Consider the following 56,591-nt stretch of genomic DNA (forward strand, 5'->3'; position numbering starts at 1 on the left):
CGGTACCCCCTAGAAAGGAGCCCTACGGCCGAGGTTTTTGGCATTTGACATTGTGCACGCTGTTGAGTTCTCAAGGATCGGACGCACTCGACTTCAAGCCCACCAAGGGCTGTCGCTTCGAGGCAACTTGTATAACTTAGCTGCCCGGCCACACCCTGTCAAATCACGGAAAGCAGCCGATTCCGAGTGCGCCAAAGCGACTCGAACAACCACCCACCAGACCAAACACGCAGCCGGAAAGAGTTACCATCTTAGGCCTCCCCCACACTCACCTGAAACAGGAACAAGCATGAGACGAAGCGAAAAACTGTGGTTCCACATGAGGCCGGGAAGCTCTGCGGCTTTCCGCACCTGTGGGGTACGTTTGAATACATTACGGCCGACACACCGGACCGTCAAAACCAGCAACCGCCCGGGCGTGTCACGCCCCAACGGGGCGGAANCGGGGCGGAACGACCAGGCGACATCCGTCTCTGAATCAGACGACGAAAACGCCGGCCAAGGTCTTCTTCCCACGGCGGAGCACGGCCACTCCCCCGGGAAGCACGGCACCCTCGATGGTCTGGTCATCGCTCAGCACCTTCACGTTGTTGAGATAGACCCCACCCTGGCTGATGGCACGGCGGGCTTCGCTCAGACTCATGCTGAGTCCGGTGTCGACCAGCAGCTGCACCACGGGGGCGTGCGGGGCGGTCGTCGTGTTCGGGAGTTCTCGCAGAGCGGCTTCGAGGGTGGCCTCGTCGAGATCGGACAGCTCACCCTGGCCGAAGAGGGCATGCGCGGCCTGGATGGCGGCATCCGTCGCGGCACGGCCGTGAACAAGGCTTGTCACGGACACGGCGAGCGTGCGCTGGGCGAGGCGTTTGAACGGTTCCGCCGCCACGGCACCCGCGAGCTCCTCGATGTCGGACCGGGTGAGGAAGGTGAACACCTTCAGCCGGTTGAGGACATCGGCATCGTCGGTGTTGAGCCAGAACTGGTAGAACGCGTACGGGCTGGTGAGGGTGGGGTCGAGCCAGACCGCGTTGCCCTCACTCTTGCCGAACTTGGTGCCGTCGCTGTTCGTGATCAGCGGGGTGCCGATGGCGTGGGCGCTCTCCCCCTCCGCCTTGCGGATGAGGTCGATACCGCTGGTGAGGTTGCCCCACTGGTCGCTGCCTCCGGTCTGCAGCACGCAGCCGTACGTGCGGAAGAGCTCGAGGAAGTCCATCCCCTGCAGAACCTGGTAACTGAACTCGGTGTAGCTGATGCCGGCGTCGGAATTCAGCCGGGCGCTCACGGCATCCTTCTTGAGCATGCTGCCGACCCGGAAGTACTTGCCGATGTCGCGCAGGAAGTCGATGGCACTGAGCGGGGCGGTCCAGTCCAGGTTGTTCACCAGGGTGACGGCGTTGTCGCCCTCCGAGCTCAGAAAGCGCGAGACCTGGGCCTGGAGGTAGCCCACCCACTCGCCGACGACATCCCGAGAGTTCAGGGTGCGCTCGGCCGTGGGGCGCGGGTCACCGATCAGTCCGGTGGACCCGCCGACCAGGCCGAGGGGCTTATGTCCGGCCAGCTGCAGCCGGCGCATGAGCAGCAGCTGCACGAGGTTGCCGAGGTGCAGGCTCGGGGCGGTCGGGTCGAAGCCGCAGTAGAACGTGACCGGCGGGCCGGCGAGCAGCTCACGCAGTTCGGTGGTGTCGGTGGACACCTGTACCAGGCCTCGCCAGGAGATCTCCCCCCAGACGTCGTCGAAGGTCGGGTCGTTGGCTTGCAGGGCGAGGATGGCTGGATCTGACACGAGCCAAGGATATCAGCGCCCGACTCGCTGCCCGGGAATTCAGGACCACACCTTGATCGGCAAATATTAAGCCTATAGGCTGAATTAGTGTAGATTGATCGTGGAAGCTTCATATCAGCCCGCCAACTTCGTCGGAGGTCCCGCCCATGTTCGTCATCACGGCCGACCAGGTCGACAGCCGCAACGATCGCGATCGGGCCGGCGAGATGATCGCCGAGCTCGTGGCCGCGTACGGCCCGGCGTTCACGCTGCCGCCCGACCAGACGTCCGGCGATGAGATCCAGCTACTGCTGCCCGACGCCGGCACGGCCCTTGCCGCCGTTCTCGCGCTGCATCGCGCGGGCCATTGGAGCATCGGGCTCGGCATCGGCGAGGTGCGCACCCCTCTTCCAGAAACAACCCGGCAGGCCTCCGGCGGTGCGTTCGTCGCGGCGCGCGCGGCCGTGACGCGGGCAAAGAAGGCCGAGGCCCGGTTCAGTCTCGAGGTTGATCCGGCCGCTGGCCGTACTGCTGGCCGTACTGCTGGCCGCTCTGCTCCGCTGCTCGACGCCGACGGGGTGGAAGCACTCATCACCAATCTGCTGCTCCTTCGCCAGCGTCGCTCGCAGGAGGGCTGGGCGGCCATCGACCTGCTGGCGAGCGGGATGTCCCAGGTGGAGATCGCCGCCGAGCTCGGCATTTCCCCCGCCGCCGTCAGCCAGCGCATCCGAATCGCCCTCTGGAGGGTCGACCAGTCCGCCCAGCCCGCACTCGTTAGGCTGCTGGAGAACCTCGAGCACGCCACGACCGAAACGGACCCTGCCGCATGATCTCCTCGTCCTTCCCGATCGTTGCCTACCTCTACTGGATGTCCCTCCTGGTCGTCACCACCGGCTCGCTGGTCTTCGCCATCCTCGCGTTCCGGCGCCAGAAGCCGCAGTTCGCCGCGGTCTCCGGCGGCGCCCTCGCCGCGGCCCTGATGATCGCCGCCCTCCCCTCGCCCGGAGGCGCGACCGTGTCGGGCGTGCTCCTCGGCATGGTGGCCCTCGGTCTCGCCGTGGTCGGCGGCGGCCCGGCGGCGCTGCTTGCGCTGAGGCTGGCCACGAACAACTCCGTGCCCCAAGGCCAGCACGGCGGGATCCTGGTCGACAACGGCGGCGCTCCCGTGACACCGGAGCCGGGCCGCGCGTCCGGGGTTGATGCCGGCGCACCGGATGCACCGGATGCACCGGATGCCACCGGTGTACCCGATGGTGAGGGGACGGTCGGAACGCACGGCACTTTCGTGCACGAGGTGCTGCGCGGTGGATTGATGATCGGAATCCTGGAGCGCCTCGCCGTGGCCGGCGCGATCCTGGCGGGCTTCCCGGAGGCCATCGCGGTCGTCGTGGCGATCAAGGGCGTCGGCCGCTTCACCGAGCTGGCCACGGCCGAGGCCCGGGAGCGGTTCATCATCGGCACGCTGGCGAGCCTGATCTGGGCGTGCGCGTGCGCCGCCCTGGTGCAGATCGCCCTGACGTAGGCGCCGGTCGGCGGTCGAGCTTGCCGGGATCCGGTGACCCGAACCTGCCGCGCGACCCGGGACATCCGTGCCGATCGCGCTGACGTAACCTCGGAGATTTTCGCGACACGCCGGTCGGCCCCCGAACCGGCGTTTCCCGAAAATCTCCGCTTTTATATGACGCCGGATGCCCCAGCGCGGGTCCCGGTGATGGCGCGAGCCCGGCGACTGCCCGAGCCTGTCGACGGTGCTCGCCTGTCGACGACGCGCGCCTAGCGAGAGTCGGGCTCAGCGCCCAGCTTCGGATGTCGCCGGTACGGCGACACCGACGCGTCGCCCGGGATCCAGAATCGCCACGGATACTCCGCTCCCCCGCCGACGCCGCCGACTCCGGTGCGGGGTCCGCTGCGGAAAGCGACCGGTTCGGGAGGCAGGGTCAGCGTGAACGGCGCCTCACCGAGGTCCGCACCGTCGTCTCCCAGCCCGATGCCGAGCGCCAGCGTGAGCCGGGCCGGGCCGCGCGCCAGGTCGCGGTCGCTGCGTGAGGTGGGGCGGCGCATCCGTGCCTCGGCGACACCGTCGACGATCTCGCCGGCGCGCAGCAGCACGGCGGACGCTTCGCCGCCCGGCGAGCAGACGATGTTCGCACAGACGTGCATGCCGTAGCTGAAGTACGCGTAGAGGTGGCCGCTCGGGCCGAACATCGACGCGTTCCGCCGGGTCTGGCCACGGAAGGCGTGCGAGCCGGGGTCGAGCCCTTGCCCGAGGTAGGCCTCCACCTCGGTGATGCGCAGCCGCACCCCGGCGCGGTCGAGCAGCGCGCCCAACAACTGTGGCGCGACCTCAACGGCCGGTCGCGCCAGAATGCCGTCGGCGAGTGTCACATGCCGAGCGCAGCCGCCAGCGCGCGCACCCGGGTGACGAGCGCCGCGCGCTGCTCCGCCACGCGCACCGGGGCGGTCCCGCCCTGGCCGTCGCGGCGGGACACCGAACCGGTGATGGTGAGTACCTCGCGCACGTCCGGCGTGAGGTGCGGCGACAGCGCGAGCAGCGCGACGTCGTCCACCTCGTGCAGGTCGAGCCCGTTCCGCTCCGCGAACTTCACCAGCGAACCGGTGATTTCGTGCGCGTCCCGGAACGTGACCTGCTGCTTGACGAGCCACTCGGCGACGTCGGTGGCCAGGGAGAATCCCTGGGGGGCGAGCTCGGCCATCCGTTCAGTGTGGAAGGTCAGGGTCGCGATCATTCCGCTGAAGGCCGGCAGGAGCACCTCGAGCGTCTCGATCGAGTCGAAGACTGGCTCCTTGTCTTCCTGCAGGTCGCGGTTGTAGGCGAGCGGCAACCCCTTGAGAGTGGTCAGCAGACCGGTCAGGTTGCCGATCAGGCGCCCCGCCTTGCCGCGGGCCAGCTCGGCGATGTCCGGGTTCTTCTTCTGCGGCATGATCGACGACCCGGTGGAGTAGGAGTCGTCGAGGGTGACGAAACCGAACTCGCGGGTGTTCCAGAGGATGATCTCCTCGGCCAGACGGGACAGGTCGATACCGATCTGGGCGGTGATGTACGCGAACTCGGCGACCAGGTCGCGGCTCGCGGTGCCGTCGATCGAGTTCTCGACCACAGCGCTGAAGCCGAGGTCGGCCGCCACCAGGTTGGCGTCGAGGCCGAGCGTGTTGCCGGCCAGGGCACCAGACCCATAGGGCGAGTAGTCGGCGCGCGTGTTCCAGTCGGTGAACCGCTCGAGGTCGCGCACTAGCGGCCAGCAGTGCGCGAACAGGTGGTGGGCGAGCAGCACTGGCTGGGCGTGCTGCAGATGCGTGCGGCCCGGCATGATGGCCTCGTCGTTCGCTTCGGCCTGCGACGCCAGGGCGTCGATCAGGTCGATGACGTGGGCGGAGATGCCCTTCGCCTTGTCGCGCAGCAGCATCCGCACCAGGGTGGCGACCTGGTCGTTGCGGCTGCGGCCGGCGCGCAGCTTGCCGCCCAGTTCGACGCCGACGATGTCGATCAGGCCGCGTTCCAAGGCCGAATGCACATCCTCGTCGGATTCTGCGGGAAGGAAGCTCTCGTCGACCACGGCCTGCATCAGGGTGTCGAGGCCGGCGATCATGGCGACGAGTTCCGGGGCGGTCAGGTAACCGGCCGCGGCCAGGGCCCGCGCGTGGGCCTGGGAACCACGGATGTCGTAGGGAGCCAGCGGCCAGTCGAACTGGGTCGATTTGCTCAGCTTCGCCAGTTCCGGCGACGGTCCCCCGGCGAAGCGGCCACCCCAGAGGGCGCCCGCCTTGCCCGCGCGGTTCTCGTGTGTGTCCGTGTCGCCAGCCACGTCAGCCCTACTTGCCGGCGAGGTCGCGGCGGGCCGAGATCTTGCTCGGCAGCGACCACAGCTCGATGAAACCCTTGGCCATGGACTGGTCGAAAGTGTCCCCGGTGTCGTAGGTGGCGAGGTTGAAGTCGTAGAGGCTCTGCGTGGACTTGCGGCCGGTGACGACGGCGGTGCCGGCGTGCATCTTCAGACGGATGTCACCGGTCACGTGCTTCTGCGTCTCGTCGATGAACACGTCGAGTGCGCGCTTCAGGCCGGAGAACCAGAGGCCGTCGTAGACGAGTTCGGCCCACTTGGACTCGACCGTGCGCTTGTAGCGGGCCAGGTCACGTTCCACGGTCATGTTCTCGAGCTCTTCGTGCGCGGCGATCAGGGCGATGCCGGCGGGGGCCTCGTAGACCTCGCGGCTCTTGATGCCGACGAGGCGGTCCTCGACGATGTCGATCCGTCCGACGCCCTGGTTGCCGGCGAGCAGGTTCATCATTTCGATGGCCTGCAGCGGGGTGACGGCGACGCCGTCAATCGCGACGGGAACACCCTGGTCGAAGCTGATGACGACCTCGGTGGGCTCGCGAGTCACGGCCGGGTCCTGCGTGTACGTGTAGAGGTCTTCGATCGGGGCATTCCACGGGTCTTCGAGGAAGCCGGTTTCGACCGCACGGCCGTAGACGTTCTGGTCGATCGAGTAGGGGCTCTTCTTCGACTGTGCGATGGGCAGGTCGTGCAGCGCCGCGTATTCGATGGCTTTGTCCCGGGTGAGGGCGAAATCGCGCACCGGGGCGAGCGAGGTGAGCTCGGGCGCGAGGGCGGCGACGGCGGCCTCGAAGCGCACCTGGTCGTTGCCCTTGCCGGTGCAGCCGTGCGCGACGCTGTTCGCTCCGAGCTCCTTGGCCGTGGAGGCGAGGTACTTGGCGATCAGCGGGCGGCTGAGCGCGGAGACGAGCGGGTAACGCTTCTGGTAGAGCGCGTTGGCCTTGAGGGCCGGCACGACGTAGTCGCTGGCGAACTCGTCCTTCGCGTCGACGACGATGGACTCGACGGCGCCGCAGTCCAGGGCGCGCTGGCGGATGACGTCCATATCCTCGCCGCTCTGTCCCACGTCGATGGCGAGGGCCACGACCTCTTTGCCGGTTGCATCCTTCAGCCAGCCGATGCCAACCGAGGTATCGAGTCCGCCCGAATATGCCAGCACAACGCGTTCAGCCATGGTTCTCCCTAAAAATTCGATCTGATCAAGTTTACGGTCATGCTGTGACGCCCGCCGGGGCGTTAGGCGCTGTTCTGGGTGAGCAGCCAGACGAGCAGCGCCTTCTGGGCGTGCAGGCGGTTTTCGGCCTCGTCCCAGATGATGCTCTGCGCGCCGTCGATGACGTCGGCGGTCACCTCGTAACCGCGGTCAGCCGGCAGACAGTGCAGGAAGTGCGCGTCGGGCTTCGCGAGCGCCATCAGGGCGGCGTCCACACGGTAGCGACCGAGGTCACCCAGGCGGGTGGCCTTCTCCTCTTCCTTGCCCATCGACACCCAGGTGTCGGTGACGACCACGTCGACGCCGGTGACGGCCGCGACCGGGTCGGTGAAGAGCTCCACGGAGCCGCCGGTGCGCAGGGCGATCGCCGCGGCATCCGCGACAACCTCGTCGGTGGGCGTGTACCCGACCGGGGAGGCGATGCGCACGTGCATGCCCGCGGTCGCGCCGGCAAGCAGGTAGGACTGGCCCATGTTGCAGGCTCCGTCGCCGAGGAACGCGAGGATCTGACCGGCCAGGTCGCCGCGGTGCTCACGGATGGTGAGCAGGTCGGCGAGCAACTGGCAGGGGTGGAAGTCGTCGGACAGCGCATTGACGACGGGCACCGTGGTGCCGAGGGCCATCTCCTCGAGTCCGGCCTGGCCGTAGGTGCGCCAGACGATCGCCGCCACCTGGCGTTCGAGCACGCGGGCCGTGTCGGAGGCGGTTTCCTTGCCACCGAGCTGGCTGTTCGCGGTGCTGATGATCAGCGGGCTGCCGCCGAGGTCGGCGATCCCCACGGCGAAGGAGACCCGGGTGCGGGTCGATGACTTGTCGAAGATGACAGCCACGGTCTGCGGGCCGGCCAGAGGTTTGACCGCGAATCGGTCACGCTTGAGGTCCAGGGCAAGGTCGAGGATCTCGGCCTGTTCGGCCGGTGAGATGTCGTCGTCGCGCAGGAAATGGCGGGTCACGGTGTCACTTTCGCTTCTGGGGAATAGATCGTTCAACTCTAGAGGCTGGCCAGAGCGAGCCCGAATCGGCACTCGAAATCGGCCAGTTCGTCGTCGCCGACGATGAGAGGCGGGGCCAGACGGATGGTGGACTCGTTTGCGGCGTTCACGATCAAGCCGTTGCTCTGGGCCGCGGCCGCCAGGCGGGTGGCGACCGGTTCGGTCAGCCCGACACCGAGCAGGAGCCCGCGGCCGCGCACCTCGCCGATGAGGGGGGAACCGAACCCGGCGAGGATCCCCCGCATCTGCTCGCCGCGCCGCGCGGCGTTGGCGACCAGGCCGTCGGCCTCGATGGCGCCGAGCACGGCGTTGGCGGCGGCCGTGACGAGCGGGTTGCCGGCATAGGTTGAGCCGTGCTGGCCGCGCTGGAACAGCTCCGACGCCGCCCCGAAGGTGACGAGGGCGCCGATGGGCAGGCCGCCGCCGATCCCCTTCGCCAGCGTGAGCGCATCCGGCTGGATACCGTCGTGCTGGTAGGCGAACCACTCGCCGGTGCGGCCGGCGCCGGTCTGCACCTCGTCGAGGATGAGCATCACGCCGTTTCGGGTGCACAGCTCGCGGGCGTGGCGCAGGAACCCTGCGGGCAGGTCGACCACCCCGGCCTCGCCCTGCACGGGCTCGAGGAAGAGGGCGGCGACGGTCTCGTCGATCGCGGCGTCCAGCCCCTCGAGCGTGGCGTGGATGTGCTCGACCCCCTCGGGGACCGGCAGGAACGGCTCGCGCATGGCCGGCTTGCCGGAGAGGGCGAGCGCCCCCATCGTGCGGCCGTGGAACGAGTCGTGCAGGGAGAGGATGCGGGTTCGGCTGCCACCGTCGGTGTTCAGTCGGGCCAGCTTGAATGCGGCCTCGTTGGCCTCGGCGCCGGAATTGCAGAAGTAGACCCGGCCGGCCTGTCCCGCACCGGTGAGGTGCTTGAGCCGTTCGGCCAGTTCCAGCTGCGGTGGCGACGCGAAGTAGTTCGAGACGTGGGCAAGCCGGCCGACCTGGTCGGTGACCGCGGCGACGAGAGCCGGATGCGCGTGGCCGAGCGAGTTCACGGCGATTCCGGCGAGGAAGTCGAGATATTTCGTGCCCTCGTCGTCCCAGACGTAGCACCCCTTCCCGCGCACGAGCATCGCCAGCGGCGGTGCGATCGTGTGCATCATGGCGGCGCTGAAACGCTCGCGCCAGTCGGGGGTGCCGGAATCGGCCATCTGTGCGGTGCTCGATTCTGGGTGCGTATTGCTCATGCCGGGACCACTTCGGTTCCGATCCCGCTGCCGGTGAAGACCTCGAGCAGGATCGAGTGTGGTACCCGGCCGTCGATGATGGCCGCCTTCGCGACGCCACCCTCGACCGCGTCGAGGCAGGCCGTCATCTTGGGGATCATTCCCGACTCGAGGCCCGGCAGCAGGGAGCGAAGCGAGTCCACGTCGATGACCGACACCAGCGAGTCGTGGTTGGGCCAGTCGCTGTACAGCCCCGCGACATCGGTCAGGATGACCAGTTTGGCGGCGCCGAGCGCGACCGCGAGGGCCGCGGCGGCGGCGTCGGCGTTGATGTTCAGGGACTGGCCCGGGACATCCGTGTCGGGTGCGATCGAGGAGACGACCGGTATGCGGCCGGCGGCGAGCTGGGCGAGCACGGCCTCGGGGTCGACGCCGATCACGTCGCCGACGAGGCCGAGGTCGACCTCGCCGCCGTCGATGACGGTGCCGCGGCGACGGCCCTGGAACAGCCCGGCGTCCTCGCCGGAGAGCCCGGCCGACAGCGGACCGTGCTGGTTGATGCGGCTGACCAGCTCGCGGTTGATCTGGCCGGTGAGCACCATCCGCACGACGTCCATCGCCTCAGGCGTGGTCACCCGGTAGCCACCGCGGAACTCGCTCGCGATGCCGAGGCGGTCGAGCATCGCGGAGATCTGCGGGCCGCCGCCGTGCACGACGACGGGGCGGATGCCGGCATAACGCAGGTACACCATGTCTTCGGCGAACGCTCGCTGCAGTTCCTCGCTGACCATGGCGTTGCCGCCGAACTTGACCACGATGATCTGGTCGTGGAACCGCTTGAGCCAGGGCAGCGACTCAATCAGCGTGGCGGCCTTGACGGCTGCCTCCGCCCGGCTGTTCGTCTCGTCGCCTGGGGTCGTCTCGTCGCCGGGGGTTTCGTGGACCGGGTTCAACTCGAGTACGCGCTGTTCTCTTCGACGTAGGCGTGGGTGAGGTCGTTGGTCCAGATGGTGGCCGTCTCGTCGCCCTCGTGCAGGTCGATCAGCACGGAGACCGAGCGGGGGGTCAGGTCGACGAGCTCACGCGGCTGGTCGGGTTCCCCCGCGGTGCAGACCTGCACGCCATTGATGGCGACGTCGATGCCGTAGGGGTCGAAGGCGGCATCCGTCGTACCGACCGCCGCGAGCACGCGGCCCCAATTCGGGTCGTTGCCGAAGATCGCGGTCTTGAACAGGTTGCTGCGGGAGACCGCGCGGGCGACCGTGACGGCGTCGGCCTCGGTGCCGGCGTGCCGCACCGTAATGGCGACGTCGTGGGCGGACCCCTCGGCGTCGGCCTGCAGCTGCAGGGTGAGGTCCTGGCAGATGGCGATCAGGGCATCCGTGAATTCGGCCAGGTCGGCGGTGACCCCGCTCGCCCCGGAGCCGAGGAGGGTGACAGTGTCGTTGGTGGACATGCAGCCGTCGGAGTCGAGGCGGTCGAACGTGACCCGGGTGGCCTGGCGGAGGGCCACGTCCAGCTGCTCGGAGTCGAGCACGGCGTCGGTGGTCAGCACCACGAGCATGGTGGCCAGGCCAGGCGCGAGCATGCCGGCGCCCTTGGCCATGCCGCCGATGGTCCAGCCGGTGTCGGAAACGAGCATGGTCTGCTTGGGTGTGGTGTCGGTGGTCATGATCGCCTGCGCCGCGGCCAGGCCGGCGGCGTCGGAGGTGGCCTTCTCACCCTGCAGCGCGAGGGTCGCGTCCCACACGCCGGCGGTGATCTTGCCGAGGTCGAGCTGTTCGCCGATCAGGCCGGTGGAACAGACCAGCACCTCGCCGGCGGAGATCTCCAAGCGGTCGGCGATGGCCTCGGCGGTGGCGTGCGTGGTCTGGAAGCCGATGCTGCCGGTGTAGCAGTTCGCGCCGCCCGAGTTGAGCACGATGGCCTTGACTCGGCCGCCCTTCATGACCTGCTCGCTCCAAAGCACCGGGTTCGCCTTGCACCGGTTACTGGTGAAAACGCTGGCCGCGCTGGTGAGCGGGCCGAGGTTCTGCACGACGGCGAGGTCGAGCCCGCCGGACTGTTTCAGGCCGGCGGTAACTCCGGCGGCGGCGAACCCGGCGGGGGCGGTGACACTCATGGGGCAACTCCATTCGTGCTCAGGCCCGTGGTCTCGGGCAGTCCCAACGCCAGGTTGGCGGACTGGATGGCGGCACCGGCGGTGCCCTTGGTGAGATTGTCGACGGCGGTGATCGTCACGACGCGGCCCACGGCCTCGTCGACGGCGAGGCCGATCAGCGCGGTGTTGGCGCCGAGCACATCGCCCGTGCGCGGGAATCGGCCCTCCGGCAGCACATGCACGAACGGTTCGTCGGCGTAGGTCGCCTCCCAGGCGGCGCGCACCGCGGCGCCGGATGTGCCGGGCACGAGACGGGCCGTCGCGGTGCAGAGGATTCCCCGCGACATCGGCACGATCACCGGGGTGAATGAGATGGTCGGGTTCGAGGCCCCTGCCCAGCGCAGGCTCTGCTGGATTTCGGGGATGTGGCGGTGCACGCCGCCGACCGCGTAGGGGTTCGCGGAGCCGAGGATCTCGCTTGCGAGGTTCGGCAGCGTCAGACTCTTGCCGGCGCCGGAGGGTCCGACCGCGAGCACCGCGGCCAAGTCTTCGGGCTCGATCACCCCGGCACGGATGCCCGGCGCCAGCGCCAACGCCACCGTGCTCGCGTTGCAGCCGGGGGCGGCGACGCGGCGGGAGCCGGCCAACCGGGAGCGCTGCGTGCCGCCGACCACCGGGAGCTCGGGCACGCCGTAGGTCCAGGCGCCGAAGTAGTCGCCCCCGTAGAACGCCGCCCAGTCGCTCTCACTTTCGAGCCGATGGTCGGCACCGCAGTCCACGACGAGCGTGTCGGCGGAAAGGTGCGCGGTGAGGGCACCGGATGCTCCGTGGGGCAGGGCGAGGAACACCACATCGTGCCCGGCGAGGGTTTCGGGCGTCGTGTCGACCAGGGTGAGGTGCGCGAGCGAGCGCAGGTGCGGCTGCGCGTCGATCAGACGCTGCCCGGCAGTGCTGTGCGCCGTGACCGTGCGCACCTCGAAGTCGGGGTGCCCGGCCAACAGACGCAACAATTCACCGCCCGCGTAGCCACTCGCACCTGCCACCGCCACCGAAAAAGACATGTTCCCAACCTAGCGCGCCGCCCCGCGCGCCGAGAATCGCCGTTCGCGCCGATAATCGCCGCCCGGGCGGTGACTCTCGGCGCGCGGAGCGGGCGCCAGCCCGCGCCACTCGCGCTACTCGCGCTACTCGCGGAGAGTGGCCCCGAAGCGGGCGGCGGCCACCGCGACGCCGGCGAGTTTGGCGTCGCTGGCCTCCTTGGCAGTTAGGGTGCGCTCCGGCGCCCGGAACCGCAGCGCGAACGTCAGTGACTTGCGTCCGGACGGCACGCCCGTGCCGCGGTAATCGTCGACGAGTTCGGCGTGGTCGAGCAGCGGCCCGCAGCCCTCGAGCAGCGTGCGGAGCACGTCGCCGGCCGGCACGCCGGCGTCGACCACGAGGGACAGGTCCTGTGTGGCGGCCGGCATCGTGGCGATCGGTGTGGCGCGCAGCTCGGCGCCGGCCTCCGCGAACACGGCGGTCAGGTCGATCTCGGCAACCGCGACGACCGCGGGCAGGTCCGCGTCGCGGGCGATGCTGGGCAGCAGTTCGCCGGCGTAGCCGACCGAGGTCGTGCCGGCATCCGTCGTCACGAACAGCTCGGCGGTGCGGCCGGGATGCAGGGCCTGGTGCGAACCCTGGCGAACCGTGATCGGAACGCCGGCGGCCAGCGCGACCTGCTGCACCGCGGCGAGGGCGTGCTGCCAGCTTGCGGCCACGGCGGGCTGCCCCGGCTGGTGCCGCACGACGGAGCCGGTCAGCACGACCGCCACCGACAGAGGCTGCGGCGGGATTCCCGCGTTGAGCTCGGCCTCCAGCTGCGCGCTCGGGCGCACCGCGCCGGGCGGCACGACGGAGCCGCCGTAACGGATGCCCGCCACCGGCCGGAACACCAAGCCCAGTTCGAAGACGGCCAGGTCGGTGAGGCCGCGCGAGCGGTTGCGGTGTGCGATCTGCAGCAGCCCGGGCAGGATCGACGTGCGCAGGAACGGCGCCTCTCCGTCGAGCGGGTTGGCAACCCGGATCTGCGGAACAGCAGGGCCGATGGGCAGCCCGAACAGGTTGTTCGACTTCTCCGCCACGAACGGGTACGCGAGCACCTCGGTGTGGCCGGTGGCCGCCAGGGTCTGCGCCACCTGGCGGCGCAGGGTCTGCGCGTGGGTGAGGCTGCGCCCGGGCGGGGCGACGGGCAGCACCGAGGGGATGCGGTTGTAACCGACGATGCGGGCGACTTCCTCGGCCAGGGTCCACTTGTCCGTCAGGTCGGGGCGCCAGCTCGGGGCGGTGACGTTCAGCCCGATCTCGGTCTCCTCGATCGAGGCGCCGATCTCGGCCAGCGAGGTGCGCACCTCCTCGCGGGTGTAGTCGAGTCCGATCAGGCCGGAGATGAAGCCGGTCGGCAGGAAGATCGGCTCGGCGTCGGGCGTGGCGTCGTGCAGGGAGCCGAGGCCGTCGGCTTCTCCCCCGGAGAGCTCGACCAGCACCTGAACGACGCGGGCGGCGGCGACCGCGGCCACGGCCGGGTCCACCCCGCGCTCGAACCTGCGGGATGCCTCGCTGGGAAGCTTGTGCCGACGGGCCGTGCGCGCGATCGATACCGGGTCGAAGTTCGCGGCCTCGATCAGCACATTCGTGGTCGCGGAACCGATCTCGGTGCTCTGACCGCCCATTACGCCGGCCAGACCGATCGGTCCGGACTCGTCGGTGATCAGCAAGTCTTCGGCGTTGAGAATGCGGGTGACGTCGTCGAGGGTGACGAGCTTCTCGCCCGGTTCTGCGCGACGCACGGTGATACCGCCGGCCAGCTTGTCAAGGTCGTAGCCGTGGATCGGCTGGCCGAGCTCGATCATCACGTAGTTGGTGACGTCGACGATCAGCGAGATCGAACGGATGCCGGCCAGCTTCAGGCGGGCGATCAACCAGGCCGGAGACGGCCGGGTGGGGTCCACGCCGCGCACCGCGCGGGTGACGAACACGCTCGCGCCGACGCGACCGCGGATAGGGGCCTGATCGGCGATGGTCACCGGGAAGGCGACCGTGGACGCGTCCGCGGTGACGGAGAGCGCCGGGTCGCGGAAGGCAGCCCCGGTGGCGTGCGCGTACTCGCGAGCGACGCCACGGATCGAGAAGGCGTAGCCCCGGTCGGGCGTGACGTTGATCTCGACGGCGGTGTCGTCCAGGCCCAGCAGGCTGATCGCATCCGTGCCGATCTCGGGGTCGAGGCCGAGGCTGCCGAGCACCAGGATGCCGTCGTGCTCGTCGCCGAGGCCGAGTTCGCGGGCCGAGGCGATCATGCCGTCGGACACGTGGCCATAGGTCTTGCGGGGCGCGATCGGGAACGGACCGGGCAGCACGGCGCCGGGCAGGGTCACGACGACCTTGTCGCCGACGACGAAGTTGTGGGCGCCGCAGACAATGCCGTGCACGGCCGGGCCGCCTTCGGCCGCGAGCTCGCCGTCAGCGGCGACGCGCACCTGGCACCAGTTGATGGTCTTACCGTTGGTCTGCTCCTCGCCGACGAACTCGAGCACCTGGCCGACCACGATCGGCCCGGTCAGCTCGAAGCGGTGGATCTCCTCCTCTTCAAGGCCCACGCTCACCAGGGCGGCGTGCACGTCCTCGGGCGTGATGCCCGGGGCCAGGTCGACGAACTCAGCCAGCCAGCTCAGTGGTACGCGCATCAGACGGTCATCCCATACTGCTGGCTGAACCGGACGTCGCCTTCGACCATGTCGTGCATATCCTTCACATCATTTCGGAACATCAATGCCCGTTCGACGCCGACGCCGAACGCGAATCCGGAGTAGACCTCCGGGTCGATCCCGGCGGAACGCAACACATTGGCGTTGACCATGCCGCAGCCGCCCCACTCGATCCAGCGGGCGCCGTCCTTGAAGGTCGGGTGCCACAGGTCGAGTTCGGCGCTCGGCTCGGTGAACGGGAAGTAGTTGGGGCGCAGGCGCACCTTCGCCTCGGGGCCGAACATGGCCTGCACGAAATGGTCGAGAGTGCCGCGCAGGTGCGCCATGGTCAGGCCCTTGTCGACGGCGATGCCCTCGATCTGGTGGAACACGGGCGTGTGCGTGGCGTCAAGTTCGTCGGTGCGGAACACCCGGCCGGGCGCGACGACGTAAACGGGAAGTTCGCGCGACAACAGGGCACGCAGCTGTACCGGCGAGGTGTGGGTGCGCAGTACCAGGTGTGCCTCGGGTGGGTCGATGAAGAACGTATCCTGCATGGCACGGGCCGGGTGGTCCTCGTCGAAATTGAGGGCGTCGAAGTTGAACCACTCGCTCTCGAGCTCGGGGCCCTCGGCGACCTCCCAGCCCATGCCGACGAAGACATCCGCGACGCGCTCCTGCAACAGGGTGAGCGGATGCCGCGCGCCGGGCTTCCAGGTGGAGGCCGCCGCCGTCACGTCGACCGTTTCGGCCGCGAGCTGAGCGGTTGCCTCAGCCTCGGTGATCGCGGCCTCGCGGGCGGCGAACGCCTGGGCGACGGCACCTCGGGCCTGGCCGAGGAGCTTGCCGGCGGCGGCCTTCTGGTTGCCCGGCACGCTGCGCATCAGCGCGTTGAGTCGGGCCAGCGGGGAGGCCTCGCCTGTGTGCTCGGTGCGCACGGTTTTCAGGGCCGCGGAGTCGTTCGCGGCGTCAATGGCGGCGAGTGCGGCGTCGACGGCCGCGCTCACGACTGGTTCAGAGATCTCAGTGGGGTCAGACACAAGGCACAAGTTTAGTGCCGCTAAAGCCCCCGGGCGCCCATCTGGTTGCCGAGCGCAGCGGGGTAGACCACCTCGGGATCGAGGGGCTTCTCAGGCGGCGCCTTCGTGTCCGTGGTGACGCCGCCGGACTTGGAACCGGTGCGGCGGGCGATGACGCGGGCCAGCCAGGAGAGCAGTAGGTTCATCGTCAGGTAGATCGCGAGCACGACGAGGAAGAAGGAGAAGGAGTACCGGCTGCCGAAAAAGTTCGTCAGGTTGTACAGCCCGCTGCGGAGGAGCTCCTCGTAGCCGACCACGAACGCCAGGGACGTGTCCTTGAGGAGCACGACGAGCTGCGCGATGATGATCGGCAGCATCTGCCGGAACGCCTGCGGGAACTCGATCCGGAACCGGGTTGCCACGGGCGTGAGCCCGATGGCCAGCCCAGCCTCGCGCTGGCCGCGAGGCAGGCTTTTGATGCCGGCCCTCAGCGCCTCGCCGATGATCGCGCCGTTATAGACGGAGAGGGCGGCGACACCGGCCCAGAAGGAGCCGGTGGAGAAGACGAGGAGGATGAAAAGCATCATCAGCAGTACGGGCATGCCGCGCACGAATTCGAGCACGACCGTGGTCGGGATCCGAATCCATTTAGTATCGGAGACGCGCCCGAAGGAGAACAGCACACCGAGCACCAGGGCGAACGCGGCGGCGACGCCGGCCATTCGGAGGGTGTTCAGTGCTCCGCGGCCGAGCGTGCGCCAGACCTCGCGGTCGGCGAAGACGTCCCACCGGGAGACGTCCCAGAGGCCCGGCTGAACGGCGCCGTTGGCGCTGGTCTTGGGCGCACCCAGCGCCAGGATCAGCCAGACCAGGCCGGCGGCGATGACGAGGCCGGCCACCACGGAGAACAGCCGGGAACGGAAGATGGCCTTGGGGCCCGGAGCATCGTAAAGCACGGAAGTCATCGGAGAACCGCCACCTTCTTCTCGACCCGACCGGCGATCAGGCCGAGCGAGATGGTGACCAGGAGGTAGAAGACTGCCACGGCGAGCAAGATCGCGAGCACCTCATCGCCGCGATCGTTGGTGATCTTGCGGGCGGCGCCGAAGAGTTCGAAGACGAAGAAGGCGCCGGCGACCGAGGTGTTCTTCGTCAGGGCGATGAACACATTGATGAGCGGCGGGATGACCATGCGCACCGCCTGGGGCATGACGACGAACGAGAGGGTCTGCGTGAAGGTCAGACCCACGCTGCGGGCGGCCTCGGCCTGACCCACGTGCACACCGTTGACGCCCGAGCGCAGGGCTTCGGCGACGAACGGCGAGGTGTAGACGGTGAGTCCGATCGTGGCGAGCACGAAGTAGCCTGGGCTGAACTGGAGGTAGGGCAGGATGTAGGCGCAGAAGAACAGCACCAGCGTGAGCGGGGTGTTGCGCACGATCTCGGTGTAGACGGTGGCGAATCCGCGCAGGGATGCGACGGGCGAGATGCGCATGGCAGCGATGATGATGCCGAACACGAGCGCTCCCGTGCCGGCCAGAAGCAGAAGGCCCAATGTATTTCTGAAGCCCTCCAGAAACAGGGGCAGGTTTTCGATGACTGCGTCCACAACTCACCTCCTCTTCTGTAGTGACTATCTGGATGTCGTGCGGGTGGGTCGTGCGGGTTCCAGGAAAAAGGTGCTGGTCGAGGCGGCCGCCTGTGCGGCGCGGCCGCCCCGATCAGCAGGTGCTGCTTTCGGCGACTAGTACCGGTCGACTGCCGGCGGGGTCGGGGTCTCGAGCACGGTACCGGCGGTCGCTTCCCAGGCTTCGGCCCACGTGCCATCCTCGTACGCCTCATCGAGCACATCGTTGATGAAGGTGCGGAACTCGGTGTCGTCCTTCTTCAGGCCGATGCCGTAGGGCTCCTTGGTGAAGGGGTTGTCGACAACCTCGAACTCACCGGCGTTCTGGTCGGCGAGGCCGGCCAGGATAACGTTGTCCGTGGTCACGGCGACAACCTCGCCGCTGCGGAGCGGGCCCAAGCAGTTGGAGTAGGTGTCGGTCGCGATCACGTTGTCGGAGTACGCGGCGATGTTCTTCTCCGACGTCGAGCCGCTCACGGTGCAGACGGGCTTGCCGGCGAGGTCCTCCGGGCCGGTGATCTTGTCGGGGTTGCCGGCGAGCACAAGCAGGTCCTGGCCGGCCTGGTAGTACGGTCCGGCGAAGTCGACGACCTCCTTGCGGGTGTCGTTGATCGTGTAGGTCGCGACGACAAGGTCAACCTGGCCGTTCTGGAGGAAGGGCTCGCGGTTGGCCGAGACGGTCTCGGTCCACTTGATCTTGTCGGCGGAGATGCCGAGTTTCGCGGCGATGAGCTTGCCGATCTCGACGTCGAAGCCGACCGGGTTGTTGTCCGGGCCCTTGAGGCCGAACAGCGGCTGGTCGAACTTGGTGCCGATGGTGATCGCCCCGGCCTCGTTCAACGCGGCCATGGAGGTGCCGGCTTCGAACTCAACCGTTTCCTCGACCGGTGCAGCCTCGGGCGTCTGGGCGGAATCGGTACATCCGCTCAACGTGAGAACGCTCGCGAGGGCAATGGCCGAAATCATTAGACCTTTAGTGAGTCTCATGGGTATCTCCTGATTGCTGTGTCGTCCTGCACACCGGTTAGTGGGCAAGTATTTTGGAGAGGAAGTCCTTCGCTCTCGAGCTCTGGGGGTTGGTGAAGAACTGCTCGGGCGTGGTCTCCTCGACGATCTCGCCCTCGGCCATGAAGATGACCCGGTCGGCGGCGCGGCGGGCGAAGCCCATCTCATGCGTGACGACGATCATGGTCATGCCGTCGTTAGCCAGGTTGATCATGACCTCGAGCACCTCGTTGATCATCTCGGGGTCGAGCGCACTGGTCGGCTCGTCGAGCAGGATGACCTTCGGGTCCATGGCGAGAGCCCGTGCGATCGCGACCCGCTGCTGCTGTCCACCGGAGAGCTGGGCGGGCATCTTCTTGGCCTGGTTGGCCACGCCGACACGCTCGAGGAGGACCATGGCCTTTTTCTCGGCCTCGGCCTTCGACAGGCCGCGCACCTTGATCGGCCCGAGGGTGACGTTCTCGAGGACGGTCTTGTGGGCAAAGAGGTTGAACGCCTGGAACACCATTCCGACGTCCGCGCGCAGCTTGGCCAGCGCCTTGCCCTCGGCCGGCAGCTTGACGCCGTCGATCGTGATGACGCCCGCGTCGATGGTCTCGAGCCGGTTGATGGCCCGGCAGAGGGTGGACTTGCCGGAGCCACTCGGCCCGATCACCACCACGACCTCGCCGCGGTTGACCACGGCGTTGATCTTCTTCAGCACGTGAAGGTCACCGTAGTGCTTGTCCACGTCACTGATCACGACGAGAGGCTCACCGCGCAACACCGTGATGTTGGACGTCGCCGGCGCAGATTCTGTAGGCTCCATGTCCCAAACCTAGGCTAGAACAGGGTTTCTCAGAACCACCAAGCCGGTGGTTACCGAGCTGTGATAATCAGCTGCGCTGAGCAAATGCGCTTTCATACAGGCAAACACTGGCGGCCGTCGCCAAGTTCATCGATTCGGCGTGACCGTAGATGGGAACAGAAATGGACCGGTCGACCACGGCGAGATCTTCGTCGGTCAGTCCGCGGGCTTCGTTGCCGAACAGCCACGCCGTCGGAGCGACCAGAAGCCCCTCGGTGCGGGCAGCGAGCAAATCGGTGCCCTTGACGTCGGCGGCGAAGATCTGCAGGCCGGCGGACCGGGCCCGTTCGCGCACGTCGGAGAGCGTCGCGCTGACGGCGACGGGGAGGTGGAAGATCGAGCCGGTCGAGGAGCGCACGACCTTCGGGTTGTACAGGTCCACGCTGCGGCCGGTGAGGATCACGGCGTCGGCGCCGGCGGCATCCGCGGCACGGATGATGGTGCCGGCGTTTCCGGGGTCGCGCACCTCTTCGAGGATGGCGATGAGCTTGGGCTCGTTGGCGAAGATGTCCTTGACCGAGGTGGGAAACTGACGGCACACCGCGATGAAACCCTGCGGCGTGACCGTGTCGGCCATCGTTTCGAGCACCTGCTCGGTGACGAATTCGAGCTCGGCGCCCACCTCTTGGGCGACCTGGGCGATCTCGGGGTGCCGCTCGAGGGCGGTGGGGGTCACGAAGAGCTCCACAACAAGGTCGGGCCGGAAGTTGAGGGCCTCGGAGACCGACTGGGGGCCTTCCAGGAGGAACAGCCCCGCCTCGGAGCGAGCGGCTCGATTCGCCAGTTTCGCGACAGCCCGCACGCGCGGAGAACGGGGATTATCTAACATGCCTCCAGCTTACTTGCCGGGGCGGGGCGGCTGTGTTCCCGCTCGGGGCACACGCGGCGACCCGGCGAACCGGCCCCGGGCACGCAAAACGGGAGCGGACGCGGGGCCCGCTCCCGTGGAGAGTGCGTGATAGTGCTGGTGCCGGCTGACAGCTACGCGACGACCCGGGGTGCCGACGTGTCGGCGGGCAGTGCTGCCTTGGCGCTCTCGACGATGGCCGCGAACGTGGCGGGCTCGTTGACGGCCAGCTCGGCCAGGATGCGACGGTCGACCTGAATGCCGGCCAGGGCGAGACCCTGGATCAGACGGTTGTAGGTCAGGCCGTTCGCGCGGGACGCAGCGTTGATCCGCTGGATCCACAGGCGACGGAAGTCACCCTTGCGTGCACGACGGTCACGGTAGCTATAGGTAAAGGAGTGAGTGAGCTGCTCCTTGGCCTTGGTGACCAGGCGCGAGCGCTGACCGCGGTAACCCTTGGCGCGCTCGAGAATAACGCGACGGCTCTTATGGGCGTTTACGGCCCTCTTGACTCTTGCCATTTTCTTAGTTCCTTACGGGGTACGGGTCTAGCGACCGAGAAGCTTCTTGATGACCTTGGTGTCGGCCTTGGCCAGCACCTGGTCGTGGTTCAGGCGGGACTTGCGCTGGGTGCTCTTGACCTCGAGGTTGTGGCGCAGGCCGGCCTGCTGCTTCATGATCTTGCCGGAACCGGTGACCTTGAAGCGTTTCTTCGTCCCGGAGTGGGTCTTCATCTTAGGCATCTTTTTCCTCCAGTTTCGCTGCCTTATCAGCAACTTTGTCAGCCTTGTCGGCAACCTTTTCTGCCCGATCGGCAGCCTTGTGTGCGTTGATCTCGGCCTTGGCTTCCGCTTTGTTCTTCAGCGGGCCAACGACCATGACCATGTTTCGACCGTCAATGGTCGGGCTCGATTCCACGGAACCAAACTCGGCGACATCCTCGGCAAATTTTTGGAGCAGACGTACGCCCTGGTCGGGACGGGACTGTTCGCGGCCACGGAACAGAATCATGGCCTTGACCTTGTCACCGGCCTTCAGGAAGCCCTCGGCGCGCTTGCGCTTGGTCTCGTAGTCGTGCTTATCAATCTTGAGACGGAAACGAACCTCTTTCAGGATCGTGTTCGCCTGGTTGCGCCGGGCCTCCTTGGCCTTCTGCGCAGCCTCGTACTTGAACTTGCCGTAGTCCATGATCTTGGCAACGGGCGGCTTCGAGGTCGGTGCAACCTCGACGAGGTCAAGATCGGCCTCCTGTGCAAGGCGCAGCGCAACATCGATGGCCACGACCCCAACCTGCTCGCCGTTAGGACCAACGAGACGGACTTCGGGGACGCGGATACGGTCATTTGTACGGGGATCGCTGATGCGTCTCTCCTCTTCTCATGCATCGAGGCTGCAGCCAGGAGACGGATGTCGCCCGGAGACGAAGAGAGGAAAAACGCGTCTGGATTGTCGGAGAAAACTGCCCGAATACCACAGACGACACCCTGTCTACCCACGCGGAGCGGATTCCTGTTGGAGTCCAGCGCCGCGAAGGCGGAGTGCAACTACCCGGTAACCTATATGAAGCGGTATGCGCGGGTGGGAGATTATCCACTTTCGTACCGAGACTTGCATCTCGGAGCCCGGTCGAGTCTAACAGAGGAATGCAGTGACCAACAGCAACGAGCAGGATGCAGCCCAGGCAACACGCGATATCGCCGACGTGCCGGCCGTGGAGATCATCACGACGGCATCCGTTCACCTGATGAGCGCCGCCGCGGTCAAGGTCGGCCTGGCCGACGACCCGGAGAACCAGACCGACCTCGACGAGGCGCGCAAGCTGATCACGGCCCTCGCCGGCCTGATCACCGCCGCGGCCCCCGACATCGCCGACATGCACGCGCGCAGCCTGCGCGACGGTCTGCGATCGCTGCAGCTGGCCTTCCGGGAGGCCTCGGCCATCCCCGACGCGATCGGCCAGGGTCCGGGAGAAAAGTTCACCGGGCCGGTCAACTAGGGACGAACAGCCGGCTCGGATGGGTCGCGGTGCGGCTCCCTGAAGTGACCTAGCACCGTGGAAAACCAGTCGACTCCGGCGGGGGTTTCTGTGGTCGAATTGGTTCGGGCCAGAGCAGCTACGGGGCCACGACCTCAGGTCTGGCAGCGCGGGCACCAGTAGGTGACCCGCAATTCGAGCTCGGTGCGGCCGAGCCGGCCCTGCTCGACCGCGGTACCGCAGCGCCTGCAGGGCTGGCCGGCGCGGCCGTAGACCCAGCTCTGCATGCCGCGCCGGGCATTGCCGGTCGTGATCCGCTCCGTGCGGTCACGGTTCGCCAGGATCAGGCGGCGGGCGAGGGCGACGAGGCCCAGGACATCCGTCACCTCGGCCACCGGCCGGGACGGCAGCAGGCCGCGAAGAAAACCCAGCTCGTTCACGTAAACGTTGCCGAGCCCGGCGAGGTTGCCCTGGTCGGCGAGCGCCACCGCGATGGGTTGCGCGGGACGTGATTCGAGGCGACGCACGGCTTCGGCCGCATCCCAGTCGGGGCCGAGGAGGTCAGGTCCGAGGTAGTCGAGGAGCGCGGCCTCCTGATTGAGCGGCACCACCTCGAGCAGCCCGAGTTCGAAGCCCACAGCCACCCACTCCACCGTCTCGAGAACGATGCGCGCCTGGAACGCGGGGCGGCGCCAGGCGCTCCCATGACGGTAGAGGTGCCACGACCCCTCCATTTTCAGGTGAGAGTGGATGCTGGCCTCCCCTACGCGCATCAGCAGGTGCTTCCCGCGACTGAGAACCTCGTGCACGGTCTGCCCGGTCAGGTCGACGGTGGCGAACGCCGGCACCCGCACGTCGCAGCGGGTGAGCCGGGCTCCGTGCAGGGCCTGGTCGAGGTTCCACGCGGTGCGGTAGACGGTGTCACCCTCAGGCATGCAGCTTCACTCCCCGCGGGGTTACGCCAAATCCGGCTGCGAGCAGGGCGGTGCCCACCGCTGTTCCGATCACGAACACGCCGTTGACGGTCTCCACGCCGAGCTTCGGAACCCGCCCAGCGGTGACCGTGCCGGCAAGGGTCGCCGCGGCGAGGGTCAGGACCGCAGTCGGTCCGCCATTTTCGACGGCGGGTTCACGGTTCCCATCGGCACGGTTCCCATCGGCACGGTTCCCATCGGCACCGTTCCCGTCGGCACTATTCCCGGCCGCTTTGTTCCCGGTCGCTCCGTTTCCGGCCGCTCCGTCGAACGCGAGAACGGTCTTGCCGCCGCGTTCGACGTAGAGCACCAGGGCCCCGTCGACGAGCACGACCAGCGCGCCGGCCTTCCGTCCGGGGCGGTGCCCGGTGCCCTCGGGCAGCGGAGGCCAGGGCAGCACCGAGCCGTAGGGGTTCGCCGGGTCGGTGGCGGCGAGGGTGATCGCCACCGGTTCCGGATGCTGTGCCTCGGCGACGTAGGAGCGCAGCCGGTCGATCGTGCCGACCATGGCGAACTGGGCGGCCCCGAGACCCTCGATGAAGTAGCCGCGCCGGCACCGCCCCATCTCCTCGAAGCCGCTGAGGGTGCGGTAGACGAGGGCGAAGCCGCCCGTCACGCCCTCCCCCATCACCGCGCCCCGGGTGACGACGCCGTAGCGTTCGAGCAGGGTCTCGCCAAGGGCGTGCGCCCGACGGGTGGGCGAGTCATCGGCGACCGGAACGATCGACCAGCGCCCGGATACGGTCGGTGGCCCGGTGCGGGACGGGAGGGTGCCACGCGCGGGGATGCGGCCGCCGTGCAGCCGGGCTCGCGGGGCGGCCCGGCGGGTGCTGTGCGCCGCGCGCCCGCCGGAGAGCAGGGCGCGTACGGGGGCGAAGGTATCGTTGCCCACCAGTCCCGCCCAGACCAGGTCCCAGAGGGCGGCGGCGAGGCCGGCGTCGTCCTGGCTGCCGACGGCATCCGCGAGTTGACGGAAGAAGAAGGCCCCGCCGCCGGCCAGGGTGGTCAGAATCTCCTGCTGGAGCGCAGTGGTCTCCAGCGGGGTGGGCAGCGGCAGGGTGAGCGGCGCCGTGTCGCGCAGGTGCATGCTGATCCAGCCGTCGTTGCCGGCCAGCGTGCCGGCGCCGGCCCAGAGCACCTCGCCCGTGTTGGTGAGCTCGTCGAGCATGCCCGGCCGGTAGTCTGCGACGCGGGAGGGCAGCACAAGCGTCTCCCAGGCGGATGCCGGGATGCGCGCCCCCTCCAACTGTTCGATCACGGATGCGACCCCGTCGATCCCGCGCAGGCGCCCGCCCACATGCTGCCAGGCCGGCAGGAACCGGCCCATTGTGACCTGGTCGACCGGCTCGACCTCGTGCCGGAGCGCGGCCAGGGAGCGGCGGCGGAGGCGCCTCAGCACCTCGGCGTCGCACCACTCGCTGCCGGTGCCGTGCGGCCGGAACTCGCCCTCGAGGAGCCGGCGGGCCCCGGCCAGCCGTTGGAGGGCGACGAGCGCCACGGCCGGACCGAGCCCGAAGCGCGCGGCCACGTCGGTGAGAGTGAACGGGCCGTGGGTGCGGGCGTACCGGCTGACCAGGTCGCCGAGCGGGTCCGGCACCGGCTCGGTGAACACGGCCGGGACCCCCTGCGGCAGGGGGACGCCGAGGGCGTCGCGAAGCCGGGCGGCGTCTTCGATGGCCGCCCACCACTGCTGCCCGGCGAAACCGACCGGGATGATGCGCCGGGCGTCGAAAAGCACCTGCAGGCCCTCGGCGGCGCCCGGTGACACGGCGGGGTCGAGGCGGGCGGCCACCTCCGCCGTGGTGAGCGGTCCGAGGCCGCGGAGCAGGTCGGCGATGCCCTCGACTCCGCGCGCCTTCCGGTCGGCCGGCAGCCGCTGCAGTTCCAGGTCGGTCTGCTCGATCACGGCCGGGTCGAGCAGCTCGCGCAGCTCCACCCGACCGAGCAACTCGGCCAGCAGGCTGGAATCGAGCGAGAGGGCGGTGGCGCGCCGCTCGGCGAGCGGGGAATCTCCCTCGTACATGAACGCGGCCACGTAGCCGAAGAGGAGGGTGCTCGCGAACGGGCTCGCGGCATCCGTCTGGGTCTCGACCAGGCGCAGGGCGCGACTGTCGATGCGGCGGGTGAGGGCCAAGAGGGCGGGCAGGTCGTAGACGTCCTGCAGGCACTCGCGCACGGTTTCGAGGATGATCGGGAAGGTCGGGAAGGTGCGGGCCACGTCGAGCAGCTGCGCGGCCTTCTGGCGCTGCTGCCAGAGCGGTGACCGCCGGCCCGGGTTGTAGCGCGGGAGCAGCAGTGCCCGCGCGGCGCACTCGCGGAACCGGGCGGCGAACAGGGCCGACCCGCCGACTTCGTCGGTGACCATCTGTTCGAGCTCGGTCGGGTCGAAGACGAAGAGGGAGCTTCCGGGTGGGTCGGACTCGGTGTCGGGGATGCGCACGACGATGCCGTCGTCACTGGCCACGCAGGCCCCGTCGAGACCGTAGCGCTCCCGCACCCGGGCGCCCACGGCGAGGGCCCAGGGCGCGTGCACCTGCAGGCCGAACGGGGAGTGCAGCACCACCCGCCAGTCGCCGAGCTCGTCTCGGAACCGCTCGACGAGGAGGGTGCGGTCGGTCGGGACCTGACCGGTCGCGGCGCGCTGCTCGGCGAGGAAGGTCAGGAGGTTGTCAACGGCCCGCTCGTCGAGGCCGCCGGCCCGGCAGCGTACCCGGGCCTCCGCGTCGGGGAGCGCCGAGACCTCGCGCAGGAACGCGCCGATCGCCTCACCGAGCTCGGCCGGCCGGCCGAGGCCGTCGCCCTTCCAGAACGGCAGCCGCCCCGGTTCACCGAAGGCGGGCAGCACGAGCACCCGGTCGTGGGTGATCTCCTGGATACGCCAGCTCGTCGTGCCGAGGGCGAAGACGTCGCCGACCCGGGACTCGTAGACCATCTCCTCGTCGAGCTCCCCCACCCGGCGGCCGGTGGCCTGGTCGCCGCCGACCATGAAGACGCCGAATAGGCCGCGGTCGGGGATCGTGCCGCCGCTGGTCACCGCGAGCCGTTGCGCGCCCGGGCGCCCGGTGAGGATGCCCGTCTCCCGGTCCCAGACGATGCGGGGGCGCAGCTCGGCGAACTGGTCGGAGGGATACCGACCGGCAAGCAGGTCGAGGGTGGCCTCGTAGGCCGACCGCGGGAGGGCGTGGAAGGGGGCGCTGCGGCGCACGGTGTCGAACCACTCCTCCGCGTAAATGGGTTCGAGGGCGGTTGCCGCCACGGTCTGCTGGGCGAGGATGTCGAGTGGGTTGGACGGCACCTGCAGGGATTCGATCAGGCCGGCGGCCATGCGCTCGGCGGCGACGGCCGCGTGGATGAGATCGGCCCGGTGCTTGGGGAAGATCACGCCCCGGGAGACCTCGCCCACCTGGTGCCCGGCCCGGCCGATTCGCTGCAGCCCGCTGGCCACGGACGGCGGCGACTCCACCTGCACGACCAGGTCGACGGCGCCCATGTCGATGCCGAGTTCGAGGCTGGACGTCGCCACCACGCAGCGCAGCCGCCCGGCTTTCAGGTCGTCTTCGATCAGTGCGCGCTGCTCCTTGCTGACGGACCCGTGGTGGGCGCGGGCAAGCAGCGGCTCGGCCCCGGCGCTCTGGCCGCTGGCGCCCATGAGCGCGGCCGGCGGGCCGGGTGCCGCAGTGCCGACGGGCGCGAGGGCAGGCATCCGCTCGGTCATCACGGCCGGCATCGCGGCGGGCACGAGCTCGTCCTCGAGGCGTTGGGCATAGATCTCGTTGAAGCGCGCGGTCAGCCGTTCGGCCAGACGGCGGGAGTTGGCGAACACGATCGAGGAGGTGTGCGCCAGCACCTCGTCGACGATTGCCTCTTCCACATGCGGCCAGATGGACCCGGTCTGTGGGGCGGCGGCGGCCGTCGAACCCTCCCGCACCGGTGCCGGGCCGACCTGGCTCATGTCGTCGACGGGAACGACCACGCTGAGGTCGAATCGTTTGGTCGACACCGGTGCGACGATCTCCACCGGTGCGGACCCTCCGAGGAACCGGGCGACCTCGGCGGCCGGTCGCACGGTAGCCGACAGTCCGATGCGCTGGGCCGGGCGGGCGAGCAGGTCGTCGAGCCGTTCCAGTGAGACGGCCAGGTGCGCGCCGCGCTTGCTCGCCGCGACCGCGTGCACCTCGTCGATGATGACCGTGTCCACGGCGCGCAACGATTCCCGCGCCGCCGAGGTGAGCATGAGGAACAGCGATTCTGGCGTGGTGATCAGGATGTCCGGCGGCGTTTTGACCAAGCTTCGGCGTTCCGTGGCCGGAGTGTCCCCCGACCGCACGCCGACGGTCACCCGGGGCGGGGCGAACCCGAGACGCTCGGCAGCCTGGACGATGCCCACCAGCGGGGCCCGCAGATTGCGTTCCACGTCGACGCCGAGCGCCTTGAGCGGCGAGATGTAGAGCACGCGGGTTCCCGGCGCGGTGACCCGGTCAGGACGCGCCGAGGCTTCTGAGACATCTGCGGCCTCCGCAGTATCCGCGGCCAGGCGGTCGATGGCCCAGAGGAACGCGGCGAGAGTCTTACCTGACCCGGTGGGGGCCACCACCAGCGCGTGCGAGCCCCGAGAGATGGCGTCCCACGCCCCGAGCTGGGCCTCGGTGGGTGCGGCGAAGGCCTGCGCGAACCAGGCGCGGGTGGCCGGGGTGAATCGGTGCAGAACCTCGTTCATACGACTATCCTCGCCGATCCGCCTGAGCCGGGCCACTCGAACCAATTCGACGGAGATTCTGAGCTAAAACGGGCTTTCCCGGACATCCAGGACCGATTTTGCCACAATCTCCGTCGAATTCGTTCGTGGCGGAGGCGGGGGCGCGGGCGGAACGCGGAGCGCGGGGCCCGGAACCCGGAGCCCGGAACCGCCGACGATGGAAGAGGCCGCCTAGGCGGAGGGCAGCAGCTGCACGGTGAGGGAATCCACCTGGGTGGCGATGACGTCGCTCGATGACCAGCGAGCCGCGAGCCGGGCGAGGGTCGCGTCGAGCTCGATGCGGGTCAGGCCGTCCACGAGCTCGAGACGCACAATTAGTTCCGGTCCGGCGAGGCGGGCGGCCGGGTCGCCGGGGGCCAGCTCAACCCCGAGCACACTCAGTTCGGTGGACACGGAGTCGGCAAAGGCATCCGCGACGTCGCGACTGGCATAGCTGGGGGTCCAGGGCAGGGACTGGGCGATGGCCCACAGGGCCGGGCGCCGCACCACGAACTCGGTGGGCGCGGTCGGATCGAGTACGACCAGATCGGTGTTCTCCTGAGCCGCGGCCAGCGCGACGCGCACGCCGTCGGCCGGGACCGGCCGGGCCTGCGTGTTCCACGCCGTCATCGCCGCGACCGAGGAGAACACGGGAAGCACCGTGCGGCCGTCGGGCCCGGCCACGGTGATGATCGACAGTTCCTGGGTCTTGTCGACGCGGAGGCCGGCCTCGGTGGTGCCCGATTGGCCGAGTTCGGTCACCAGGGGAACGAGCAGCCGTGAGCCACGGATGGCGTCGACCACCGTCTCTTCGCCGGCCTCCCGAGCCTGGAAGCGGCGCACGGCCGCCAGCAGCGGCTCGGGCGCGAGCCCGTCGTCGTCGCTGTGCATGTTGGGCTCAAACTGTCGTCCCTCCCACGGTTGCCCGGCGGAGTCGCCCCCTCCGGGTCCGCCGGGAAGGCCGGTGGAGCCGAGGTTACGCGCCCGCGACATCCAGTGCCTCGCTCAGGGTGAACGCCCCCGCGTAGAGGGCTTTTCCGACGATCGCGCCCTCGAGTCCGAGCGGTACAAGTTCGCGCAATGCGCGGAGGTCGTCGAGGCTGGAGATGCCGCCGGAGGCGACGACCGGTCGGTCAGTGCGCTCCATCATCTGGCGGAGCAGGTCGATGTTGGGGCCTTGCAGCGTGCCGTCCTTGGTCACATCGGTGACGACGTAGCGCGAGCAGCCAGCCTCCTCGAGACGGGCGAGCACCTCCCAGAGGTCCCCTCCCTCCCTGGTCCAGCCGCGGGCGGCGAGGGTGGTTCCGCGCACGTCGAGCCCGACGGCGACGGCGTCCCCGTGCCGGGCGATGACCTGCGCCGCCCACTCCGGGTTCTCCAGTGCCGCGGTGCCCAGGTTGATCCGGCTGACGCCCGCGTTCAGGGCCGCGTCCAGCGACGCGTCGTCGCGGATCCCGCCGGAGAGCTCGATCTTCACGCCCGTGACCTCGCGGATCACAGTGCGGATGACATCCGTGTTGTTGCCGCGACCGAAGGCCGCGTCGAGGTCGACGAGGTGGATCCACTCGGCGCCCTGGCGGGCCCAGTCAAGTGCCGCGTCGACGGGGTCGCCGTAGTTGGTCTCGGTGCCGGCTTCGCCCTGGGTCAAGCGAACGGCCTTGCCGTCGGCCACATCCACGGCGGGCAGCAGAACGAGACGGAGGGAAGGGGTATGCACAGTCATGGGTGTCCTCGGTTGGGAATGGTCGCGGCGACCGGGTCAGTCAGGGAAAAGTCAAGGTCAGTTCTTGACTGTGCCGAGCCAGTTATGGAGCAGACGGATGCCTGCCTCACCGGATTTCTCCGGGTGGAACTGGGTGGCGGTAAGCGGTCCGTTCTCGATGGCGGCCAGGAAAGGTTGTCCGTGCTCGGACCAGGTGAGAATCGGTTTCGGGAACGGCGGCATGACGTCGAGGGACCATTCCTGGGCGGCGTAGGAGTGCACGAAGTAGAAGCGCTCCTGCTCGAGGCCATGGAACAGCGTCGAGCCCTCCCCCGGCGTGACCGTGTCCCAGCCCATGTGCGGCAGCACCGGCGCCGTCAGCTGCGTCACGGTGCCGGGCCATTCGCCCAGCCCCTCCGTGTCCACGCCGCGTTCGACGCCGTGCTCGAACATGATCTGCATGCCCACGCAGATGCCCAGCACCGGGCGTCCGCCCGCGATCCGGCGGTCGATGATCTCGTCGCCGTGCACCGCCTTCAGAGCCTGCATGACGGCGCTGAACGCGCCCACGCCGGGCACGACGAGCCCGTCGGCCTCAAGCGCCTGACGGCGGTCGCCGGTCAGCCTCACCTCGGCCCCGGCGAGTTCGAGTGCCTTGACGGCGGAGTGCACGTTTCCGGTGCCGTAGTCGAAGACAACGACGCTGGTCACAGCGCACCCTTGGTCGAGGGGACGCCGGACACCAGCGGGTCGAGCGCCTTCGCCTGGCGGAACGCGCGGGCGAACGCCTTGAATTCGGCTTCGGCGATGTGGTGCGGGTCGCGGCCGCCCTGCACGGTGACGTGCACCGTGAGGCCGCCGTTGAAGGCGATAGCCTCAAACACGTGGCGCACCATGGAGCCGGTGAAGTGGCCGCCGATCAGGTGGAACTCGAAACCGGCCGGCTCGCCCTGGTGCACGAGGTAGGGGCGCCCGGAAATGTCGACGACGGCCTGTACGAGGGCCTCGTCGAGCGGCACGACGGCGTCACCGTAGCGGGAGATGCCGGATTTGTCCCCGAGAGCCTGCTTGATCGCCTGGCCGAGCAAGATGCCGACGTCCTCGACCGTGTGGTGCACATCGATCTCGATATCGCCGCGGGCGCGCACGGTGAGGTCGGTCAACGAGTGTTTCGCGAAGGCCGTGAGCAGGTGATCGAAGAACGGGACCGACGTCTGGATGTCCGACTCACCGGTGCCGTCGAGATTGAGCGACAGGTCGATGCTCGACTCGCTGGTCTCGCGCTGCAGGTGGGCGAAACGGGGCGAGGTGGTCGCGAAAGAGAAGCTCATACGACTAGTTTATTGGCCCGCGCCGTTCACGGCCGCCCAAGCGCCTCGAGGGCGTCGAGGAACGCCGTGGTCTCGGCCTCGGTGCCGGCGCTGACCCGCAGGTGGCCCGGGATGCCGACGTCGCGCACAAGGATGCCTTCCGCCAGCAGCGCCTCGAAGGTGGCCCGAGGGTCCTCAACGCCGCCGAACAGCACGAAGTTGCTCGCACTGCGCAGCGGAGTGTAGCCAAGCCGGGCCAGTTCGCTCACGATGCGGTCCCGCTGCCCGCGGATGTCGTCGACCATGGCAAGCATCGCGGGCGTGTGGACGAGCGCGGCGACCGCGGCAGCCTGGGTGAGCGCGGACAGGTGGTAGGGCAGACGAACCAGGCGGAGGGCATCCGTCACGGCGGGATCGGCGGCCAGATAGCCGACGCGCACACCGGCGAAGGCGAACGCCTTGCTCATGGTGCGGGACACCAGCAGGCGCTCCCGGCCGGGAAGCAGGCTCAGGGCGGTTGGCGCGTCATCCGTCCCGAACTCGGCGTACGCCTCGTCGACGACAACGATGCCGTCGCTCGCATCGTAGACGGCCGCGATCGTTTCCAGGGACAGGGGCGTGCCCGTGGGGTTGTTCGGCGAGCAGAGGAAGACGAGGTCAGGGGCAACCCGGTCGACCCACTCGAGCGCCGTGGCCGGGGAGAGTTCGAACTTTGCGTCACGACCGCCCGCGATCCAGCGGGTGCCGGTGCCGGAGGCCAGCAGAGGGTACATGGAGTAGGTCGGCGCGAAGCCGAGCACGGACCGACCCGGGCCGCCGAAGGCCTGCAGCACCTGCTGAAGAACCTCGTTGGAACCGTTGGCGGCCCAGATGTTCTTTCGGGTGAGGCCGTGACCGAGATAACGGGCGAGGGAATCCCGCAGCTCGGTGAACTCCCGATCGGGGTATCGGTTCACGGTCGTGACCGCCACGGCCAACGCCGCCACGATGTCCTGCGCCACCTCAGCCGGGATGCCGTGGGTGTTCTCGTTCACGTTGAGAGCCACCGGCACGTGCAACTGCGGCGCCCCATAGGGAGTGAGTCCGCGCAGATTATCGCGAAGGGGCAGATCGTTGAGACTGGTCACTCCCCCAATATTACCGGGATGAGACCGGCGGGGGCTCGCCGCGGGTAGTTCACAGGTCGTTCGGAAGCGCCAGCCGCTGACCGGGCTGCACGCTGTCGGACGGCAGCTGATTAAGGCTCACAATCTCGGCGATCACCTCTCGCGGATCTGACGTGGGCGCTATTGTCTCGGCAAGTTGCCAGAGCGACTGCCCCGACTTGATGGTGACGTAGTCGAAGGCCGAGGCCACGTGAGCGACGGTCGAGTTCTCGGCGGCGGCGATGCCTCCGTTGAGGGCGACGGCCAGAGCCACGGCCACGAGCGGAAAGGCAGCCAGGGACGTGAAAACGACGCGACCGCGCCGGGTGAGTCGGAGCCGGGTGCGTCCGGTCGCGATGGGGGCGCCTCGTTCAAGTGCAGTGCTCATGTGATACCTCCTGTGAGAAGACGCATCCGACTCTCGGCCGGGAGAGCCGGATGCGAACTTATGTTCCGAATGTATATTCGATTATTCGAACAATCAAGCTTTATTCGGTAGTTTCTGAAATATTTATTCCGACCCACTCGAATACATGTTTGTTTAATGAGCTCAACGCGGATACAGTTTCGATTGTTGATTGACACTCAATCAGGCACCCCCGACATTCGCGCGAATCGGCGGCATTCGCTGCTTGCTGCCAGCGCATCAATCAAAACGAGGAGCGACGAACGTGGCACAGAACACCAGCGGTCCCCGCGACAAGGGCGGCACCAGACGGCGCAAGAGCCTCAGCGAGAAGCAGCTCGCCATCCTCGACGTCATCCAGCGCTCGGTCAGCCAACGCGGCTATCCGCCGAGCATGCGCGAGATCGGCGACGCCGTCGGCCTGTCGTCACTGTCGAGCGTCACCCACCAGCTCAACCAGCTGGAACTGAGCGGTTACCTCCGCCGAGACCCGAACCGTCCCCGAGCACTGGAGGTGCTCATCGAGATTCCGCAGGCGCCCGAAGACACGACGGCCGGAGCCTCGGAAAGTTTCCACACCGGAGTGCAGGTCGGCGACGCCGCCATGGTTCCGCTCGTCGGTCGCATCGCCGCCGGCATCCCGATCACCGCCGAACAGCAGATCGACGAGATTTTCCCGCTACCCCGCCAGCTGGTGGGCAAGGGCGATCTGTTCATGCTCAAGGTGTCGGGCGAATCGATGATCGACGCCGCCATAATGGACGGCGACTGGGTCGTCGTGCGGCAGCAGAAGACCGCCGAAAACGGTGAAATCGTTGCAGCCATGCTCGACAACGAGGCAACCGTCAAGGTCTTCCGCCAGCGCGACGGGCACACCTGGCTGCTGCCCCGCAACACCAACTTCGAACCCATCGTCGGCGATCACGCCGAGATTCTGGGGAAGGTTGTGGCAGTGCTGCGGTCGGTTTAGGGCATCAGCACTCAAGCACATCAGCATTTCAGGCGGACTCTTGGTCTCGACGGTTTCGACGGTTTCGACCAGCGTCGTGGAGACGCGCGCGTGTTGAGTCACCATGGTTATTTCGGTCGGGTCTTGTGAGCCGGGTCTTGTGGGCCGGGCACGAACACTGTTCTTGGTGTCGTGCCCGGCTTTTGTGTGGGTGGAGGCGCGGTCAGGCGGAGACGGAGGAGGTCAGGCGGGCGCGGAGGATGCGGGTGGCGGCGAGCATGTTGTGCAGGGACTGGACGGTTTCGGTGTAGCCGCGGGTTTTGAGGCCGCAGTCGGGGTTCACCCAGAGCCGGGTGGCCGGGATGGCCGCCGCGGCGCGCTCGAGCAGGTCGGTGAGTTCGGACACGCTCGGCACACGCGGCGAGTGGATGTCCCACACTCCCGGGCCGATACCGTGGTCGAAGCCCTGGGACCGGATATCGCCCACCACCTCCATGCGAGAGCGTGCCGCCTCGATGCTGGTCACATCGGCGTCCAGGTTGCGGATCGCGTCGATGACCACCCCGAACTCCGAGTAGCAGAGGTGGGTGTGGATCTGGGTGGCCGCGGCCGCACCGGCCGTCGCCAGGCGGAAGGACCCCACCGACCAGTCGAGGTATTCCGCCTGGTCCTTCTGCTTCAACGGCAGCAGCTCCCGCAGCGCGGGCTCGTCGACCTGGACGATCTGAATGCCGGCCGACTCCAGGTCGGCGATCTCGTCCCGGAGGGCCAGGGCCACCTGCCTGGCCGTCTCGCCCAGCGGCTGGTCGTCGCGCACGAACGACCACGCGAGGATCGTGACCGGACCGGTGAGCATCCCCTTGACGGGCTTGGGCGTCAGCCCCTGCGTGAACGCCGACCACTCGACCGTGATGGGCCGCGGCCGGGACACGTCACCCCAGAGGATCGACGGGCGCACGCACCGGCTACCGTAGGACTGCACCCAGCCGTTCTCGGTGACCGCGAAGCCGTCCAGGTTCTCGGCGAAGTACTGCACCATGTCGTTGCGTTCCGGCTCCCCGTGCACGATCACGTCGAGGCCGATGTCTTCCTGCAGCGAGACGACCCGACGGATTTCGGCGCGCATCAGGTCCCGGTAGTCCGCGGTTTTCAGCACCCCCCGTACCAGCTGCGCCCTGGCCCGACGGATGTCCCCGGTCTGCGGGAAGGATCCGATCGTGGTCGTCGGCAGGAACGGCAGCCCGAGGGCCATCTCCTGGGCTGCCACTCGGGCTGCGTAGGCGCCCCGGGTGAAGTCGCCCGGAGCGAGCGCGTCGGCGCGCACCCGAACGGCGCCATCGTGGACTCCGGGAGCCACCCCCCGCGCGTCGAGGGCCGCGGAGGCCGCAGAGAGGTCGATCTCGATGGCACGGCGACCCAGACTGAGGCCGCGGGCGAGTGTGGCAACCTGCGCGACCTTCTGATCCGCAAAGGCCAGCCAGGTCTTCAGGTCGTCGTCCAGCGCCGATTCGTCGTCGACGTCGTGGGGAACGTGCAGCAGCGAGGTAGAGGTGGAAACCGAGATCCGCGGCGAGAGGCGGACCAGGCCGGCCGCCGTGTCGAAGGCGGCGGCCAGGTCGCCGCGCCAGATATTGTGGCCGTCAATGACGCCGGCCACGAGAGTGGTCGTGTTTAGTCCGGGGGTCTCCGCCGGCACGCTTCCCCGCACGAGGTCAAGCCCGATGGCTTCCACCGGGGTGATGGCAAGAACGGGTAGGGCGTCGTCGAGGCTGCCGTACGGCGCGGCGACAAACAGGGCGGGACGCTCGGCGAGGGCGCCGAGGGTGTTGTAGGCGAAGCGGAGGCCGGCGAGGGCATCCGTTCTCGGGATGTCGATGCTCTCGCTGACCAGGGCAGGCTCGTCGAGCTGCACCCATTCGGCTCCAGCGGCGCGCAGCCGCTGCAGGAGGGCGGCGTAGACCGGCACAAGGTCGTCGAGGCGGTCAAGCGGACTGAATCCGGCCGGGGCCTCGTCGCTGGGCTTGCTCAGCAGCAGGAAGGTGACCGGGCCGACGATGACGGGCCGGGTCAGGAATCCGGCCGCCTTCGCCTCCTCGAATTCGCGCACCAGGCGGGTGCCGGCGAGGGTGAACTCGGTCTCGGGGCCGATCTCCGGCACCAGGTAGTGGTAGTTGGTGTCGAACCATTTGGTCATCTCCAGCGGCGGATTCTCCCCTTCGCCGCGGGCGAGGGTGAAGTAGCCGGCCAGGTCGAGGTGGCCGTCCGCGCCCCGCAGATGCGCGAACCGGGCGGGGACGGCGCCCACCGTGCTCAGGGCATCCAACATCTGGTCGTAGTAGGAGAAGGATTCCGGGATGGACGAGTCGTCCCGGCCGAGTCCCAGCTGCACGAGGCGCTTCCTGGTGCTCTGGCGCAGGGCGGCCGCGGTCGCTTCGAGCTCGTCGGCGCTGACCGATCCGGCCCAGAACGCTTCGACGGCCTTCTTCAGTTGGCGGCGCGGCCCGATGCGCGGGTAGCCCAGGATGGTGCCGGCGGGAAAGGCGGGAAAGGCGGAAGTGTGGGTCATGAGTTCTCCTTGACGGGGTGAGGGGCAGGCAGTGCGGAAGCAGGCAGGGTGGGGGTGAGCAGACCGCAGCCGTCGAGCACGGCGAGCACGGTCTCGTGCTGGTTGAAGGCGTAGAGGTGCAGCCCGGGGGCACCGCCGGCGATGAGTTGCCGGGCCAGTTCGGTGGCCTGACGGATGCCGATCTCACGCTGGCCTTCCTTCGTCGGCTCCACCTCGAGCGCGATCGCCAGCTCGGACGGCAGTTCCTCGCCGGACAACTCGAGGATGCGGCGCAGGCGGGCCGGGCTCGTGACCGGCATGATCCCGGGCAGGATCGGGAATTCGACCCCGGCGGCACGGGCTCGCAGGATGAAGCTGAGGTAGTGGTCGGCGTGAAAGAAGAGTTGCGTGATCGCCAGGTTGGCGCCGGCGGCCTGCTTGGCCAGGAGCGCGTCGATGTCCTGGGTGGCCGACCGGGAGCGCGGGTGGCCGTTCGGGAAGGCGGCCACGGCGATGCGTACCTTCTCCCGTTCCCGCTTGATCGTGCGGGCGGCAGGGAGTCCCGGGATCACGGCCTCGCGGTACGGCACCCGCTCGGCCTGCACCCGGTGGATCAGCTGCACCAGTTCCGCGGCGCTGCCCAGGTCGCCGAGGAAGGCCTCACCCTCCCGAATGCCTTCCGGCGGGTCGCCACGCAGGGCCAGGAAGCTCCGCACCCCGGCGTCCAGAAACTCCCGGATCAGCTGGCTCGATTCCGCGTTGGACGAGCCCACGCAGGTGAGGTGGGCCAGCGGGTCCACGGTGGTGGTGCGCAGGATGTGGGTGAGCACGTCCAGAGAGGAGCGCCGGGAGGAGCCGTTCGCACCGTAGGTGACCGAGATGAATTCCGGGCCGGCCGCGGCCAGCCGCTCGATAGTGGCGTGCAGCACGGAGGTGGCAGCATCCGATGTGGGCGGATACAACTCGAATGAGAACGGGATTTTCCGGCATGCAGGATCCGAGGTGTGGGGCATTGCTCCTCATTCGACAGTTGCCAGTGTCAGTCACCGGGGGCCGGGCGACCGCGGACCGCCCGGCAAGCCAGGCGGGCGTTCGCGGGCGGGTGCCGGGCTCGGCTGTCGCTCCATGCCGCCGGTCAGGAGACCGGCGGCAACGATTGAGAAGACTCTAACAAGCACGCCCGGTGCCCGGCAGGTCTGTGACCGAATATGTCATCAGCTGGCGCCGGAGCGGCTCAGGCAGGCCGGAGGAGTGCGGACATCGGCAGGCGAAGGCCTGCCGAGGTACGCGGAGCGAAGCCGGCGGGTCAGCCGGTGACGGCCGGCGGCACGGCGAACGGCTCGAACAGCGCCCGAATCTCATCAGTCACCAGAGCCGTAACCCGGGTGCCGGTCTCGGCGTACTCGGTGGACAGCACCGTGCCCTGATCGTGCAGCACCGCGATCAGGTCGCCCCGCTCGTAGGGGATGAGCAACTCGAGCCTGATCGACGGCCGCGGCAGCAGGTCCGAGATGGTCGCGAGCAGTTCCTCGATGCCCTCGCCGGTGCGGGCCGAGACGAAAATGCCCTTCGGCCAGAGTCCGCGCAGCACGAGCCCGTCATCATTGCTGATCAGGTCGCTCTTGTTGAAGACGACGACCTCCGGGATCTCCCGGGCGCCGACCTCGGCGATGACCTCGCGCACTGTGGCAAGCTGGCTCGCCGGGTCAGGATGCGAGCCGTCGACGACGTGCACGATGACGTTGGCGTCGGCGACCTCCTCGAGGGTGGACCGGAACGCCTCCACCAGCTGATGGGGCAGGTTCCGCACGAACCCGACGGTGTCCGTCAGCGTGTAGATCAGCCCGTCGGCCGTCGTCGACTTGCGCACCGTGGCGTCCAGGGTGGCGAACAGGGAGTTATCGACGAGCACGCCGGCCCGGGTAATGCGGTTGAGCAGGCTCGACTTGCCGGCGTTGGTGTAGCCGACGATGGCGACGGATGGCACGGCGTTGCGCTTGCGGTTGGCCCGCTTGGCCTCGCGAGCGGGTTTCATCTCGAGGATCTGCTTGCGGAGGCGGGACATCCGGGTGTGGATGCGCCGGCGGTCCAGCTCGATCTTGGTCTCGCCGGGGCCGCGCGAACCCATGCCTGCACCGGCGCCGCCCACCTGGCCTCCGGCCTGGCGGGACATCGAGTCGCCCCAGCCGCGCAGGCGGGGAAGCAGGTATTCGAGCTGGGCGAGTTCGACCTGGGCCTTTCCCTCGCGGCTCTTGGCGTGCTGACTGAAGATGTCGAGGATCACGGCGGTGCGGTCGATGACCTTCACCTTGACGACGTCCTCGAGGGCGCGCCGCTGGCTGGGCGCCAGCTCGGTGTCGGCGATGACGGTGTCGGCGCCCATCGCCTTGACGATGCCGGCCACCTCTTCGGCCTTGCCCTTGCCGAGATAGGTGCTGGCGTCGGGCTTCGCTCGGCGCTGCATGAGGCCGTCGAGAACGGTGGCGCCGGCGGTCTCGGCCAGCGCGGCGAGTTCGCGCATGGAGTTCTCGGCGTCCGCGACGGTCCCGTGCGTGTACAGGCCGATCAGAACGACGTTCTCCAGCCGGAGCTGGCGGTACTCGACCTCGGTGACGTCCTCGAGTTCGGTGGAGAGGCTGGGCACGCGGCGCAGCGCGTTGCGGTCCTCGCGGTCCTGCTGCACGCCGTCGTGACCCTCGTCGTCGTGCGACGGGCCGGATTCGGCCTGCAGAGCCTGCGCGGAGCCGCTGCGGAACAGCGAATAGCCGGCAGCCTTGCTATCAGCGCTGGCGAGAACGCGGGCGACCACGTCGTCGGTGTCGTCGGGCAAATGTGACTCAGTCATTCCTTTAACAATACTTCCTCGATGCACGGTAAGTTCCCTCTATGCCTTCCGACCACTACTTCACCCCGGCACCCGACAGCACCCTGAAACTCCGCCAGGTGACCGTTCGATTGGGAGGCCAAGAGCGCGAGCTGACCACAGCCAATTCGGTCTTCAGCCCGGAGCACATCGACACCGGCACCCAGGTGCTCTTGAACAGCGCGCCGACCCCGCCGCCCGGCGGCGATTTCCTCGACCTGGGCTGCGGCTGGGGTCCGATCAGCCTGCACTTGGCCCTCGCCTCACCCCGCGCCACGATCTGGGCCGTCGACGTCAACGAGCGGGCGCTCGACCTGGTGCGGCTGAACGCGGAGGAGCTCGGCCTCACCAACATCACCGCAGTGCGGCCCGATCAGATGCCCGCCCACGTGGCGTTCCGCACCATCTGGTCGAATCCCCCGATCCGGGTCGGCAAAACCGAACTGCACACCATGCTGCGTACCTGGCTGCCGCGCCTGGAGCCGGGTTCGGATGCCTGGCTCGTCGTGCAGCGCAACCTCGGCTCCGACTCCCTGCAGCGCTGGCTCGACGGCGACCTGCCCGCCGAATTCAGCACCTCACGGCACTCCATCAGCAAGGGCTTCCGGGTCCTGCGGGTGAAACGCCAGGACTAGACCGCGTCGCGGCCCATCGCCCCGAGCTAGTTCTCAGCCGAGGCGGAAGACCCCGTCGAACACGAGTTCCGCCGGACCCGACAGTGAGACGTGCTCGCCGTCCTCGGTCGGAAACATGCGCACGCCGAGCGTGCCGCCGGTGACCTCGACCTGCCACTGGTTCGGGGCACCCGCGCCTGCCCAGTGCCGGGTGGCGAGGGCCGCCGCGGCCGCCCCCGTACCGCAGGAGAGTGTTTCGCCGCTGCCGCGCTCGTGCACGCGCATCCGGATGCGGCCGACACCGTTCACGACGAGCGGATCGCCCGGAAGCACGAACTCGATGTTCGCCCCGGCCGCCGGGTCAGGGTCGAGCTGCGGCACGAAGGTGAGGTCGACGCCTGCGAGCTCGTCGTCGTCGGCCAGTGCCACGACCACGTGCGGGTTGCCCACGTTGATGCCGAGACCGGGGCGGGCCACGGGCAGGTCCTTCGCCCGAACGAGCGGTTCGATACCGTCGAGGCGCCACCGGCCGAGGTCGACCTGGTAGCCGGTTGCGCCGCGCTGCACGTCGCGCACTCCCCCGCGGGTGCCGATGCAGAGCGTGTCGCCGCGGTCGAGCGAGGTCAGGCCCTGCTCTACCAGGAAGCGGGTGTAGACGCGGATGCCGTTGCCGCACATCTCGGACACCGTGCCGTCGGCGTTCCAGTAGTCCATGAACCATTCGGCCGCGTCGTCCTCGGCGAGGGCGATCGCACCGGCGGCCAGGCTCGTGGAGCGCACCGCGCGGATGATGCCGTCGGCACCGATGCCGAATCGGCGGTCGCAGATGGCCCGGATCTGGCTCGGGGTAAGGTCGATCTGCCCGTCGGGATCAGAGAAAAGCACGAAGTCGTTCCCGGTGCCGTGGCCCTTGGTGAAGTTCAGATCAATACCCATGCCGTCCAGTTTAGGAGGCCGGGTCGGCCGCCCAGTGATCGGCCGGCTGCTCCGGGTCGGCCAGGCGGGTCAGCGCCCGGTCAACCCGATCCGGCGCGTCGAAGTCGATCCAATGGGTGTGCGGGGAACGCTTGAACCAGCTCACCTGCCGTCTCGCGTACCGGCGGGTGAACTGCTGCGTCACCTGGATAGCCTCCGCCCGGCTGAGGCTGCCCGTCAGCTGCCCAAGGGCCTGGGCGTAGCCGATGGCCCGGCTGGCCGTGACACCGGTTTCGAGTCCGCTCGGGATCAGCCCGCGCACCTCCTCGACGAGCCCGCGGGCCCACATACCCTCCACCCGGGCGTCGAGGCGGGGGGTGAGCTCCGCGCGCTGGGCGCGGAGGCCCACTGTGACCGCGGGCATCCAGTAGACCGTTTCGTCGGGCAGGGCGGCGGTGTGCGGCCCCCCGGTCAGCTCCACGACCTCGAGGGCGCGCACGAGGCGCCGACCGTTGCCGGCGCCGATGCGGGCGGCGGCGACCGGGTCCACGGCCTTCAACCGGGTGTGCAGGGCACCAGGCCCCTGCTCGATCAGGTCGGCTTCGAGTCGGGCGCGCAGCACGGCATCCGTGCCGGGGAACTGGAAGTCGTAGACCACGGCGGACACGTAGAGCCCGGAGCCGCCGACCAGGATGGGCACGCTGCCGCGCGCCACGATGTCGGTGATCGCGGCGCGGGCCTCCGTCTGGTAGCGGGCGACGGTGGCCTCGTCGGTGACCGACAGCACGTCGAGCAGGTGGTGCGGGACGCCGCGGCGCTCCAGCACGGTGAGCTTGGCGGTGCCGATGTCCATGCCGCGGTACAGCTGCATGGCGTCGGCGTTGACGATCTCCGCCCCCCGACCGGCCTCGGCCAGGCGTTCGGCGAGGTCGAGCGAGAGGTCGGACTTGCCGGTGCCGGTGGGTCCGACGACAACGATCAGCGTCGGGTGGGCGCCGGTCACCGGGTTCGTGCCGGGCACCTGCCTAGCGCTCCCCGTCGGTGACGTCGTAGATCGGCGTGGTGCTGGAACTGGTCACCGCGGGCGAGCCCACGGCCCGGTCGGGTAGGCGCAGGGTCGGCAGACCGAGGGAGACCGAGCCAGACCCGCCTGCTGCTCCGCCGTGACTGGGCACGCCGCAGGACTCGGCTTCGAGGCGGTCCCAGGCGTCGCCGGCGATGGTGCGCCGGATGCGCAGCGGAGCCCCGTCGACAGAGTCGGCGATCAGGTGGAAGGGGGCCGCCTGGGTGACCGTGACGGTCACGAGGTCGCCCGGACGGGGCAGTTCCGAGCCTTCCGGCACGTCGAAGTGCACGAGCCGGCTGTCAATGGCGCGACCGCTGAGTCTACGGGTGTCGGCGTCCTTGCGGCCCTCGCCGTTGGCGACGAGCAGTTCGACCTCGCGACCGACCACAGCCTGGTTCTCCTCCCAGGAAATCCGCTCCTGCAGGGCGGCGAGGCGCTCGTAACGATCCTGCACGATCTCCTTGGGGACCTGGTCGGGCAGCGTCGCGGCGGGGGTCCCGGGCCGGATGGAGTACTGGAAGGTGAAGGCGGTGGCGAACCGGGCCAGCTCTACGACCCGCAGGGTCTCCTGGAAGTCCTCCTCGGTCTCGCCGGGGAAGCCGACGATGACGTCCGTGCTGATGGCCGCGTGCGGCATCTGCGCGCGCACGCGGTCGAGGATGCCGAGGAACCGCGCCGACCGGTAGGAGCGGCGCATGGCCTTGAGGATACGGTCCGAGCCGGACTGCAACGGCATGTGCAACTGCGGCATGACCGACGGCGTCTCGGCCATGGCGTCGATCACGTCGTCGGTAAAGGCAGCCGGGTGCGGGCTGGTGAAACGGATGCGTTCCAGCCCCTCGATCTTGCCGGCCGCGCGCAGCAGCTTGCCGAAGGCGAGACGGTCGCCGAACTCAACCCCGTAGGAGTTGACGTTTTGGCCGAGCAGGGTGACCTCGATAGCCCCGTCGTCGACGAGGGCCTGGATTTCGGCGAGGATCTCGCCGGGACGGCGGTCCTTCTCCTTACCGCGCAGCGCGGGCACGATGCAGAACGTGCAGGTGTTGTTGCAGCCGACGGAGATGGAGACCCAGCCGCTGTAGCTCGAATCGCGCTTCGTGGGCAGGGTCGAGGGGAAGGTCTCGAGGGAGTCGAGGATTTCGAGCTGGGCCTCGCCGTTGTGCCGTGCACGCTCGAGCATGCTCGGCAGCGACCCCATGTTGTGCGTCCCGAAGACGACGTCGACCCAGGGTGCCTTCTTGAGGATGACGTCCTTGTCTTTCTGGGCCAGGCAGCCGCCGACGGCGATCTGCATGCCGTCGTGGCGGCGCTTGACCGAGGCCAGCTGCCCCAGGTTGCCGTAGAGCTTGTTGTCGGCGTTCTCGCGGACGGCACAGGTGTTGAGCACGACGATGTCGGCTTCCTCCCCGCCGGCCGTCACGTAGCCGGCCGCTTCGAGCGACCCGCTGAGCCGTTCGGAGTCATGCACGTTCATCTGACAGCCGAAGGTGCGCACCTCGTAGGTGCGGGCCCGGCCCTCAGCATCGTGCGCCGCCTGGCTTGGAGCAATCAGAGTCGGCGCGCTCAGGGCCGAGGTGCGCAGGGCCGCGGTGCGCAGGGCCGCGGTGCGCAGGGCCGACTGCTGCGGGTCCAGCGTCTCGTCGCTGGAGAATGGGGGCGTGGCGGTGCTGCTGGTCATAGTGGGTACCAGCTTACGCGTGGCACCTCCGAAACCGGGCCGGGTTGCCCCGACCCGCTCCCTACTGGAACCGCACCCGCGATGGCGAACCACCGCGGGAGGCAAGGGCGGCCTTCACCGCCACGCGCACGATGGACGAGGAATAGCCCTTGCGCATCAGGAACGCGTTGAGTCGACGGTCGATGGTCTGGTCGTCGAGCCGCCCGAGCTGCCCAACCCGCTTGACGGCTATTTCGATGGCCCGTTCCGTCTCGTCGTCGGGCATTTCGTCGAGCTTTTCCAGGATGAGGTCCTGATCGAGCCCACGGCGGCGCATCTCCGCCTGCACACCGGAGCGCCCCAGGCCTTTGCGCTCGTGGTGGCTGTGCACGATCTGATCGGCGAGGCGGCCCTCGTCGATGTAGGACAACTCGATGAAGCGCTCGATGATCTCTTCGATCTCGTGCTCAGCGACCTCCGTACCGCCAAGAACTGCGCGGGCCTCGGCCGCCGACAGGGACCGGCCGCGCAGCCGCTGGCGCAGCACCCCCTCGGCGTGCTCGCGATCGGCGGCGACCCGGGACGCCACACCCTCGGGGGTGTCGTCCCCGTCGTCGGCACCGACACCAGCGTCGGCACCGACACCAGCACCGGCACCAGCACCGACACCGACACCGACACCGGCACCGCTGTCGACTGCGGGGCCGCTCGACGCCGCCGGACCACCGTCGCCGAGATACGTGACCGGCGCCAGTTGTTCATCGGCGATCGGCGCCGCCTCGAGCTCGGCCGGCCGGGTCGCGGCGGTGCCGCGGGCCGCGCTCTTGCGACGTGCCGCACTCAGCGACGCGACCTCGTCGGCCGGCTCGAAGTGGACCATGCGCTACGCCCCCTTGCGGGCGGCGAGCTTGGCCTGGAGGGACTCCGCCTTGGCGGCTGCGGCCTCCTTGGCTGCGGCTGCGGCGACCAGGGCGGCTGCGGCGTCGATTGCGGCCTGCGCCTTCTTGGCGGCCGCACCCTCAGGGCTGATCCCGAGCTTGAAGAGGATCTTGTTCTCGATCTCGTTGGCCATCTCCGCTTCACGCAGCAGGAAGTTGCGCGAGTTCTCCTTGCCCTGGCCCAGCTGGTCGCCGTCGTAGGTGTACCAGGCTCCGGACTTCTTGACGATGCCGTGCTCGACACCGAAGTCGATCAGGCTGCCTTCCCGGGAGATGCCGATGCCGTAGATGATGTCGAATTCCGCCTGCTTGAAGGGCGGTGCCATCTTGTTCTTGACGACCTTGACCCGCGTGCGGTTACCGACGGCCTCGGTGCCGTCTTTCAGAGTCTCGATACGGCGGATGTCGAGGCGCACCGACGCATAGAACTTGAGCGCCTTGCCACCAGCGGTGGTCTCGGGGCTGCCGAAGAAGACCCCGATCTTCTCGCGCAACTGGTTGATGAAGATCATGGTGGTGTTGGTCTGACTGAGGCCACCGGTGAGCTTGCGCAGGGCCTGGGACATCAGACGGGCCTGCAGGCCCACGTGCGAGTCACCCATCTCACCCTCGATCTCGGCGCGGGGAACCAGCGCGGCGACGGAGTCGATCACGATCAGGTCAATGGACCCGCTTCGCACGAGCATGTCGGCAATTTCCAGCGCCTGCTCACCCGTATCGGGCTGGGAGACGAGGAGCGCGTCGATGTCGACTCCGAGCTTGCGGGCGTACTCAGGGTCCAGAGCGTGCTCGGCGTCGATGAAGGCGGCGATGCCGCCGTTCTTCTGCGCGTTCGCGATGGCGTGCAGGGTGAGCGTGGTCTTTCCCGACGATTCCGGACCGTAGATCTCCACGATGCGACCTCGGGGCAGGCCACCTATGCCGAGGGCCACGTCCAGCGCGATCGACCCCGTGGAGATCGTCTCGACGGGGGCGCGCTCGTCGCTGCCCAAACGCATGATCGAACCCTTGCCGAACTGGCGGTCGATTGCTGCAAGAGCGGTGTCGAGGGCTTTTTCGCGATCTGCTGATGATGCCATGAGTGATCTCCTTCGGTCGTGCATTCCGGCGCCTATAGGCTGTCGCGTTTGGCTACCGGGACGACCCCGACACCCGCTTTCAACAAGGCATGTGCTCTCTGTCGCTGACACAAACCGACTGTACGCGGCACGTCCGACAGAGCCGGGAACGGGGAGCGGCAGTGGATAAGCCGTCTTCGACTCCTGCTGTGGAGGAGTATATCAAAATGCGAACACGCATTCGAGAATTCCACGGAATCCAGGGCGTGTCGAGCGAAATCTAGCTGCGGGCGGCGGGGAGTCCCGCGCCGTACCAACGGGCCTTCGGGACATCCGTCTCGGCGCAGAGGGCAAGCCAGACGTCGCGCGCCGAAGCACCGCCGGCCAGAGCCTGGTCGGCGGTGCATCCAAACGGGGTCAGGATGAGATCTCGAGTGAGGACGCGGCCGTAGCCTTCGCCGAACTCGTCGCTCAGAGCCTGACGGAACTCACTGAGCCGCATGGGATGGAACTAGCGCACCATCATGTCGTCGTAGTTGGCCACGAGCTCGTCGGGCACAGTGTCGGGGAATCTGTCGATTCCCTCGATGATGGCCAGTCGGTCGCCGACTTCCCGCATGATGACCGAGATCGGGGTCTCCAACGCTTCTGCTACGGAAGCCAGAATCTCGGAAGACGCTTCTTTCTGGCCACGCTCCACCTCGCTCAGATACCCGAGGGCCACACTGGCCCTGCTGGCTACCTGACGGAGTGTGCGCCCTTTCTGCAGGCGGAAGTCCCTGAGCACATCGCCGATTTCCTGTCGAACAAGAATCATCGGAACCTCCTTCTCGTACTGATTATGTGTTGCTTATCGAGTACCGTTTTATACTTCTGGCGCCCACTCAACCGGGTGGTTGCGTGTGTTGGATCGCAAGAGTACTACAACCTTGAACACCCTGACACTACCGATATCGACTGGGCTTTTCTTGTGAATATGCTCGTTGTAACCACGGAATTCGGGGAACTATTCCACCGCGTCACGGGCTAACAGCTGCCACACAGCTTCGACGGCCGCGGCCACGGAGGCCGCTCGAACGAGGGCACGGTCTCCGTGCAGCCGGAGCGGGATGACCGATATTTCTCCTTCACGAGCCAGCCCGAGGAACACCGTTCCCGGCTCGTGGCCACCCTGGCCGTCGGGCCCTGCCACACCCGTCGTGGCGATGCCGATGTCGGCGGGCCGGCCGTCGACGGCGAGGCGCGTACGCACGCCCTCCGCCATCTGCAGGGCAACCTGCGGGTGCACCGGGCCGTGCTCCTCGAGCAGAGCCGCGTCGACGCCGAGGAGGGTGTGCTTGAGCGCACTCTGGTACGCCACCACTCCCCCGTTGACGACGACGGATGCGCCGGGGATGCGGATGAGTTCGGCTGTCAGCGCCCCGCCGGTAAGGGACTCGGCCACGGCGATAGTGAGGCCGCGGCGGGTGAGCTCGGCGACGAGGCGCGCGGTGGCATCCGTCGCCCCGGGTATGTCAGCAGGTGACAGGGCCTCGTCGAATGCCGGAGGAATCGGATCAGCCACGGTCGTGCTGGAGCCGGTTCTCGCGCCGCGCGGCCACGAGGTAGTCGAAGCCGGTGACGACGGTAACGATGAGGGCGAGGGCCATGGCCGTCCAGTTGACCCAGTAAATCCAGTCGCCCAGCAGCAGCCAGAGGGGCACGAGGGCGAGGGAGATCGCCACGGACTGCAACACAGTCTTGAGCTTGCCACCCCGTGACGCCGGGATGACCCGGTCCTTCAGCATGACGAACCGGAACACCGTGATGCCGACTTCGCGCACGAGGATGACGATGGTCACCCACCACCACAGTTCGCCGAGGATGGAGAGGCAGACCAGGGCTCCGCCGGTGAGCACCTTGTCGGCGATCGGATCGAGGATCTTGCCGAGGTCGGTGACCAGGTTGTGCCGACGGGCGATGGCCCCGTCGATCCCGTCGGTGGCGATGGCCACGATGAACAGGGCGGCCGCCCACCAGCGCAGCGCGCCGTCCTGGCCGGCGTCGGCGAGGAGCATATAGATGAACACCGGCGCGAGCAGGATGCGCACGATCGTGATCAGATTCGGGAGATTCCAGTTGCTGGGCCGGACGACCGGCGTGGATGGTGTGGCCATGGGTCAGTCCCTGTCGGTCAGTTGCCAGGCGTCTTCATCGGGAGATGCGTCTTCTTCAAGGTACCCCTCCGACATTTTGGCGACCGGGTCGTCGGCGTAGCGCGGATCGGGCGGGCCGGGCGTGTGCTGGGCCGCGGACTGGTGAGCTGCGGCGGCCTGAGCGGTGGCCGTGGCGGCGTGGTGTTCGGCGTCGGAGCCGCGCAGCAGGGCCAGCACGCCGGGCAGCTGCTCCACGGAGACGAGCACGTCGCGCGCTTTCGATCCCTCGGAGGGACCGACGATTTCGCGGGACTCGAGCAGGTCCATCAGGCGGCCCGCCTTGGCGAAGCCGACCCGGAGCTTGCGCTGCAGCATCGACGTGGACCCGAACTGAGTCGACACGACCAGTTCCGCCGCTGCGAGGAGCACCTCGAGGTCATCTCCGATGTCGGAGTCGATTTCTTTGCGGGGGGCGACCATGGAGACATCCGGCCGGTAGTCGGGGCGGGCCTGCAGAGTGACGTGCTTGACGACGCGTTCGATCTCGGCCTCGTTCACCCAGGCCCCCTGCACGCGGATCGCCTTGGAGGCTCCCATCGGCAGGAACAGGGCGTCGCCCTGCCCGATCAGCTTGTCGGCGCCCGGCTGGTCGAGGATGACCCGGGAATCGGTGACGCTGGTCACGGCGAAGGCGAGGCGGGAGGGCACGTTGGCCTTGATCAGGCCCGTGACGACGTCGACGCTGGGGCGCTGGGTGGCGAGCACGAGATGGATGCCCGACGCGCGGGCCAGCTGGGTGATGCGCACGATCGAGTCTTCGACGTCGCGCGGTGCGACCATCATCAGGTCGGCGAGCTCGTCGACGACGACCAGGAGGTAGGGGTACGGCTTGAGGCTGCGCAGGCTGCCGGCGGGCAGCACGATCTCGTTGTTGACGACGGCCTTGTTGAAGTCGTCGATGTGGCGGAATCCGAAGCTGGCCAGGTCGTCGTAACGCATGTCCATCTCCTTCACCACCCACTGCAGCGCCTCGGCGGCCTTTTTCGGACTGGTGATGATGGGCGTGATCAGGTGTGGAACCCCCGCGTAGGCAGCCAGCTCGACCCGCTTCGGGTCGATCAGCACCATGCGCACGTCGCTCGGCTTGGCCCGCATGAGCAGGCTCGTGATCATGGAGTTGACGAAGCTGGACTTGCCGGAACCGGTGGAACCGGCGACCAGGAGGTGAGGCATCTTGGCGAGGTTGGCGAGCACGAAGCCGCCGCCGACGTCTTTCCCGACGCCGATGGTCATCGGGTGGGTGCTGTTCGAGGCCGCCGGGGAGCGGAGCACGTCACCGAGGGTGACGATTTCGCGGTCGGTGTTGGGGATCTCGATGCCGATCGCGCTCTTGCCCGGGATCGGCGACAGGATGCGCACCTCGTTTGAGGCGACGGCGTAGGAGAGGTTTTTGCTCAGCGCGGTGACGCGCTCCACCTTGACTCCGGGGCCGAGCTGGATCTCGTACTGGGTGACGGTGGGGCCGCGGGAGAAACCGGTCACCTTCGCGTCGACCTGGAACTGGCGGAGCACCTCGGTGATGGACTTGACGATCTCGTCGTTGGCCGCCGACCGGGCCTTGGCCGGCGGGCCCTTGGTGAGGGTCGTGTCCGAGGGCAGCAGGTAGGGTGCGGCGGGCTGGTCTGATGCCGGCGGAACCGGGGCCGGCACCAGGGACAGGGGCGTGTCGGCGGAACCGGCGGCCCCACCGGCCGCGGCCGGGTCGAGTGCGTCGAATCCTGCTCCGGTCAAACCGGGAAGAACCTCGGTCAGGCCCGTCTGGTCGTCGGCCTGGAGCCCGGTCGACGAGCCCTGCGGCAGGTCGATCGCGCCCGTGAAACGTTTGAGGACGTCTTCGGCTCGGAGCAGGTCTTCGAGCACCTCGGTGCCGTAATGGTCCTGGTTGGGACCGGGGGTCGTCGGCGTCGTCTCCAGCGCGGTGTCGAAGCTGCCTCGTTTGTCGCCGCCGAGCAGGGTGCGCAGCGGGTCGGCGCCGTGCGGGCCTGCGGCGTTCGGATCGTCGGCGGGGGTACCGGCGCCGTTCGGGCCGAGCGGCCCGCCGAAGTCAGGGTCCTCCTCGCGCTTGCTCGTGTTGCGCCGCCACCAGGGCAGCGCTCCGGCATCTCCGTCGTCATCGTCGACCCCGTCCAGTTCGACCTGAACGGCCTTCTCATGCTTCGCTTCCCGGGCGGCGGCGCGCTCCTCGGGATCGGGGAGCTGGGCCCCGAACAGCCAGGCATAGAGCTCCCGGCTGCGTTCACCAATGCGGTTGGGCGGGGTCTTGGTGATGATGAAGAGGCTCAGGGCAAGAAGCAGGATGACGACGATGGTGGCACCGATCGCCGTGGTCAGGTAGATCAGGGGGGCAGCGATCATCCAGCCGATGACACCGCCGGCCAGTGCGAGGGTCTCCATGCCGTCGCTGGGGGCAGGCTGGCCACCGAAGATGTGGCAGAGACCCGACACCGAAACGAGTAGCACGGATAGTCCGATGCCGATGCGGCCGTTGTCGTGCACCGAACTGGGTTTGCGGAACAGCCAGACGGAGAAGAGCAGCATGATCACGGGCAGGGCGAACGCGACGCGGCCGAACAGTCCGCCGAAGGTCCAGGCGTCGAGGGTCTGGGCGACCGCGTTGTTGATCAGGAACCACTCGATCACGGCGCCGGAGACTGAGAGCAGCACAAGGAAGAAGGGCAGGCCGTCGCGGCGCTCTTCTTTGGAGAGCTTCTCCGGGCCGAGCGCGCGGGCAGCCCCGCCGGTCACGTGGGCCAGGGCCATCCACGACCGCACGAACAGGCTCGGCTTGACCTCGACCGCGGTGAACTTGACCGTCTTCTGAGCGGCGGTGCGGGCTGCGGGCTTGCGCGCCGGGGTGCCGCGCGCAGGCGTGCTGCGGGCGCGACCGTTCGACTTAGTGCTCGTAGCCATGCAACCACGGTACTTCGATCCCCCGACATTGGGGCTTAGGCACGCCAAAACGCCTGCGGGCGGCGATCAGCGACCGCGACATCAGGGCTGGGCGGACGCGCGGCATCCGTCGCCCTCGGCGGGATCAGGCCTCGATCACCAGAGGGACGATCATCGGGCGGCGACGGAAGGCGGTATTCACCCAGCGACCGACCGTGCGGCGCACGATCTGCTGCAGCGCGAACGGGTCGCGCACCCCGTGCTCGGCGGCTTCCGCCAGGGCCGCCTCGATTTTCGGGCGCACGGCGTCGAACACCGAGGCGTCTTCGGCGAAGCCCTTCGCGTGGATCTCGGGCCCGACGATCACCTTGCCGGTGGCGGCGTCGACCACGATGATAATCGAGATGAATCCCTCCTCGGCGAGGGTTCGGCGGTCCTTGAGGTCGGCCTCGGTGATCTCGCCGACGGTGGAGCCGTCGACGTAGACGTAGCCGAGGTCCAGCTGGCCGACCTTGGTGGCCACACCGTCCCGCAGGTCGATGACCGTGCCGTCCTCTGCAAGGAGCACGTTCGCCTCCGGCACGCCGGTCTGCACCGCGAGCTTGGCATTGGCGACCAGGTGCCGGTATTCGCCGTGCACGGGCAGCACATTCTTCGGCTTCAGGATGTTGTAACAGTAGGTCAGTTCCCCGGCGGCGGCGTGCCCGGAGACGTGCACCTTCGCATTACCCTTGTGCACCACTGTGGCGCCCAGCTTGGTCAGGCCGTCGATGATCCGGTAGACCGCGTTCTCGTTGCCGGGAATCAGGCTGGACGCCAGGATGACGGTGTCGCCGTGGCCGACTTCGATCTGATGGTCCTGGTTGACCATCCGGCTGAGCACGGCCATCGGCTCCCCCTGCGAGCCCGTGGACATGTAGACGATCTTGTCGCCCTGGATGTTGCCGACCTTCCTGAAGTCCACCAGCACACCCTCCGGCACCCGCAGGTGGCCGAGGTCGGCGGCGATGGTCATGTTGCGCACCATCGAGCGGCCCAGGAGCGCGACGCGGCGACCGTTCGCGTGGGCGGCATCGAGCACCTGCTGCACCCGGTGCACGTGGCTGGAGAAGCTGGCCACGATCACCCGTCGGGGAGCCCGGGCGATGACGTCGTCGAGGACGGGGCCGATGGAGCGTTCCGTGGGTGTGAAGCCCGGGACATCCGCGTTGGTGGAATCGACCAGGAACAGGTCGACGCCCTCAGTGCCGAGGCGCGCGAATTCGCGCAGGTCGGTGAGGCGGTTGTCGAGCGGCAGCTGGTCCATCTTGAAGTCGCCGGTGTGCAGCACGGTGCCGCCGGCGGTCTTGATGGCCACAGCCAGGGCGTCGGGGATGGAATGGTTGACGGCGACGAACTCGAGGTTGAACGGGCCGAGCCGTTCCGTCTGGCCCTCCTTGACCTGCAGCGTGTACGGCGTGATCTTGTGTTCCTTGAGCTTTGCCTCGATAAAGGCGAGGGTCAGGCCCGAACCGATCAGCGGAATGTCCGCACGCAGCTTCAGAAGGTAGGGGACGGCGCCGATGTGGTCCTCGTGGCCGTGCGTGAGCACGACCGCGAGGATGTCGTCGAGGCGGTCCCGGATGGGGCTGAAGTCGGGGAGGATCAGGTCCACGCCCGGCTGGTGCTCCTCGGGGAACAGCACCCCGCAGTCGACGATCAGCAGCTGGCCGTCGATCTCGAACGTGGTCATGTTGCGGCCGATTTCGCCGAGGCCACCGATCGGCGTGATGCGGAGGGTTCCCGCTGTGAGCGGGGCCGGGTCGTACACATCGATGGGCACAGGCCCTCCTCGGGGTTCGGTGGAGCGGTTAGCGTGTCGTTCCGGCGACCTTCGGCAGGGCGCCGCCGGCCGCGGCATTGCGGTCCGGGCGGAAGTTGGAGAAGTTGACCCCGGGGATGTTCTTGACCAGGTCTATTTCGTCTTCGATCTGGGCGGCTTCCCACTCCTCCGGGCCGACGAGGGGCAGGCGCACGCGCGGGCTGTTGATTCGGCCGAGGCCGTGCAGGATGTACTTGACCGCGACCGTACCCGGAACGTGCGTCATGCAGGCCCGCACCAGCGGTTCGAGCTGCTGATGCGCGGCGGTGGCCGCTTTCAGGTCGCCCGCATTCACGGCGTCGACCATCTGGCGATACGGGGTGGCGGCGATGTTCGCCGTGACCCCGATCAGGCCGGTCGCCCCGATCGAGAGGTGCGGCAGAACGTTGGGGTCGTCGCCGGAGAAGTACATCAGGTCGGTCTGGTTGAGCACGCGGCTGACCTGGGCCAGGTCACCCTTGGCGTCTTTGACGGCGAGGATGTTCGGGTGCTTCGCGGCCCGCAGGATCGTCTTGTATTCGATCGGGATACCGGTGCGTCCGGGGATGTCGTAGAGGATCACGGGCAGATCCGTGGCATCCGCGATCATGCGGAAGTGGGTGAGAACGCCGGCCTGGGTGGGCTTGTTGTAGTACGGGGTGACGATCATGTTGCCGTCGGCGCCCGCCTTCTCGCTCTGCTTGGCAAGCTGCATGGCGTGGGCGGTCTCGTTGGACCCGCCGCCGGTGATGATCTTCGCGCGTCCGCCCGAGATATCCTTGCCGACCTCGACCAGGCGAATCTTCTCCGCGTCGGTGAGGGTAGACGTCTCACCGGTGGTGCCGGTGACGACGATGCCGTCCGCTCCGGCGTTGATGACGTCGTCGATGTGCTGGGCAACGCCCGCCCAGTCGACTTCGCCGTCGGCGGTGAAGGGAGTCACCAGGGCAACGAGGACCTGGCCGAAGGGATTCTGAGACATAGACACGAGGGACAGGCTACCGGTCAGTGTGCGGCCGCGCACCGCCGCGGCGTCACGTTACGGGGCGACGCGACCGTTCTTGTTGAAGGCGGCGTAGGTGAGCGGCATCAAGGTCGCGAACTGGTCTTCCATCTTCTCGGCGCACATCTCGATCTCGCGCTGCGGGAACGACGGGAAGTGGGTTCCCTCGCGCTTGGTACGCAGACTGAGAAAGTTCATCAGCGACCGGGCGTTCATGGTCACGTACATCGAGGAGAAGATGTTGAGCGGCAACACGATGCGGGCAACCTCGCGGGCCACGCCGGCTTCGAGCATCCGTTGATACGACGCGTAGGCGTGCGCGGAGGCCTCGCGGGTCAGCTGGTCGACCAGCGCGGCCTGCTCGGCCGTGCCGGGCAGGAAGTCGTAGGCGCCGGGCTTGCCGACCTGCACGAGGTTGCGGGTCGGGGCCGGAACGTAGAAGACCGGGTTCAGCTCGCGGTAGCGGCCCGATTCCTCGTTATAGGAGGCGATGCGGTGCCGCATGAACTCGCGGAATACGAAGATCGGCGCCTGCACGTAAAAGGTCATCGAGTTGTGCTCGAACGGCGAGCCGTGGCGGTCGCGCATGAGGTAGTTGATCAGCCCGGCGTCACCCGTGCTCGGGGCGTCGCCGTCCGATTCCTCGAGCAGGGCCTTGGTCAGGGTCTGCTCCCCCTGAGTCGACACCCGTGCGGCGAACAGCACATCGGAGTCGTGGGCGCTTGCGCGCACCAGTTCGACGGTTACATCGGAGCGGAACTCAATTTCAGACACGGCTAAACGATACCTGCTGCACGCGTAACCTGTCGTCACACGGACCCGCCCGGCCCGAGATCCTTGTAACGTCGCAGCATGAGTTCGACCTCCGCCCTGATTCTCGTGCTGGTTCTTGTCTCGGGCGCCACCGTGCTGGGCCTCTTCTGGCGGTCCCGCCAGGGGCGCCCCATCGTGGTCACCCCGGCGGCTCCGGAGGCACTCGGCGTACCGGACGCGCTCACGCCGGCGGATGTCAGCAGCCGGGTTCCGTTCGGCGCGAACGCCACGCTCGTGCAGTTCTCCACCAGTCACTGCGCCCGCTGCCCCGGCACCCAGGTGCTCCTCGCCGGCCTGGCCCGGTCCCGTCCCGGCGTCGCGCACCTGGACGTCGACCTGACCCACCGCCGCGACCTCGCGAACCGGTTCGGGATCCTGCAGACCCCGACCACACTCATCCTCGACGGAACCGGTCAGGTGCGCGCCCGGATCGGCGGCGTTCCGAACCGGGCCGGCGTCCTCCGGCAACTCGACGACCTCACCGGGAGCAGCCATGCCCAGTTCGCCCGCTGAGCCCCGGCCGCAGCCCTCCGCGCGCCGGGCCCGCCCGGATCGCCCGGACCTCGACCCGCGCGGACCACGCTTCGGCGCCGCGATCACGGCCGTTCTGCTCCTGGTGGTGGTGTTCCTGTCGCTGACCGGGGCATCCGTCGCCGCCTTCGTCCTCCTCACGATCCTGGCGGCCCTCTTTGCCTGGGGTGCGTTCGCCGGCGCCGGGCGGCACCCTTACGGCGTGCTGTTCAAGACCGTCGTGCGGCCGCGGCTCGGCCCGCCCACCGCACTGGAGAAAGCGGCCCCGCCGACGTTTGCGCAGGGAGTAGGGCTGCTGGTCACCGTGACCGGCGTGGTGCTCGGTCTGGCCGGGCTGACGCCCGCTGTGGGCGTCGCTGCCGCCGTCGCGTTCGTCGCGGCGTTCCTGAACGCCGTGTTCGATTACTGCCTCGGCTGCCAGCTGTACCTGCTCCTGGTGCGTGCTGGCATCCTCGGACGCGGGCCGACGCCGCTGGCCGGGAGCTGACGGCCGCCGCAGCTCCATCCCTGATCATTGGCTGAGAGTGAACCCTATGTGGGCCGAGGCGACAGTTAGGCTGAAGCTTCACCTCAGGAGGCAACATCATGGCACTCACCAGCGAAGCAACAACTGTCTGGACCGGCGATCTGAAGTCCGGCAGCGGTACCGTCACCCTCGACTCCTCCAAGACCGCCGAGTTCCCGGTCACCTGGCAGGCCCGGTCCGTCGGCACCCCGAACACCACCAACCCGGAAGAGCTTCTCGGAGCCGCCCACGCGGCCTGCTTCTCGATGGCGCTGGCCAACGGCCTCAGCGCCGGCGGACACACTCCCGACAGCATCCAGACCACCGCGGCCGTGACCTTCGAAGCCGGCGTCGGCGTGGTGGGTAGCCACCTCCTGGTCAGCGCCAAGATCCCCGGCCTGACCGAAGAGGAGTTCGCGGTCTACGCCGAGGACGCCAAGGCCAACTGCCCGGTTTCGAAGGCGCTCGCGGGCATCCCGATCACCATCGAAGCCGAGCTGGCGTAGGCGCGGCCCGCACACAATGCGAGTTCTCGTCTCCGGCGCGTCCGGACTGATCGGCACCGAGCTGAGCGCACAGCTGCGCGCGGCCGGCCACACCGTGGCCCGCCTGGTGCGCCGCGATCCGCGCGGGGCCGATGAATTCCGCTGGGACCCGGCCGCGCTGAGTATGGACCAGGGCGCCCTCGACGGCGTCGACGCCGTGATCAACCTGTCGGGGGCATCCATCGCCCGTCTGCCGTGGACGAAGGCCTATCGCCGGGAGATCCGTGACTCGAGGGTGCAGGCCACACGCACGCTGACGGATGCCATGGGCCGGCAGGCGACACCGCCAGCCGTGCTGCTCAATGCGTCGGCCGTGGGCATCTACGGCGACCGTCCGAGCGAGGTGCTCACCGAGAACTCCCCGGCCGGCAATGATTTTCTGGCGAAAGTCACCAGAGACTGGGAGGCCGAGGCCGCACGTGCGCCGGAGTCGACCCGTGTCGTCACCCTCCGCACCGGGCTGGTCATCGCCCGCGGCGGCGCCCTGAAGCCGCTTCTGCCGATCGTCAAGCTTGGCCTGGGCGGCCCGCTCGGCCGCGGCACCCAGCACTGGCCGTGGATCAGCCTGCACGACGAGGCCGCGGCCGTCGTGCACCTGCTCACCTCGACGCTGTCGGGTCCGGTCAACCTGGTCGGCCCGACACCGGCCACCGCGAACGACGTCATCCGGGCCGTTTCAGCCGGGCTGCACCGCCCGTTCCTGGTGAAGGTGCCGGAATTCGTGCTGACGCTCGTACTGCAGGATGCCGCTCGCGCACTGCTGCTCGCCGACCAGCAGATCGTGCCGGAGAGGCTGCACACAGACGGTTTCGTCTTCACCCACAAAACCGCGGCCGAGGCCGTGGCCTGGATGCTCAGCCGCCCGTAGTTCTGACGGTTCGCGGCCTCGAACGGCCAAGGCGCCACCCTGCCCGGGGTTCGGGCGCGGTCGGGGATGCGGGCGCGGTCGCAGCGGGCCGAGGGCATCCGTCGCGACGTAAACTCGGAGAAAACCGGGACACGCCGCATTTTTCGGTTGCTCCGGCGGCGTGTCGCGAAAAACTTTGCATTTAGCGCGCGGTGATGGATGCCGGTGAGCTGGTTCGAGGGCCGGGTCACCGGATTTCGGCGGGCTCACGCACCGGTGGCGGCTAGGCGCGCTCGAGGGAGATCGCGGTACGGATGGCGCCGCGGGCGCGACGGCGGTCCCCCGATGAGTTGTAGGCCAGGCCGAGCCTGAACCAG

Annotated in this window: 53 protein-coding genes (1 of these 53 running past the window's edge); 9 read left to right on the forward strand and 44 right to left on the reverse strand. The window is 68.3% G+C overall.

The window, feature by feature from the left end:
* Positions 1-478: 478 nt before the first annotated feature.
* Complete coding sequence (gene tyrS / locus E3N86_RS07510) at positions 479-1,780, reverse strand: tyrosine--tRNA ligase (RefSeq protein WP_241985979.1); 1,302 nt, start codon at positions 1,778-1,780, stop codon at positions 479-481.
* A 146-nt stretch (positions 1,781-1,926) separates the two neighbouring features.
* On the opposite strand from tyrS, the gene E3N86_RS07515 reads away from it, so the two are divergent.
* Positions 1,927-2,589 carry a winged helix-turn-helix transcriptional regulator gene (locus E3N86_RS07515; protein WP_134375090.1) on the forward strand — a complete coding sequence of 221 codons (663 nt, stop codon included), beginning with the start codon at positions 1,927-1,929 and terminating at the stop codon, positions 2,587-2,589.
* Entirely contained in the window at positions 2,586-3,281 is a 696-nt protein-coding gene (locus E3N86_RS07520; protein ID WP_134511683.1) for a hypothetical protein, read from the forward strand. Before E3N86_RS07515 ends, E3N86_RS07520 begins: the two co-directional genes overlap by 4 nt.
* 251 nt (positions 3,282-3,532) lie before the next feature.
* Here the strand turns inward: E3N86_RS07520 and E3N86_RS07525 are convergent, their stop codons facing one another.
* From E3N86_RS07525 to infC, 18 genes are all read right to left on the reverse strand, one after another.
* On the reverse strand, positions 3,533-4,144 hold the full coding sequence (locus E3N86_RS07525; RefSeq protein WP_104101263.1) for a DNA-3-methyladenine glycosylase: 612 nt from the start codon (positions 4,142-4,144) through the stop codon (positions 3,533-3,535).
* Positions 4,141-5,583 (reverse strand): argininosuccinate lyase, encoded by a 1,443-nt coding sequence (gene argH / locus E3N86_RS07530; protein ID WP_134511684.1) that lies wholly within the window; start codon positions 5,581-5,583, stop codon positions 4,141-4,143. Before argH ends, E3N86_RS07525 begins: the two co-directional genes overlap by 4 nt.
* Positions 5,584-5,590: 7 nt before the next feature.
* Positions 5,591-6,790 (reverse strand): argininosuccinate synthase, encoded by a 1,200-nt coding sequence (locus E3N86_RS07535; protein ID WP_104101259.1) that lies wholly within the window; start codon positions 6,788-6,790, stop codon positions 5,591-5,593.
* Positions 6,791-6,852: 62 nt separating this feature from the next.
* Positions 6,853-7,782 (reverse strand): ornithine carbamoyltransferase, encoded by a 930-nt coding sequence (gene argF / locus E3N86_RS07540; protein ID WP_134511685.1) that lies wholly within the window; start codon positions 7,780-7,782, stop codon positions 6,853-6,855.
* 38 nt (positions 7,783-7,820) lie between these two features.
* Positions 7,821-9,050 carry an acetylornithine transaminase gene (locus tag E3N86_RS07545; protein ID WP_255453048.1) on the reverse strand — a complete coding sequence of 410 codons (1,230 nt, stop codon included), beginning with the start codon at positions 9,048-9,050 and terminating at the stop codon, positions 7,821-7,823.
* Positions 9,047-9,982, reverse strand: a complete 936-nt coding sequence (gene argB / locus E3N86_RS07550; RefSeq protein ID WP_104101252.1) for an acetylglutamate kinase — start codon at positions 9,980-9,982, stop codon at positions 9,047-9,049. Before argB ends, E3N86_RS07545 begins: the two co-directional genes overlap by 4 nt.
* Positions 9,979-11,151 carry a bifunctional glutamate N-acetyltransferase/amino-acid acetyltransferase ArgJ gene (gene argJ / locus E3N86_RS07555; RefSeq protein ID WP_104170088.1) on the reverse strand — a complete coding sequence of 391 codons (1,173 nt, stop codon included), beginning with the start codon at positions 11,149-11,151 and terminating at the stop codon, positions 9,979-9,981. Before argJ ends, argB begins: the two co-directional genes overlap by 4 nt.
* Positions 11,148-12,191, reverse strand: coding sequence for an N-acetyl-gamma-glutamyl-phosphate reductase (gene argC / locus E3N86_RS07560; protein ID WP_134342194.1), 1,044 nt, complete (start codon positions 12,189-12,191; stop codon positions 11,148-11,150). Before argC ends, argJ begins: the two co-directional genes overlap by 4 nt.
* Positions 12,192-12,314: 123 nt before the next feature.
* Positions 12,315-14,849 (reverse strand): phenylalanine--tRNA ligase subunit beta, encoded by a 2,535-nt coding sequence (gene pheT / locus E3N86_RS07565; protein ID WP_134511687.1) that lies wholly within the window; start codon positions 14,847-14,849, stop codon positions 12,315-12,317.
* Positions 14,849-15,889, reverse strand: a complete 1,041-nt coding sequence (gene pheS / locus E3N86_RS07570) for a phenylalanine--tRNA ligase subunit alpha (RefSeq protein WP_134375104.1) — start codon at positions 15,887-15,889, stop codon at positions 14,849-14,851. Before pheS ends, pheT begins: the two co-directional genes overlap by 1 nt.
* 20 nt (positions 15,890-15,909) lie before the next feature.
* Complete coding sequence (locus tag E3N86_RS07575; RefSeq protein WP_104101242.1) at positions 15,910-16,833, reverse strand: amino acid ABC transporter permease; 924 nt, start codon at positions 16,831-16,833, stop codon at positions 15,910-15,912.
* On the reverse strand, positions 16,830-17,477 hold the full coding sequence (locus E3N86_RS07580) for an amino acid ABC transporter permease (RefSeq protein ID WP_104170093.1): 648 nt from the start codon (positions 17,475-17,477) through the stop codon (positions 16,830-16,832). Before E3N86_RS07580 ends, E3N86_RS07575 begins: the two co-directional genes overlap by 4 nt.
* 135 nt (positions 17,478-17,612) lie before the next feature.
* Positions 17,613-18,482: a glutamate ABC transporter substrate-binding protein gene (locus E3N86_RS07585; RefSeq protein WP_104101238.1), complete on the reverse strand. Its 870-nt coding sequence runs from the start codon at positions 18,480-18,482 to the stop codon at positions 17,613-17,615.
* A gap of 37 nt (positions 18,483-18,519) precedes the next feature.
* Positions 18,520-19,308 (reverse strand): amino acid ABC transporter ATP-binding protein, encoded by a 789-nt coding sequence (locus E3N86_RS07590; RefSeq protein WP_104101236.1) that lies wholly within the window; start codon positions 19,306-19,308, stop codon positions 18,520-18,522.
* Positions 19,309-19,375: 67 nt separating this feature from the next.
* On the reverse strand, positions 19,376-20,176 hold the full coding sequence (locus E3N86_RS07595) for an RNA methyltransferase (protein ID WP_104101233.1): 801 nt from the start codon (positions 20,174-20,176) through the stop codon (positions 19,376-19,378).
* A 152-nt stretch (positions 20,177-20,328) separates the two neighbouring features.
* Positions 20,329-20,715, reverse strand: coding sequence for a 50S ribosomal protein L20 (gene rplT / locus E3N86_RS07600; RefSeq protein WP_134511688.1), 387 nt, complete (start codon positions 20,713-20,715; stop codon positions 20,329-20,331).
* Positions 20,716-20,742: 27 nt separating this feature from the next.
* Entirely contained in the window at positions 20,743-20,937 is a 195-nt protein-coding gene (gene rpmI, locus E3N86_RS07605) for a 50S ribosomal protein L35 (protein ID WP_104101228.1), read from the reverse strand.
* On the reverse strand, positions 20,930-21,556 hold the full coding sequence (gene infC, locus E3N86_RS07610; RefSeq protein ID WP_104101226.1) for a translation initiation factor IF-3: 627 nt from the start codon (positions 21,554-21,556) through the stop codon (positions 20,930-20,932). The genes rpmI and infC overlap by 8 nt, the downstream gene beginning before the upstream one ends.
* A 286-nt stretch (positions 21,557-21,842) precedes the next feature.
* On the opposite strand from infC, the gene E3N86_RS07615 reads away from it, so the two are divergent.
* Positions 21,843-22,190: a DUF1844 domain-containing protein gene (locus E3N86_RS07615; protein WP_104101224.1), complete on the forward strand. Its 348-nt coding sequence runs from the start codon at positions 21,843-21,845 to the stop codon at positions 22,188-22,190.
* A 134-nt stretch (positions 22,191-22,324) separates the two neighbouring features.
* Here the strand turns inward: E3N86_RS07615 and E3N86_RS07620 are convergent, their stop codons facing one another.
* The 8 genes from E3N86_RS07620 to E3N86_RS07655 all read right to left on the reverse strand — a co-directional run bounded on the left by E3N86_RS07620 (position 22,325) and on the right by E3N86_RS07655 (position 32,423).
* Positions 22,325-23,104: a DNA-formamidopyrimidine glycosylase family protein gene (locus E3N86_RS07620; protein WP_104101222.1), complete on the reverse strand. Its 780-nt coding sequence runs from the start codon at positions 23,102-23,104 to the stop codon at positions 22,325-22,327.
* Positions 23,097-27,860: an ATP-dependent helicase gene (locus tag E3N86_RS07625; RefSeq protein WP_134511689.1), complete on the reverse strand. Its 4,764-nt coding sequence runs from the start codon at positions 27,858-27,860 to the stop codon at positions 23,097-23,099. The genes E3N86_RS07620 and E3N86_RS07625 overlap by 8 nt, the downstream gene beginning before the upstream one ends.
* Before the next feature lie 210 nt (positions 27,861-28,070).
* The gene (locus E3N86_RS07630) at positions 28,071-28,871 is read right to left on the reverse strand and encodes an SseB family protein (protein ID WP_104101218.1); all 801 of its coding nucleotides are present in this window, start codon (positions 28,869-28,871) and stop codon (positions 28,071-28,073) included.
* Positions 28,855-29,601, reverse strand: a complete 747-nt coding sequence (gene priA, locus E3N86_RS07635) for a bifunctional 1-(5-phosphoribosyl)-5-((5-phosphoribosylamino)methylideneamino)imidazole-4-carboxamide isomerase/phosphoribosylanthranilate isomerase PriA (RefSeq protein ID WP_134342198.1) — start codon at positions 29,599-29,601, stop codon at positions 28,855-28,857. Before priA ends, E3N86_RS07630 begins: the two co-directional genes overlap by 17 nt.
* Before the next feature lie 57 nt (positions 29,602-29,658).
* A complete protein-coding gene (gene hisH / locus E3N86_RS07640; protein WP_134511690.1) occupies positions 29,659-30,291 on the reverse strand; it encodes an imidazole glycerol phosphate synthase subunit HisH in 633 nt (210 codons plus the stop codon).
* Positions 30,288-30,911 (reverse strand): imidazoleglycerol-phosphate dehydratase HisB, encoded by a 624-nt coding sequence (hisB, locus tag E3N86_RS07645; protein WP_104101207.1) that lies wholly within the window; start codon positions 30,909-30,911, stop codon positions 30,288-30,290. The genes hisH and hisB overlap by 4 nt, the downstream gene beginning before the upstream one ends.
* 26 nt (positions 30,912-30,937) lie before the next feature.
* Positions 30,938-32,017: a histidinol-phosphate transaminase gene (locus E3N86_RS07650; RefSeq protein WP_104101204.1), complete on the reverse strand. Its 1,080-nt coding sequence runs from the start codon at positions 32,015-32,017 to the stop codon at positions 30,938-30,940.
* Positions 32,018-32,066: 49 nt separating this feature from the next.
* Positions 32,067-32,423: a LysM peptidoglycan-binding domain-containing protein gene (locus E3N86_RS07655; RefSeq protein ID WP_104101202.1), complete on the reverse strand. Its 357-nt coding sequence runs from the start codon at positions 32,421-32,423 to the stop codon at positions 32,067-32,069.
* 283 nt (positions 32,424-32,706) lie between these two features.
* Here E3N86_RS07655 and lexA point away from each other — a divergent pair, with 283 nt between their 5' ends.
* Positions 32,707-33,411: a transcriptional repressor LexA gene (gene lexA, locus E3N86_RS07660; RefSeq protein WP_134511691.1), complete on the forward strand. Its 705-nt coding sequence runs from the start codon at positions 32,707-32,709 to the stop codon at positions 33,409-33,411.
* Between the two features lie 202 nt (positions 33,412-33,613).
* Here the strand turns inward: lexA and metE are convergent, their stop codons facing one another.
* The 3 genes from metE to hflX form a co-directional block, all read right to left on the reverse strand.
* Positions 33,614-35,956 (reverse strand): 5-methyltetrahydropteroyltriglutamate--homocysteine S-methyltransferase, encoded by a 2,343-nt coding sequence (gene metE / locus E3N86_RS07665; protein ID WP_134511692.1) that lies wholly within the window; start codon positions 35,954-35,956, stop codon positions 33,614-33,616.
* Positions 35,953-36,948 carry a methylenetetrahydrofolate reductase gene (locus tag E3N86_RS07670; RefSeq protein ID WP_104101195.1) on the reverse strand — a complete coding sequence of 332 codons (996 nt, stop codon included), beginning with the start codon at positions 36,946-36,948 and terminating at the stop codon, positions 35,953-35,955. The genes metE and E3N86_RS07670 overlap by 4 nt, the downstream gene beginning before the upstream one ends.
* A gap of 293 nt (positions 36,949-37,241) precedes the next feature.
* Positions 37,242-38,780, reverse strand: coding sequence for a GTPase HflX (hflX, locus tag E3N86_RS07675; protein WP_134511693.1), 1,539 nt, complete (start codon positions 38,778-38,780; stop codon positions 37,242-37,244).
* Between the two features lie 41 nt (positions 38,781-38,821).
* Here hflX and E3N86_RS07680 point away from each other — a divergent pair, with 41 nt between their 5' ends.
* Entirely contained in the window at positions 38,822-39,433 is a 612-nt protein-coding gene (locus E3N86_RS07680) for a class I SAM-dependent methyltransferase (RefSeq protein ID WP_104101190.1), read from the forward strand.
* Between the two features lie 33 nt (positions 39,434-39,466).
* Here the strand turns inward: E3N86_RS07680 and dapF are convergent, their stop codons facing one another.
* The 13 genes from dapF to thyX all read right to left on the reverse strand — a co-directional run bounded on the left by dapF (position 39,467) and on the right by thyX (position 53,747).
* Positions 39,467-40,348 carry a diaminopimelate epimerase gene (gene dapF, locus E3N86_RS07685; protein ID WP_104101188.1) on the reverse strand — a complete coding sequence of 294 codons (882 nt, stop codon included), beginning with the start codon at positions 40,346-40,348 and terminating at the stop codon, positions 39,467-39,469.
* A 10-nt stretch (positions 40,349-40,358) separates the two neighbouring features.
* On the reverse strand, positions 40,359-41,348 hold the full coding sequence (gene miaA, locus E3N86_RS07690; protein ID WP_241985980.1) for a tRNA (adenosine(37)-N6)-dimethylallyltransferase MiaA: 990 nt from the start codon (positions 41,346-41,348) through the stop codon (positions 40,359-40,361).
* 4 nt (positions 41,349-41,352) lie between these two features.
* Positions 41,353-43,071, reverse strand: coding sequence for a tRNA (N6-isopentenyl adenosine(37)-C2)-methylthiotransferase MiaB (gene miaB, locus E3N86_RS07695; protein WP_134511694.1), 1,719 nt, complete (start codon positions 43,069-43,071; stop codon positions 41,353-41,355).
* Positions 43,072-43,132: 61 nt separating this feature from the next.
* Entirely contained in the window at positions 43,133-43,930 is a 798-nt protein-coding gene (locus tag E3N86_RS07700; protein ID WP_134511695.1) for a regulatory protein RecX, read from the reverse strand.
* A gap of 3 nt (positions 43,931-43,933) precedes the next feature.
* Positions 43,934-45,067, reverse strand: a complete 1,134-nt coding sequence (recA, locus tag E3N86_RS07705) for a recombinase RecA (RefSeq protein ID WP_104170109.1) — start codon at positions 45,065-45,067, stop codon at positions 43,934-43,936.
* Between the two features lie 259 nt (positions 45,068-45,326).
* Positions 45,327-45,548 (reverse strand): DUF3046 domain-containing protein, encoded by a 222-nt coding sequence (locus E3N86_RS07710; RefSeq protein WP_104101179.1) that lies wholly within the window; start codon positions 45,546-45,548, stop codon positions 45,327-45,329.
* A gap of 9 nt (positions 45,549-45,557) precedes the next feature.
* Positions 45,558-45,863: a helix-turn-helix domain-containing protein gene (locus E3N86_RS07715; RefSeq protein WP_104101176.1), complete on the reverse strand. Its 306-nt coding sequence runs from the start codon at positions 45,861-45,863 to the stop codon at positions 45,558-45,560.
* A gap of 189 nt (positions 45,864-46,052) precedes the next feature.
* Positions 46,053-46,610, reverse strand: a complete 558-nt coding sequence (locus E3N86_RS07720) for a CinA family protein (protein WP_370247996.1) — start codon at positions 46,608-46,610, stop codon at positions 46,053-46,055.
* Positions 46,603-47,202, reverse strand: coding sequence for a CDP-diacylglycerol--glycerol-3-phosphate 3-phosphatidyltransferase (pgsA, locus tag E3N86_RS07725; protein ID WP_134342204.1), 600 nt, complete (start codon positions 47,200-47,202; stop codon positions 46,603-46,605). The genes E3N86_RS07720 and pgsA overlap by 8 nt, the downstream gene beginning before the upstream one ends.
* Positions 47,203-47,205: 3 nt before the next feature.
* Positions 47,206-50,151, reverse strand: a complete 2,946-nt coding sequence (locus E3N86_RS07730) for a DNA translocase FtsK (protein WP_134511696.1) — start codon at positions 50,149-50,151, stop codon at positions 47,206-47,208.
* A 124-nt stretch (positions 50,152-50,275) separates the two neighbouring features.
* Entirely contained in the window at positions 50,276-51,952 is a 1,677-nt protein-coding gene (locus E3N86_RS07735; RefSeq protein ID WP_194087816.1) for a ribonuclease J, read from the reverse strand.
* A 28-nt stretch (positions 51,953-51,980) separates the two neighbouring features.
* Positions 51,981-52,958, reverse strand: a complete 978-nt coding sequence (gene dapA / locus E3N86_RS07740; protein WP_104101302.1) for a 4-hydroxy-tetrahydrodipicolinate synthase — start codon at positions 52,956-52,958, stop codon at positions 51,981-51,983.
* A 51-nt stretch (positions 52,959-53,009) separates the two neighbouring features.
* A complete protein-coding gene (gene thyX, locus E3N86_RS07745; protein WP_104101167.1) occupies positions 53,010-53,747 on the reverse strand; it encodes an FAD-dependent thymidylate synthase in 738 nt (245 codons plus the stop codon).
* 78 nt (positions 53,748-53,825) lie between these two features.
* Here thyX and E3N86_RS07750 point away from each other — a divergent pair, with 78 nt between their 5' ends.
* The 4 genes from E3N86_RS07750 (at position 53,826) to E3N86_RS07765 (ending at position 56,235) form a co-directional block, all read left to right on the forward strand.
* On the forward strand, positions 53,826-54,299 hold the full coding sequence (locus tag E3N86_RS07750; RefSeq protein WP_134511697.1) for a thioredoxin family protein: 474 nt from the start codon (positions 53,826-53,828) through the stop codon (positions 54,297-54,299).
* A complete protein-coding gene (locus E3N86_RS07755) occupies positions 54,280-54,804 on the forward strand; it encodes a DUF4395 domain-containing protein (RefSeq protein WP_134375122.1) in 525 nt (174 codons plus the stop codon). Before E3N86_RS07750 ends, E3N86_RS07755 begins: the two co-directional genes overlap by 20 nt.
* 98 nt (positions 54,805-54,902) lie before the next feature.
* Positions 54,903-55,328 (forward strand): OsmC family peroxiredoxin, encoded by a 426-nt coding sequence (locus tag E3N86_RS07760; RefSeq protein ID WP_104101161.1) that lies wholly within the window; start codon positions 54,903-54,905, stop codon positions 55,326-55,328.
* 16 nt (positions 55,329-55,344) lie between these two features.
* Complete coding sequence (locus E3N86_RS07765) at positions 55,345-56,235, forward strand: TIGR01777 family oxidoreductase (protein WP_134511698.1); 891 nt, start codon at positions 55,345-55,347, stop codon at positions 56,233-56,235.
* A 262-nt stretch (positions 56,236-56,497) separates the two neighbouring features.
* Here E3N86_RS07765 and E3N86_RS07770 read toward each other — a convergent pair whose 3' ends face one another.
* Positions 56,498-56,591 carry the 3' end of a tetratricopeptide repeat protein gene (locus E3N86_RS07770; RefSeq protein WP_134511699.1) on the reverse strand. It continues 344 nt past the right edge of the window, so the window shows 94 of its 438 coding nt (coding positions 345-438); its start codon lies off the right edge, out of view — the gene reads right to left on this strand; its stop codon occupies positions 56,498-56,500.

This window comes from Cryobacterium sp. Hz7 (assembly GCF_004402815.1).
GTDB lineage: Bacteria > Actinomycetota > Actinomycetes > Actinomycetales > Microbacteriaceae > Cryobacterium > Cryobacterium sandaracinum.

Bases quoted from the DNA above. Each gene is read 5' to 3' on its own strand.
- E3N86_RS07515 (WP_134375090.1), top strand. From the start codon at position 1,927: ATGTTCGTCATCACGGCCGACCAGGTCGACAGCCGCAACGATCGCGAT.
- E3N86_RS07520 (WP_134511683.1), top strand. From the start codon at position 2,586: ATGATCTCCTCGTCCTTCCCGATCGTTGCCTACCTCTACTGGATGTCC.
- E3N86_RS07535 (WP_104101259.1), bottom strand. From the start codon at position 6,790: ATGGCTGAACGCGTTGTGCTGGCATATTCGGGCGGACTCGATACCTCG.
- E3N86_RS07545 (WP_255453048.1), bottom strand. From the start codon at position 9,050: ATGAGCAATACGCACCCAGAATCGAGCACCGCACAGATGGCCGATTCC.
- argJ (WP_104170088.1), bottom strand. From the start codon at position 11,151: ATGAGTGTCACCGCCCCCGCCGGGTTCGCCGCCGCCGGAGTTACCGCC.
- argC (WP_134342194.1), bottom strand. From the start codon at position 12,191: ATGTCTTTTTCGGTGGCGGTGGCAGGTGCGAGTGGCTACGCGGGCGGT.
- pheT (WP_134511687.1), bottom strand. From the start codon at position 14,849: ATGCGCGTACCACTGAGCTGGCTGGCTGAGTTCGTCGACCTGGCCCCG.
- E3N86_RS07575 (WP_104101242.1), bottom strand. From the start codon at position 16,833: ATGACTTCCGTGCTTTACGATGCTCCGGGCCCCAAGGCCATCTTCCGT.
- E3N86_RS07585 (WP_104101238.1), bottom strand. From the start codon at position 18,482: ATGAGACTCACTAAAGGTCTAATGATTTCGGCCATTGCCCTCGCGAGC.
- E3N86_RS07590 (WP_104101236.1), bottom strand. From the start codon at position 19,308: ATGGAGCCTACAGAATCTGCGCCGGCGACGTCCAACATCACGGTGTTG.
- E3N86_RS07595 (WP_104101233.1), bottom strand. From the start codon at position 20,176: ATGTTAGATAATCCCCGTTCTCCGCGCGTGCGGGCTGTCGCGAAACTG.
- rplT (WP_134511688.1), bottom strand. From the start codon at position 20,715: ATGGCAAGAGTCAAGAGGGCCGTAAACGCCCATAAGAGCCGTCGCGTT.
- rpmI (WP_104101228.1), bottom strand. From the start codon at position 20,937: ATGCCTAAGATGAAGACCCACTCCGGGACGAAGAAACGCTTCAAGGTC.
- E3N86_RS07620 (WP_104101222.1), bottom strand. From the start codon at position 23,104: ATGCCTGAGGGTGACACCGTCTACCGCACCGCGTGGAACCTCGACCAG.
- E3N86_RS07625 (WP_134511689.1), bottom strand. From the start codon at position 27,860: ATGAACGAGGTTCTGCACCGATTCACCCCGGCCACCCGCGCCTGGTTC.
- E3N86_RS07630 (WP_104101218.1), bottom strand. From the start codon at position 28,871: ATGTCGCGGGCGCGTAACCTCGGCTCCACCGGCCTTCCCGGCGGACCC.
- priA (WP_134342198.1), bottom strand. From the start codon at position 29,601: ATGACTGTGCATACCCCTTCCCTCCGTCTCGTTCTGCTGCCCGCCGTG.
- hisB (WP_104101207.1), bottom strand. From the start codon at position 30,911: ATGAGCTTCTCTTTCGCGACCACCTCGCCCCGTTTCGCCCACCTGCAG.
- E3N86_RS07655 (WP_104101202.1), bottom strand. From the start codon at position 32,423: ATGAGCACTGCACTTGAACGAGGCGCCCCCATCGCGACCGGACGCACC.
- metE (WP_134511692.1), bottom strand. From the start codon at position 35,956: ATGACCCACACTTCCGCCTTTCCCGCCTTTCCCGCCGGCACCATCCTG.
- E3N86_RS07670 (WP_104101195.1), bottom strand. From the start codon at position 36,948: ATGCCCCACACCTCGGATCCTGCATGCCGGAAAATCCCGTTCTCATTC.
- hflX (WP_134511693.1), bottom strand. From the start codon at position 38,780: ATGACTGAGTCACATTTGCCCGACGACACCGACGACGTGGTCGCCCGC.
- E3N86_RS07680 (WP_104101190.1), top strand. From the start codon at position 38,822: ATGCCTTCCGACCACTACTTCACCCCGGCACCCGACAGCACCCTGAAA.
- dapF (WP_104101188.1), bottom strand. From the start codon at position 40,348: ATGGGTATTGATCTGAACTTCACCAAGGGCCACGGCACCGGGAACGAC.
- miaB (WP_134511694.1), bottom strand. From the start codon at position 43,071: ATGACCAGCAGCACCGCCACGCCCCCATTCTCCAGCGACGAGACGCTG.
- E3N86_RS07700 (WP_134511695.1), bottom strand. From the start codon at position 43,930: ATGGTCCACTTCGAGCCGGCCGACGAGGTCGCGTCGCTGAGTGCGGCA.
- recA (WP_104170109.1), bottom strand. From the start codon at position 45,067: ATGGCATCATCAGCAGATCGCGAAAAAGCCCTCGACACCGCTCTTGCA.
- E3N86_RS07710 (WP_104101179.1), bottom strand. From the start codon at position 45,548: ATGCGGCTCAGTGAGTTCCGTCAGGCTCTGAGCGACGAGTTCGGCGAA.
- E3N86_RS07715 (WP_104101176.1), bottom strand. From the start codon at position 45,863: ATGATTCTTGTTCGACAGGAAATCGGCGATGTGCTCAGGGACTTCCGC.
- pgsA (WP_134342204.1), bottom strand. From the start codon at position 47,202: ATGGCCACACCATCCACGCCGGTCGTCCGGCCCAGCAACTGGAATCTC.
- E3N86_RS07730 (WP_134511696.1), bottom strand. From the start codon at position 50,151: ATGGCTACGAGCACTAAGTCGAACGGTCGCGCCCGCAGCACGCCTGCG.
- E3N86_RS07750 (WP_134511697.1), top strand. From the start codon at position 53,826: ATGAGTTCGACCTCCGCCCTGATTCTCGTGCTGGTTCTTGTCTCGGGC.
- E3N86_RS07755 (WP_134375122.1), top strand. From the start codon at position 54,280: ATGCCCAGTTCGCCCGCTGAGCCCCGGCCGCAGCCCTCCGCGCGCCGG.
- E3N86_RS07760 (WP_104101161.1), top strand. From the start codon at position 54,903: ATGGCACTCACCAGCGAAGCAACAACTGTCTGGACCGGCGATCTGAAG.
- E3N86_RS07765 (WP_134511698.1), top strand. From the start codon at position 55,345: ATGCGAGTTCTCGTCTCCGGCGCGTCCGGACTGATCGGCACCGAGCTG.